At 61.2% G+C, this 57,671-nt stretch carries 50 protein-coding genes and 1 pseudogene (2 of these 51 only partly in view); 20 read left to right on the top strand and 31 right to left on the bottom strand.

Annotated features, from left to right (window positions below):
- The 7 genes from ACVWYU_RS09490 to ACVWYU_RS09460 all read right to left on the bottom strand — a co-directional run.
- Positions 1-724 carry the 5' portion of a peptidylprolyl isomerase gene (locus tag ACVWYU_RS09490; RefSeq protein WP_457372557.1) on the bottom strand. Its footprint begins 230 nt before the window's first position, so 724 of the gene's 954 nt are visible here — the first part of the coding sequence; its start codon is at positions 722-724; its stop codon lies off the left edge, out of view.
- Positions 725-737: 13 nt separating this feature from the next.
- Positions 738-2,288 carry a cytochrome c/ABC transporter substrate-binding protein gene (locus ACVWYU_RS09485; RefSeq protein ID WP_457372556.1) on the bottom strand — a complete coding sequence of 517 codons (1,551 nt, stop codon included), beginning with the start codon at positions 2,286-2,288 and terminating at the stop codon, positions 738-740.
- Positions 2,289-2,297: 9 nt separating this feature from the next.
- Complete coding sequence (locus ACVWYU_RS09480) at positions 2,298-2,921, bottom strand: SCO family protein (RefSeq protein WP_247254264.1); 624 nt, start codon at positions 2,919-2,921, stop codon at positions 2,298-2,300.
- Positions 2,918-3,574 carry an SCO family protein gene (locus ACVWYU_RS09475; protein ID WP_457372555.1) on the bottom strand — a complete coding sequence of 219 codons (657 nt, stop codon included), beginning with the start codon at positions 3,572-3,574 and terminating at the stop codon, positions 2,918-2,920. The genes ACVWYU_RS09480 and ACVWYU_RS09475 overlap by 4 nt, the downstream gene beginning before the upstream one ends.
- Positions 3,575-3,587: 13 nt before the next feature.
- Positions 3,588-5,540, bottom strand: coding sequence for a cytochrome D1 domain-containing protein (locus tag ACVWYU_RS09470; protein ID WP_457372554.1), 1,953 nt, complete (start codon positions 5,538-5,540; stop codon positions 3,588-3,590).
- A gap of 205 nt (positions 5,541-5,745) precedes the next feature.
- The gene (mnxG, locus tag ACVWYU_RS09465; RefSeq protein WP_457372553.1) at positions 5,746-11,559 is read right to left on the bottom strand and encodes a manganese-oxidizing multicopper oxidase MnxG; all 5,814 of its coding nucleotides are present in this window, start codon (positions 11,557-11,559) and stop codon (positions 5,746-5,748) included.
- 206 nt (positions 11,560-11,765) lie between these two features.
- Positions 11,766-12,374, bottom strand: a complete 609-nt coding sequence (locus ACVWYU_RS09460) for a lytic transglycosylase domain-containing protein (protein WP_390955385.1) — start codon at positions 12,372-12,374, stop codon at positions 11,766-11,768.
- Positions 12,375-12,580: 206 nt separating this feature from the next.
- On the opposite strand from ACVWYU_RS09460, the gene gspG reads away from it, so the two are divergent.
- The 3 genes from gspG to ACVWYU_RS09445 all read left to right on the top strand — a co-directional run bounded on the left by gspG (position 12,581) and on the right by ACVWYU_RS09445 (position 14,947).
- A complete protein-coding gene (gene gspG, locus ACVWYU_RS09455; RefSeq protein WP_457372552.1) occupies positions 12,581-13,015 on the top strand; it encodes a type II secretion system major pseudopilin GspG in 435 nt (144 codons plus the stop codon).
- A 14-nt stretch (positions 13,016-13,029) separates the two neighbouring features.
- Positions 13,030-14,217: a type II secretion system F family protein gene (locus ACVWYU_RS09450; protein ID WP_247254258.1), complete on the top strand. Its 1,188-nt coding sequence runs from the start codon at positions 13,030-13,032 to the stop codon at positions 14,215-14,217.
- 154 nt (positions 14,218-14,371) lie between these two features.
- Positions 14,372-14,947, top strand: coding sequence for a hypothetical protein (locus ACVWYU_RS09445; RefSeq protein ID WP_457372551.1), 576 nt, complete (start codon positions 14,372-14,374; stop codon positions 14,945-14,947).
- A 220-nt stretch (positions 14,948-15,167) separates the two neighbouring features.
- On the opposite strand, the gene ACVWYU_RS09440 is transcribed toward ACVWYU_RS09445, so the two are convergent.
- On the bottom strand, positions 15,168-16,085 hold the full coding sequence (locus ACVWYU_RS09440) for a LysR family transcriptional regulator (RefSeq protein WP_090319205.1): 918 nt from the start codon (positions 16,083-16,085) through the stop codon (positions 15,168-15,170).
- Between the two features lie 158 nt (positions 16,086-16,243).
- Between ACVWYU_RS09440 and ACVWYU_RS09435 the strand changes: the two genes are divergently transcribed.
- Positions 16,244-17,263 carry an alpha/beta hydrolase gene (locus tag ACVWYU_RS09435; protein ID WP_457372550.1) on the top strand — a complete coding sequence of 340 codons (1,020 nt, stop codon included), beginning with the start codon at positions 16,244-16,246 and terminating at the stop codon, positions 17,261-17,263.
- Positions 17,264-17,329: 66 nt separating this feature from the next.
- Positions 17,330-18,757 carry a mechanosensitive ion channel domain-containing protein gene (locus ACVWYU_RS09430; RefSeq protein WP_457372549.1) on the top strand — a complete coding sequence of 476 codons (1,428 nt, stop codon included), beginning with the start codon at positions 17,330-17,332 and terminating at the stop codon, positions 18,755-18,757.
- 185 nt (positions 18,758-18,942) lie between these two features.
- Here ACVWYU_RS09430 and ycaC read toward each other — a convergent pair whose 3' ends face one another.
- The 5 genes from ycaC to ACVWYU_RS09405 all read right to left on the bottom strand — a co-directional run bounded on the left by ycaC (position 18,943) and on the right by ACVWYU_RS09405 (position 24,351).
- Positions 18,943-19,569: an isochorismate family cysteine hydrolase YcaC gene (gene ycaC / locus ACVWYU_RS09425; RefSeq protein ID WP_047530725.1), complete on the bottom strand. Its 627-nt coding sequence runs from the start codon at positions 19,567-19,569 to the stop codon at positions 18,943-18,945.
- Between the two features lie 69 nt (positions 19,570-19,638).
- A complete protein-coding gene (locus tag ACVWYU_RS09420; RefSeq protein WP_247254253.1) occupies positions 19,639-21,477 on the bottom strand; it encodes an amidohydrolase in 1,839 nt (612 codons plus the stop codon).
- Positions 21,474-22,085 (bottom strand): antibiotic biosynthesis monooxygenase, encoded by a 612-nt coding sequence (locus ACVWYU_RS09415; protein WP_090319194.1) that lies wholly within the window; start codon positions 22,083-22,085, stop codon positions 21,474-21,476. Before ACVWYU_RS09415 ends, ACVWYU_RS09420 begins: the two co-directional genes overlap by 4 nt.
- A complete protein-coding gene (locus tag ACVWYU_RS09410; protein WP_090319191.1) occupies positions 22,078-22,494 on the bottom strand; it encodes a DoxX family protein in 417 nt (138 codons plus the stop codon). Before ACVWYU_RS09410 ends, ACVWYU_RS09415 begins: the two co-directional genes overlap by 8 nt.
- A 936-nt stretch (positions 22,495-23,430) precedes the next feature.
- A complete protein-coding gene (locus ACVWYU_RS09405; RefSeq protein WP_390955378.1) occupies positions 23,431-24,351 on the bottom strand; it encodes a LysR family transcriptional regulator in 921 nt (306 codons plus the stop codon).
- 231 nt (positions 24,352-24,582) lie between these two features.
- Between ACVWYU_RS09405 and ACVWYU_RS09400 the strand changes: the two genes are divergently transcribed.
- Positions 24,583-24,999 (top strand): helix-turn-helix domain-containing protein, encoded by a 417-nt coding sequence (locus ACVWYU_RS09400; protein ID WP_090319185.1) that lies wholly within the window; start codon positions 24,583-24,585, stop codon positions 24,997-24,999.
- Positions 25,000-25,106: 107 nt separating this feature from the next.
- Here the strand turns inward: ACVWYU_RS09400 and ACVWYU_RS09395 are convergent, their stop codons facing one another.
- The gene (locus tag ACVWYU_RS09395; RefSeq protein WP_090319182.1) at positions 25,107-25,931 is read right to left on the bottom strand and encodes an alpha/beta fold hydrolase; all 825 of its coding nucleotides are present in this window, start codon (positions 25,929-25,931) and stop codon (positions 25,107-25,109) included.
- A 34-nt stretch (positions 25,932-25,965) separates the two neighbouring features.
- Positions 25,966-26,541 (bottom strand): flavodoxin family protein, encoded by a 576-nt coding sequence (locus ACVWYU_RS09390; RefSeq protein ID WP_090319179.1) that lies wholly within the window; start codon positions 26,539-26,541, stop codon positions 25,966-25,968.
- Positions 26,542-26,898: 357 nt separating this feature from the next.
- Between ACVWYU_RS09390 and ACVWYU_RS09385 the strand changes: the two genes are divergently transcribed.
- Entirely contained in the window at positions 26,899-29,703 is a 2,805-nt protein-coding gene (locus tag ACVWYU_RS09385; RefSeq protein WP_457372548.1) for an ATP-binding protein, read from the top strand.
- On the opposite strand, the gene ACVWYU_RS09380 is transcribed toward ACVWYU_RS09385, so the two are convergent.
- A complete protein-coding gene (locus ACVWYU_RS09380; protein WP_457372547.1) occupies positions 29,668-31,152 on the bottom strand; it encodes an ATP-binding protein in 1,485 nt (494 codons plus the stop codon). The two genes, ACVWYU_RS09385 and ACVWYU_RS09380, sit on opposite strands and share 36 nt — an antisense overlap.
- Before the next feature lie 158 nt (positions 31,153-31,310).
- Entirely contained in the window at positions 31,311-32,261 is a 951-nt protein-coding gene (locus ACVWYU_RS09375; RefSeq protein WP_247254247.1) for a GlxA family transcriptional regulator, read from the bottom strand.
- A 346-nt stretch (positions 32,262-32,607) separates the two neighbouring features.
- Between ACVWYU_RS09375 and ACVWYU_RS09370 the strand changes: the two genes are divergently transcribed.
- Positions 32,608-33,330 carry a pirin family protein gene (locus ACVWYU_RS09370; protein ID WP_247254246.1) on the top strand — a complete coding sequence of 241 codons (723 nt, stop codon included), beginning with the start codon at positions 32,608-32,610 and terminating at the stop codon, positions 33,328-33,330.
- Positions 33,331-33,372: 42 nt separating this feature from the next.
- On the opposite strand, the gene ACVWYU_RS09365 is transcribed toward ACVWYU_RS09370, so the two are convergent.
- Positions 33,373-34,248, bottom strand: a complete 876-nt coding sequence (locus tag ACVWYU_RS09365) for a LysR family transcriptional regulator (RefSeq protein ID WP_457372546.1) — start codon at positions 34,246-34,248, stop codon at positions 33,373-33,375.
- A 111-nt stretch (positions 34,249-34,359) separates the two neighbouring features.
- On the opposite strand from ACVWYU_RS09365, the gene ACVWYU_RS09360 reads away from it, so the two are divergent.
- The 3 genes from ACVWYU_RS09360 to ACVWYU_RS09350 all read left to right on the top strand — a co-directional run bounded on the left by ACVWYU_RS09360 (position 34,360) and on the right by ACVWYU_RS09350 (position 37,768).
- Positions 34,360-35,589, top strand: coding sequence for a YbfB/YjiJ family MFS transporter (locus tag ACVWYU_RS09360; protein WP_457372545.1), 1,230 nt, complete (start codon positions 34,360-34,362; stop codon positions 35,587-35,589).
- A gap of 91 nt (positions 35,590-35,680) precedes the next feature.
- Positions 35,681-36,679: an NAD(P)H-quinone oxidoreductase gene (locus ACVWYU_RS09355; protein WP_457372544.1), complete on the top strand. Its 999-nt coding sequence runs from the start codon at positions 35,681-35,683 to the stop codon at positions 36,677-36,679.
- A gap of 180 nt (positions 36,680-36,859) precedes the next feature.
- A complete protein-coding gene (locus ACVWYU_RS09350) occupies positions 36,860-37,768 on the top strand; it encodes an alpha/beta hydrolase (RefSeq protein ID WP_457372606.1) in 909 nt (302 codons plus the stop codon).
- A gap of 60 nt (positions 37,769-37,828) precedes the next feature.
- On the opposite strand, the gene ACVWYU_RS09345 is transcribed toward ACVWYU_RS09350, so the two are convergent.
- Positions 37,829-38,557: a hypothetical protein gene (locus ACVWYU_RS09345; protein ID WP_090319151.1), complete on the bottom strand. Its 729-nt coding sequence runs from the start codon at positions 38,555-38,557 to the stop codon at positions 37,829-37,831.
- A gap of 268 nt (positions 38,558-38,825) precedes the next feature.
- On the opposite strand from ACVWYU_RS09345, the gene ACVWYU_RS09340 reads away from it, so the two are divergent.
- Complete coding sequence (locus ACVWYU_RS09340) at positions 38,826-39,704, top strand: hypothetical protein (RefSeq protein ID WP_457372543.1); 879 nt, start codon at positions 38,826-38,828, stop codon at positions 39,702-39,704.
- 59 nt (positions 39,705-39,763) lie between these two features.
- Here ACVWYU_RS09340 and ACVWYU_RS09335 read toward each other — a convergent pair whose 3' ends face one another.
- Complete coding sequence (locus ACVWYU_RS09335) at positions 39,764-41,578, bottom strand: ABC transporter ATP-binding protein (protein WP_457372542.1); 1,815 nt, start codon at positions 41,576-41,578, stop codon at positions 39,764-39,766.
- On the bottom strand, positions 41,575-42,615 hold the full coding sequence (locus ACVWYU_RS09330) for an AraC family transcriptional regulator (protein ID WP_457372541.1): 1,041 nt from the start codon (positions 42,613-42,615) through the stop codon (positions 41,575-41,577). The genes ACVWYU_RS09335 and ACVWYU_RS09330 overlap by 4 nt, the downstream gene beginning before the upstream one ends.
- Before the next feature lie 167 nt (positions 42,616-42,782).
- Between ACVWYU_RS09330 and ACVWYU_RS09325 the strand changes: the two genes are divergently transcribed.
- The 6 genes from ACVWYU_RS09325 to ACVWYU_RS09300 all read left to right on the top strand — a co-directional run bounded on the left by ACVWYU_RS09325 (position 42,783) and on the right by ACVWYU_RS09300 (position 46,344).
- The gene (locus tag ACVWYU_RS09325; protein WP_457372540.1) at positions 42,783-43,634 is read left to right on the top strand and encodes a 3-hydroxybutyryl-CoA dehydrogenase; all 852 of its coding nucleotides are present in this window, start codon (positions 42,783-42,785) and stop codon (positions 43,632-43,634) included.
- Positions 43,621-44,280: a TetR/AcrR family transcriptional regulator gene (locus ACVWYU_RS09320; RefSeq protein WP_390955368.1), complete on the top strand. Its 660-nt coding sequence runs from the start codon at positions 43,621-43,623 to the stop codon at positions 44,278-44,280. The genes ACVWYU_RS09325 and ACVWYU_RS09320 overlap by 14 nt, the downstream gene beginning before the upstream one ends.
- 91 nt (positions 44,281-44,371) lie before the next feature.
- A complete protein-coding gene (locus ACVWYU_RS09315) occupies positions 44,372-44,785 on the top strand; it encodes a VOC family protein (protein ID WP_248914089.1) in 414 nt (137 codons plus the stop codon).
- Positions 44,786-44,921: 136 nt separating this feature from the next.
- Positions 44,922-45,350: a YajG family lipoprotein gene (locus ACVWYU_RS09310; protein WP_247254237.1), complete on the top strand. Its 429-nt coding sequence runs from the start codon at positions 44,922-44,924 to the stop codon at positions 45,348-45,350.
- Between the two features lie 200 nt (positions 45,351-45,550).
- Positions 45,551-45,757, top strand: a complete 207-nt coding sequence (locus tag ACVWYU_RS09305; protein ID WP_090319127.1) for a hypothetical protein — start codon at positions 45,551-45,553, stop codon at positions 45,755-45,757.
- Positions 45,758-46,008: 251 nt separating this feature from the next.
- Positions 46,009-46,344 carry a c-type cytochrome gene (locus ACVWYU_RS09300; protein ID WP_457372539.1) on the top strand — a complete coding sequence of 112 codons (336 nt, stop codon included), beginning with the start codon at positions 46,009-46,011 and terminating at the stop codon, positions 46,342-46,344.
- Positions 46,345-46,765: 421 nt separating this feature from the next.
- On the opposite strand, the gene ACVWYU_RS09295 is transcribed toward ACVWYU_RS09300, so the two are convergent.
- Positions 46,766-47,158 (bottom strand): hypothetical protein, encoded by a 393-nt coding sequence (locus ACVWYU_RS09295; protein ID WP_248914086.1) that lies wholly within the window; start codon positions 47,156-47,158, stop codon positions 46,766-46,768.
- 170 nt (positions 47,159-47,328) lie between these two features.
- Positions 47,329-47,532 (bottom strand): hypothetical protein, encoded by a 204-nt coding sequence (locus tag ACVWYU_RS09290; protein ID WP_090319097.1) that lies wholly within the window; start codon positions 47,530-47,532, stop codon positions 47,329-47,331.
- Positions 47,533-47,829: 297 nt separating this feature from the next.
- On the opposite strand from ACVWYU_RS09290, the gene ACVWYU_RS09285 reads away from it, so the two are divergent.
- Entirely contained in the window at positions 47,830-48,159 is a 330-nt protein-coding gene (locus tag ACVWYU_RS09285; RefSeq protein ID WP_090319094.1) for a hypothetical protein, read from the top strand.
- A gap of 525 nt (positions 48,160-48,684) precedes the next feature.
- On the opposite strand, the pseudogene ACVWYU_RS09280 reads toward ACVWYU_RS09285, so the two are convergent.
- The 6 genes and pseudogenes from ACVWYU_RS09280 to gabT form a co-directional block, all read right to left on the bottom strand.
- Positions 48,685-50,028 (bottom strand): annotated as a pseudogene (locus ACVWYU_RS09280) (OprD family porin).
- Positions 50,029-50,093: 65 nt separating this feature from the next.
- Positions 50,094-51,299, bottom strand: a complete 1,206-nt coding sequence (locus tag ACVWYU_RS09275) for a DUF1624 domain-containing protein (RefSeq protein WP_457372538.1) — start codon at positions 51,297-51,299, stop codon at positions 50,094-50,096.
- Positions 51,300-51,326: 27 nt separating this feature from the next.
- Positions 51,327-51,995 (bottom strand): DUF4198 domain-containing protein, encoded by a 669-nt coding sequence (locus ACVWYU_RS09270; RefSeq protein WP_457372537.1) that lies wholly within the window; start codon positions 51,993-51,995, stop codon positions 51,327-51,329.
- Between the two features lie 484 nt (positions 51,996-52,479).
- Positions 52,480-52,968, bottom strand: coding sequence for an Lrp/AsnC family transcriptional regulator (locus ACVWYU_RS09265; protein WP_090182530.1), 489 nt, complete (start codon positions 52,966-52,968; stop codon positions 52,480-52,482).
- Positions 52,969-53,013: 45 nt separating this feature from the next.
- Entirely contained in the window at positions 53,014-53,670 is a 657-nt protein-coding gene (locus tag ACVWYU_RS09260; RefSeq protein WP_457372536.1) for a 2-haloalkanoic acid dehalogenase, read from the bottom strand.
- A 95-nt stretch (positions 53,671-53,765) separates the two neighbouring features.
- Positions 53,766-55,058 carry a 4-aminobutyrate--2-oxoglutarate transaminase gene (gene gabT / locus ACVWYU_RS09255; protein ID WP_457372535.1) on the bottom strand — a complete coding sequence of 431 codons (1,293 nt, stop codon included), beginning with the start codon at positions 55,056-55,058 and terminating at the stop codon, positions 53,766-53,768.
- A gap of 273 nt (positions 55,059-55,331) precedes the next feature.
- Between gabT and ACVWYU_RS09250 the strand changes: the two genes are divergently transcribed.
- Positions 55,332-56,258, top strand: coding sequence for a 2-hydroxyacid dehydrogenase (locus ACVWYU_RS09250; RefSeq protein ID WP_457372534.1), 927 nt, complete (start codon positions 55,332-55,334; stop codon positions 56,256-56,258).
- 124 nt (positions 56,259-56,382) lie between these two features.
- Here ACVWYU_RS09250 and ACVWYU_RS09245 read toward each other — a convergent pair whose 3' ends face one another.
- Complete coding sequence (locus tag ACVWYU_RS09245) at positions 56,383-57,462, bottom strand: tartrate dehydrogenase (RefSeq protein ID WP_090319073.1); 1,080 nt, start codon at positions 57,460-57,462, stop codon at positions 56,383-56,385.
- A gap of 26 nt (positions 57,463-57,488) precedes the next feature.
- On the bottom strand, positions 57,489-57,671 hold the 3' end of the coding sequence (locus ACVWYU_RS09240; RefSeq protein WP_457372533.1) for an NAD-dependent succinate-semialdehyde dehydrogenase. It continues 1,275 nt past the right edge of the window; 183 of the gene's 1,458 nt are visible here — the last part of the coding sequence; its start codon lies beyond the right edge, outside the window; its stop codon occupies positions 57,489-57,491.

The raw sequence follows: 57,671 nt of genomic DNA, 5'->3' as shown, positions 1-57,671 counted from the left end.
CTTCGAACTCCGGCAGCATCCGCCCCCGAGGAAAGTAGCCCAGTTCGCCGCCTTCGCTGGCCGAGGCGTCTTCAGACCCCTCCCTGGCAACACTGGCAAAATCGGCACCTTGGGTGATTCGGGTGTGCATTGCTTGCAAGCGTAGTCTTGCTGCTTCAACAGTGGAAGCATCCGCCCCCTGAGGCACTTTGATCAGGATATGCCTGACCTGTATTTCCTCGGGCCGGTTCATCTCGGCGCGGTGTTCCTCGAAAAACGCCTGCACCTGCTGTTCGTCCGGCTCGCTGACACGGGTGAGGTCGGCGAACACTTGCTGAGCCGCCAGTTCACGCCGGGTGTATTCGGCGTAGCTGGCTTCATCGAAACCGGCGTCTTCCAGGCGCCGGGCGAACACCTCGGCACCGCCGAAGGCCTGGCGTGTCTGCTCGACCTGGCTTTGCACCGTGGCATCGCTGATCACCACCCCGCGCTTGAGTGCCTCCTGCCAGAGCAATTCCTTGTCGATCAGCGCGTCCAGCGCCGCCTTGCGCAACTGCTTGTACGCCTTGGGATTGCGGATATTGCCCACCGAGCGCCCCTGATCCTCCAGGTATTCGGCGAAATAACGCTCCAGGCGCAGCTGGGAAATTTCCTCGCCATTGACCCGCGCCACGGCCGGACCGTTGCTGCAGTAAGCCGCCGGCACACACAGCGCCCACAGAACCAGCAAAGTGTTGAGTTTCATGTTCGGCCTCCGGTCAGGGCATGGCGGCTATCGGTTTGTAGGGGGCAACCAGGTAGAAACGCTGGTCGGGCAGGTCCACCGTGACAATGTGCGCGCCACTGAGGCCCAGGCGGCGACCCGGTCCGAAACTGATCAGCGGGGTCAGTCCGGTATCGAAGTCATGCAGGCCTTCCAGGGCGCTAATCAGTTTTTCGCGGCTGGCGTCTCGCCCGGCCTGCTTCATCCCTTCGCTCAACAGCATCATCGAGCTGAACGCCCCCACCTGCAGGACCGCGTGCTCGCCGCCCAGTTTCTGCCGCTGGCGCAATTGGGTCAGGGCCAGGCGTCCGGCCAGCGTCCAGTCGCTGGGCACGAATGGATAGGCCAGGAACACCCGCCGGGAAAACTCACTGGGCACTTGCAGCAGATCCCCCGCCACCTGATTCGACGCGGCGAACAGGTAAGGCACTTGACCCGCCGTCTGCAGGCGTGCGGCGAGGTGACTGAAGCCGCCGCTGCTGCCCATGTAAAACACCGAGCGCGACCCCAGCGGCAACTCGTCCTGCGCCGATTGATAGGCTTGCAGGCGCACGGCTTGCCAGTCGTTGGCTTGCAGGTACTGGGCAAGTTTCTCCGCCGCCTGGCGCTGACCCGGCTCGTCCGGATAGGCGATCAGCGTCGGCCCCTGAAGCACCCGCAGACTGGTGGCGGCGTAACTGGCCAGGGCGATCATTTGTTCGCTCAGCCCCGGCAGCGGCTCGAAAATCTGCCGGCTGACCTGGGCCCTGCCCTGCAATGACAGCGGCCCGATCAGCGGTACGCCGGCCTGCTCCAGGCGCTGCGCCAGGTCCGACTCCAGTGCCGGGGCCAGCGGTGCAATCAGGGCGAACACCTGCTCTTTCTCGATCAATTGGTCCAACGCACGCTCGGCGCTGGCGCGGTCCGGGCCGGGGTCGAGAATGGTCAGGCGCAACTGCCGGCCATGAATGCCGCCAGCCTCATTGATGCGCGCCACGCAACCGTTGAGCACCGCCGCCACCGTGGCGCCCTCCTCGCTCAGCGCCCCCGTGCTCGGCAACAAGGTGCCCAGGTGCAGGCTGTCAGCGCTCAGGCCAGGGTCTCGGTCATCGGCCACGCGTTTGAGATAGGCCGTGAGGTTGCGCTGATCCTTGATCGACATCACGAACCTGGGCATCGCCGGATCGAGCTGATTGTTGCCGGGGTCGCGGCCCTCCTGGATGGCCCTGGCCAGGGTGTTTTCGGTATATGCCGGATAAGCGCGTCCGTTGACCTGCTGCTGGCCGTAGGTGCTGGTGAGCCGCGACCAGCTCAGGTCCGGCGGACGCACGCCGCCTTCGGGACGGCCGAGGCCATCGCTGCCATGGCAGTTGGCACACGGCAGGCGGGTGGCCGGCAGCAGCAGGCCGGCGGCCCCGACCCTGGCCATGATCGGCTCGCCACTGGCCGACACCCCCTCGCGGTACAGCCGTTTGCCGGCGCTTTCGCTGGGGGTCAGCGTCAACGCCTGGGCGCTCAGGCTGATGCCGGACACCATGAGCAGGCCAAGGATCAGGGCTTTTTTCATGGCCCGGACTCAGCGCCCGACCACGGGCATTGTCAGCAACTGCAAGCGCTGGGCAATGGCGGCGGCGGGTGCATCGGGCCGGATTTTGCTCCAGCGTTTATTGGCCACGTCGCCGACGATCAACTGCGTGGAGTGCTGCTCGGGGGTCGGCACGATCTGGCCGATGCGCCCCAGGACAAGGTCCATTTGCGCCTTGTCGCCGGTAAGGAAAAGCCAGTGGGGGCCATCGACGCCCTGCTTCAAGGTGTAAGCCTTGAGTACCGCCGGGGTGTCCCGCAGCGGATCACTGGTAAGGGAAATGAAGGTGATGCCCTCCGCCTGGTCGCCCAACACTTCGCGTACTTGCTTGAGCTTCTGGGTGATCAGCGGGCAGGCGTCAGTGCAGCTGGTGAAAATCACGTTGAGCAGCACCACCCGGTTCTGTAGCGCATCGCTGAAGAAGCGCAGGGTGTTGCCGTTCTGGTCCTGCAACGGCGTGTCGGTGAACCAGGTTTTCGCGTCGCGGGTGCCGCCCGCCGGTTGCGCCGCCGCGACAGCCGCGGGTGCCGGTTCTTGATGGCCTGCGTGGGCGAAGGCCAGCGCACTGAACAGGCACAGGCAGGCACTCAGGGCCATGCGCTCGAGGGTTCTCATGGCTGATCCTCCATGGCGACGGCCGTGTGCTTGGCGTGGGCATTGCGCTGACCACTGAGTTTCTCGACTTCACGGCTCAGCACCGTCGGGTCGGTGAACCCGTAATAACGCGTCCAGTGGCGGCTGTTGCCATCGCCGACCAGAATCAGCGGCGCATGGTTCTTGAAGTCGCCGCTGAAGGCGCCCAGGCCCTTGAGGGTTTCGTTGACCGACTGCGCGGGGCCGGTCAGCCAGCTCCAGCCCGGCCCATTCTGGAAGGTACGGGCATAGTCGTTCAGGCGCTTGGCGTCATCGCGCTGCGGGTCGATGCTGATCGACACCAGTTGCACTTCGCTGCCCACCCGTGCGCCCAGCTGTTTCTGGACCTTGCCCATGATCGAAGACACCACCGGGCAGACCGTGGTGCAGCTGGTGTAGATGAAGCTCATGACCACGATCTTGTTGCTGACCAGGTCTTTTTCCAGGCGGACGGTTTTGCCGTTCTGATCCACCAGCGCCACGTCGGCGAATTTGACCTGGGTGCTCTCCTGACTGGCGCTCTTGGCCTGCATGTCGTGACCGGCATGTTCATCGGCCGAGTGGGCCAGTGCCTGGCCGATGCCCGCGGCCAGAAGGCAGAGGGTCAGCAGGCCACGGTGTGCAAATCGGTTCATGTCGATGTCCTCTTCAATGAGTCTGGCCGGGGGTCACCCGAACACTGGCAAAGGTCTGGTCGCCGAAATTCGCCCCCAGTGACGCCGCACGCACGTGCAGGTACCAGGCGCCTTGTTGATTGAGGTCGACCGGGGCTTCATACACACCGTTGCCGACGTCCAGGGCCGCGACTTCCCGAGGCCGCGAAGTCGGCGCCAGGAAGTAGCGCACCAAAACGTCCTTGACCCCACTGCGCTCGGTTTTCTGCTTGCCCTGAACGATGCGGAAACGCACGACATAAGGGTTGCCCAACGTGGCGGTAGAGGTGTCGAGCAGGAACTCCACACTGGGCACGCCGACGAGAGGCTCGAGGCTTTTGTTGGCCTCGACCACGGTGGTGAAGCAATGGATGATGTTCGGCTGATTGAGCAGGAACGCGACGTCGAAACGTCCGGCCGGCGGCAGCTTGATCCGCGCGCTGTACAGCCCCGGCTCGATTTCGCGCAGGCTGCGGTCGATCACCAGCGCCGCCCGCGCCACTTGCCCGCGATTGGGGTAACCGGACATCGGGGCGTTCATGCCTTCGGCGTAGAAGTAGGTGGTGTTGTCCACCGGGTTGACCACAAACACCGCGTTGTCGTCCCGCGACACCGCCAGGCTCGAGGCCAATGGCAGGTCCCCGGCCAGGCGCGGTGCCTGGGGCCCGGCTTCGAAGCCCTGGCTGATCGGCGTGCGGCCTTCGCCGAGTGATGCCAGGTTGATCATCGTCACCTTGGGCGAGGCCAGGCCGCGGATATAGGCGTAGGCCTTGGTGAACACCACCTGATAGGGCTCGGCGGACACGTCCAGCTCATGGATCAGCGAGTCGGTGGCGGCGTCGATCACCGAGGCCTGGTTCTCCAGGGTATTGAGAACGATGCCGAAACGCCCGTCGGCGCTGAACCCCATCGGGCCGAGGCCCTGCTTGACCTTGATCACCCGTCGCACCGACTGGCTCGCCGCGTCCACCACCGTGACCGTGCCGTCCTTGCCATCGGCCACATAGGCCGCGCCGGACAACGGCGAGTACACCACCGACAACGGGTGCGAGCCGGTCTTGAGTTGTTTGATCAGGGTCAGGCTGGCGATGTCGATGATGCTCAGGGTGCCGTCATCGCGATTGGTGACGAAGGCGAAACGGCTGTCCTTGCTGAAGGCGATTTCGTGATGGCCGCCCCCCGTCGCCAGGTGTTTGAGGGCTTTCAGGCTGTGGGTGTCGATCACTGTGACCCCGGACTGCTCCGCTGCCTGTGCGTTGTTGCCGACCCACAGCAAGCGTTCGTCCGGTTGCAGCGCCACACGAACCGGGTGGCTGCCGGCCGCCACCGAATCCAAAAGTTTGAATTGTTCGCTGTCGATCACCGCGACTTCACCCGCCGTCGGCATCGACACGAATACCCGCTTGTTATCCCTGGGGGTGACCCAGTCCATCGGCGGTTGCTTGATGTCGATCCGCGCCAGGGTGCTGGTAATACCGCCCACCGACACCGACGGGTCGACCACCGAGACACTGGCATCGCGGTTCATCACCATGAGGAAGTAGCTGTTGAGATCGAGCAAGGGACGCGCGCCGATGCTCGACTTGAGGAACACCCCGACCCGCGCCTTGCAGCTCTGTTCGCGGCCCTGGGCCTGGTCGGCGGCAACGGTTTCCGGGTCCAGCCAGGCGCCGGGGGCAACGCCTGCCAAGGGTTGGCCGGAGGCCTTGTCGGTGATGCGGAACTGCACGTCGGCGAACTCCCCTTCGCGCAGTACGCCGTCCGCGGCCAGCGGAATGACCTCGAGCGCCACCGATATGCCGTCACGCTCCAGCGTGTGGCCGCTCCAGGTATCGGGCAACGCAACGTCGCTGAGCAAGGTCGGGGGTGACGTGCGCCATACCCCGAGGCAGATCAGCCCCACGCCGACAATCAACACACCGATGGCGATTTTGATGGTCCTGTTCATGCCAACACTCCCCTTCAGATCTGTGTCTGCCTATCCAGCAGCGATGCCTGCTTCTGTGGCGAGGGAGCTTGCTCCCGCTTGAGTGCGCAGCACTCACAAAATCTGCATTGACAGTATGATTTTTGGGGCCGCTGCGCGGCCCAGCGGGAGCAAGCTCCCTCGCCACAGACAATCAATCGCGCTCTCTCCTGCCGATTCCTCTCGCCTACGGCGCCGGCGCCGGCTCCGGTTCGTTGGTCACCCGCAGCAATCCCCACAGCCCGGCGGTGTTGCCGTAGGCGCCGTAATCGCGGAACAGGTAATCACCCGGTATCGCGTTGCTGCCCCCGGCACTGGGGTGCATGAAGCTGAAGTGCGCCGCCGGCAGGATGCTTTCGTGGGCACCGATGTACATCGACATCGGGTTGTAGCCAAACCGTACCGACCCTACGCCAGGCGTCCACATCGGGTAGCCACCGGTGTCGCTCTTCTCGGACTGGAACGGGTTGACCGACCAGACATGACCGTCGAGCTGGAAGGTGGTGCCACGACTGCCACCGGTCGGCATCAGGATGTGCGTGCGGAACGGCTGCCCCGGTTTGACGTACAGCACAGGCGTCTGCGGATCGCCGCCCACCAGCGCATTGCTGAAGGCCATGTGCGCGTTCGGTACATCGCCATAGCCATGCCCGTCGGCGTGGCCGAACGGAGCATCCGGGGCAAGACCGAAGCGGTACCACATCGGCTCTGTCCTGAAGTTGATGGCCATGCTCGAGTTGTCCTGCGGATCGGTCGGGACACCCGCCTCCGAGGCAATGCCCTCCACCGGACGACCATTGGCCCAGCGCATGTTCAAGGCCTTCTGCCAGACCATGGCAAAGTCGCGATAGGGGGTTTGCCCGGGGGCGGTGACGGTCGCATTGACCTTGCGTGTGTCTTCTGTCCAGGTGGCGCCGACCGGCAGGATACTCATCGCGCCGCCCAGTCCTTTTTGCGGCTGTTTGATCACGTCTGCCGGTGTGATGTTCAGCCCGCCGAATTCCACCGCCGTGGCGTTGATGTTGTCGACACTGCGGCCCAGTTGGGTGATCGGCTTGCCTTCACGCTCCAGGTGCCCGGCGTAGTACTGATAGGTACGGGTCGGGTACGGTCCGGTGTTGCCCACCCGTGGCGGCACGGTCTGGATCGGGTTGGTGCCGACGTTGGCGCCGTCGGATTTGGTGATGTCGTAAGCCAGCAATTGCGCGTGCAGGCCCACGGTGCTCGATGGCCGCAGCAGGTTATTGCTGAAGGTGGTCGAGCCCTCGCCGTTGTTGCGGTCACGCTTGACCATGCCCATCACGGTGGCCGTCTGGGGCAGGTCCGGCATCACGCTGGGCAGACGGTTCTCCAGGGTGATGTTGATGCAGTCACCCGCCGCTGCACGCAGCACCAGCGGTTCCACCGGCACGCCGGGTTTGAGTTTGCCAGTGACCGGATCAAGGTCGGTCTTGCGCACATAGAGGATCGCGGTCGGGTCATGCAACGGCCCGCTTTGCCCACCGACGGTGAAGGTCACACCGTCTTGAGGGTCGGTCACGGTGACTTGCGGAATGCTCACCGCCCGCGAGTTGAAGACCAGTGTGCCGCCGGCCGGATTCAGCGGCCCGCCGACATGCTGCCCAAGCCCCGCCGAGTCACCGATGGCCAGCCCCAACGGGTTGCCGAGGATGTCATTGGCCAGGGCCGCGACCACTTCATAGTTGCGTTGCGGGGTCGGCCGGGTACCGATGCCGTTGGGGTTGGCGCCGTACCGTGGGCAGGTGCCATCGAAGGCCACGGTGTTGCGCATGCCGGCCGGTTTCGGGTTGTTCGGCAGCGCGAACAAGTCGTTGCGCTGGGCGGTGTAGTTGCGCATCACACCCCAGATGCCGCTCCAGTAACCTTCAAGCGAGGCGTCCATCGAGTACAGGTAGTCACCGGTGGTGGCCGCCGAACTGGAGAGCATCGACACCGGCGCGATGAAGCCCATCTGCTCGGAAATCCCGATCATCTGCGACGCGCGCCAGCCGGAGTTGGAGCTGTTGCCGAAACCGGAACCGCTTTGCAGCCACTTCACGCCGTGCAGGGTGACGTTGTGCTCCTCTTCGTGACCGCCGGCATGCACCCGCAGCCGCACGTTGTCGCCGGTGTAGGTGCGCAGCATCGGGGTGAACGGGTCACCCGGTTCGGCGCCGCCCTTGTTGATGTGCGGCGGGAACAGCGTGGTGCCGCCGGTTGGACCGGTGGCCGCAGTGATCAGGTTCGGCGCCAGGTTCATCGCCGGGATCGCACGGTCGGTACGGCTTTGCATGGCATACGCCAGGTCGCCGCCCAGGCCATCGGCCTGCATGCCACGCTTGCCATCCGGGCCGACTTTGTTCGGGTCGTACACCCGCAGGGCCAGCGGTTCGTTGCGGTAATTGACCACGAACATGCCGGGGTCATCGACCGAGATCGCTTGCGGGCAAGGCCGGCTTGGGCAGCCCTGCATCAAGCCACCACGGGCTTCGACCACCTGCTCAAGCAGGGTTTCGGCTTCCTTGCGCACCGGCGGATTGATCGCGTAGCGGAAGCTGTCGGCGGTGGCCGGGAAGCTTTGCGCATCAGGAATGCCATTGGGACCGGCACCCACGTAGACACCCGCTTCATAGGCGTGCTGGAAGTCGCTGTATTCGAGGAAGAACTCCCGGAAGCTGTCGTTCTTGCCGTCACCGTCCAGGTCGCCGGTAGAGATCACCGCTTGCCACGACGTCGGCCCGCCGTCCTGCCGCGCGCCGCTGTACAACGGCTCGCCCGTTTCGGCGTGGAACCAGGTGGAACCGGCCGGTTCGGCCAGCACGGTGGCGTACAGGCCAATCTGTTGGTGCGTCGATGGGCCGAGGTGGTCGTGGGTGAAGATGGTGCCCAGGCCACGGTCGACGCCCTTGGTGTTCACCACCGGATCGACGAACCAGCGTTGCATCGCGGTGCGCGCCCCGACCCAGTCGGCCCGGCCGTATTGGCCGAAGAACGGGTGCGCCTTGGCTTTCGGGCACGCGGCCGTGCCGTCGCGCGGGTCGGTGCCTTCGCACTGGTTGAACTGGCGAATGGCGTGGATGCGTTCTTGCACGGCACCCGGAGAAAGGATGCCGTCTTCGTAGTTCCAGCCATTGGCCGAACCGTCGGCCGCTGTCAGGTCCCATTTCGGCAGGTGGATGTGCTGGCCGATCACGTCGGTCGGTGTGCGCACCTGATAGTCGTCCATTTCATAAACGGCCGGCACCAGGTTGGTTTGCTGGTACTGCACGCAATCGAAGGTGTTCATGCGCATCACCAGCGGCTCTGGCGGACGCTGCTTGGTGATCACCGGCCAGGCGTCTTCCCACAGCGCGAGAATGCGCGCCTGCGGGAAGTGGTAGCCGACCTTGTTGTACACCGCGTCGAACTGAATGTTCGCCGCCTTGTAGATGCGCGGACGGTCGGCGGTGAAGGTCGAGGCACCGCTGAACGACATGCCGTCGATCCGCTCGCCGCTGTTGAACTCGCCGCTGCCGGCGCTGCTGGTCAGGCGCTTGGCGCGGTCATCCATGCACGGTTCGTAGTACGGTGCGCCCGCCATCGGCAGCGCGCCGTTGGTGCGGAAGTTGCGCGCCACCACCTGGTTGCCCGGCAGCACGGCGAAGCTGGGGTGTTCTTTCTTGGCGTGGAACGCCATGGCTGCCTGTTCGACTTCGGTGCCTTCTTCCGGCAGGTACAGTGGCTTGGCGCGGGTCACTTCCTTGGAGAAATCCAGGGAGGTGGTCACGGTGTGCGCCTCGCCGCCGGAGGAGAAACCGTCCAGCGAGTGACGCCCCAGGCCACCATCCCAGCCACCGGACTGAGCCGGGTCGAGGTTGGCCCACAAGGCATTGCCACTCGACTTCAAGGCCTGGGCCTTGGCGGCGTCGAGCATGTCCAGCGGTGGGGTTGGCGGGCGTTGGCCGACCGAACTTTCCATGCCGCCGATCCAGAAGGGATAGCCGGGGTTTTTCAGGCTGCCGTCGGCGTTGCGGTTGGCTTCGCTGCGATCCACCAGCGCCAGCGAGCCAATCGCCTGGGCACCGCCATTGCCACCATGATGCCCGCTGTCATCGTCGCCTGCTTCATCGTCGTCATTGGCGGCCACAAGGGTCTCGCTGATTTTCGGCACGACCGCGACTTTGCCGGGCATCGGCGCCATGGCTTTGCCAGGCAACGGCACCACCGCCGGAATCGGCGTGCCGGCCACAATCTCACCGTCGGGCAAGGCCCGTGCGCCCGCCGCCGGTTTACCGCTGCGCAGGGCATAGGGTTCGCTGTGGAAACCGTCGGCGCCCTGTTGCGAGACTTCGAGTCGGGTGCCCTCTTCAAAGACGTCATGGACCCGCCACATGCTCCACATGCCTTGGGCAAAGTGCGGGTAGAAGTGGCAGTGATAGATCGCATCGCCCGCTACCCGGTTACGGTTGCCCGAACCGCCGTTGGCGATTTCATAGGTGTAGCCGGCGCCCGGCCCGATACCCTGGGCGTCCACATAGTCGGAGTTGTCGTCGTTGGGGTTGAACAGCCACTGATGCCCGTGCAGGTGGAAAATGTGCTGCTCATGGCCGTTGTGGGTATTGCGGAATTTGACGAAGTCGCCGATGTAGCTGTGGTTGACGTTGGACGGCTCGGACGGATACAGCGCCATGGTCGCCTTGACCCCGACCTGATCGGCCCTGGGCACTTCACCGGGACGGATGTTTTCCAGCCCGGCGTTGGCCGGGACGTCCACCAGCATCGCCACGTCGCCGACGGTGTGAGAGCTGAGGAAGAATTCTTCGTAGGCGCAGGACAGGCAATCGTGCATCGGCCCCACGCCCAGGCGGTTGGCCACGACCTCGGCGCCCATGCCGCCGGAACCGTAGTTGATCATGAAGCCATCGCGGGTCGGCTCCAGCACGTGGGCCATGACCGGGTCCGCCCAGTAACCCGGAAACGCCTGGGTCGCGGCGGTTTCATCCTGGAACTGCGAAGCGAAGTCGCGGAAAGGCTCCAGACGATTGGGCAGCGCCGGGTTGCGTTTGCCCACCGATTCCAGCGGATAGGTCGAGGGCGGGAAGCTGCCGTCGGCGTTACTGCCCATCACGATGGCGTCGCTCTCGCTGGAGATGATTTCGTTGCCGTCGACCATGTTGATGATCGGTGTGCCTGCCTTGCCTTCCCGTATCCAGGGCTCGCGCTGCGGGTAGCGCGCCTGGTAATCGACAATCGGCTGGCCGGCCGGGGTGCGCCCGGTGGTGGCCAGGCGCATCTCTTCTTCGGTCACGGTGTTGCGGTAGGTGCGACCGCCCTTGGGCACCACCACCACTTCGCCGAACAGCCCGTTGGCGACGTTGCCGGCCGCCCCTTCGCCACCGAAGGTCGCGCCCCGGCTGCTGGCGGCGAATGCGCCTTCACGCTCGGCGTACAAGGTGTAGCTGCGGGTGGCACCGGGCGGGATCAAGGTGTTGGCATTGCGTCCGGTGAACGACGCGATGTCGTCGATGGTGTTGACCGCTTGCATGCCGTTGACCTGGAAACCGACATGGCGGTCAGTGACCTGTTCATCGACCTTGAAGGCATTTTCGTTGCCGACTTCGACTTCGCCCTCCACGCCGCCATTTTCGTGGGAACCGGGGTTGGCCTGATAGGCCAGGAGGTTCTGCAGATTGATGGTCAGGCAATCACCGGCGGCGACCCGCAGTACCAGCGGACGCGGACGCTTGTCGGGACGCAGCGACACCTTGCCCGGCACTGCGGCGCCGCCCTGAGCCAGGGAAATCTCATGGTCATCGACCACGTCGCGACGCAACGCGAACATCATGCCGTTGACGTTTTGCGCACCGAGGCGGTTGAACATCAGTGGCTGGTCCAGCGCCACGACGTTGGCCACCAGGTTGCGCTCACAGCGCACTGCCGCTTCGGCCAGTTCGACGCCGAACATCGAGGCCGCCAGCAGCAACAAATGGAATACGGATGGTGCGTGGAAAATGCCGGTCATGATCACGGGCCTCGCTGTGGATGCTCACAGGGAATAATTCTCGACAACTGCGTTGAGCAATCCGCATGCCATAAAAATTCTGTTTATTTTTCAGCCAGTTACGATTTTCAGTTGATAGCTCGGGGGATAATTCCCCACTTATTCCCCACTTTTTCGCCGGGGCCACCCTGCCCCAATGTTGGGGAAAACCACCCCACGGCTTTCGCTCACAGTGGGGCATCCGCCGACAAGCCCTGCAGACGCCGGTACTGGCGCAGCACGCTGGGCACATAACGCTGGGTTTCGGCAAACGGCGGGATCACGCCGCCTCGGCTGAGCACGGCTTGCGGCCCGGCGTTGTAAGCGGCCACGGCGAGGGCGATGTCGTTGTCGAACAGGGTCATCAACCGCTTGAGATAACGGGCACCGCCCTGGATGTTGGCCTTGGGGTCGTAGACGTCGGTCACGCCCATCTCGCGGGCCGTGTCTGGCATCAACTGCATCAGGCCACCGGCCCCCTTGGCTGACACCGCACTGGGGTTGTAGGCCGACTCGGTCTTGATCACCGCGTGCAACAGCGCCGCCGGCAATTGGTTGGCCGTGGCCGCCGCCGACACCAGCTCGGCGTAGGGTTGCGCGGCGATCATCTGCGGCTGTTGATCGAGGCTGACCACCGCCGCGGCAGGCTCATGGATGACCCGTTCATAGTGCCGACCGGGACGGTGGACGTTGGACAGGACGAAGTTGCCCTTGGCATCCGTGGACACGAACACATCAGCTTGAGCGACGCCCGCCAGCAGCAGGCAGCCGAGCATTCCCGTGGTGAGAGTTTTCATGGTTCCACCTCCCCTGCCCGGCCCCGAAAATTGGGGGTTATGCCCCAATGGCCAGTCGTGAATCAGGCATACGCAAGCACTGTGCCGAAAGCGCAGAAGCCCGTGGCACGCGGGGTACAGGAGGATGCCAAGGCCTTCGCCGGCCCTTTGCATGGCAATTGCATAAGGCGTTGTTGCGACCCTTCTGCCGACTGTGTGAGGTCATCATGAATCAGCGTCTGTGTTTCGCCCCGCGTACCCAACGCGGCTTCACCCTGCTCGAATTGTTGGTGGTGCTGGTGGTGCTCGGGTTGTTGGCCGGCATCGTCGCGCCGAAATACTTTGCGCAACTGGGCCGTTCCGAAGTGAAAGTGGCCAAGGCGCAAATAGAAGGACTGGGCAAGGCCCTGGACCTGTATCGCCTCGAAGTCGGCCATTACCCATCGACCGAACAGGGCTTGCAGGCGTTGGTCACCGCGCCCAGTGATGAACCCCACTGGACCGGTCCTTACTTGCAGAAAAAGCTGCCGCAGGACCCGTGGGGCCGTAACTACACCTACCGCTACCCTGGCGAAAACGGCGAGTACGACCTGCTGTCCCTGGGCAAGGACGGGCAACCCGGCGGCGAAGGCGAGAACGCTGAAATCACCAGTTGGCAGTGACGGAAATGGCCACCATGCGATTTCATCTCAAAGCCGTCGGCAAGGCCGGCGTGGTTTCCATGACCGTCGAGGCGCCGGGTCACAGCGAGGCGCGGCGCATCGCCGAAGACCAGGGCCTGCGGGTGGTCAGCCTGCACGCCGAACGTCATTGGCGGGCGCTGCGTTTGAAGCAGCGCGAGACGTTCAACCTGGTGTTGTTCAGCCAGGAGCTGACCACCTTGCTCAATGCCGGCCTGCCATTGATCGATGCCCTGGAAAGCCTGGCGGAAAAAGAAACCGCGCCCCAGGCCCGCAAGACCCTGAGCGAGCTGGTGCGCCTGCTCTATGAAGGCAAATCGTTTTCCCAGGCCTTGGCCCAGTTGTCGGCGGTGTTCCCGCCGCTGTACGTGGCCCTGGTGCAGTCCAGCGAGAAGACCGGTGCCGTGGGCGAAGCCCTGGGCCGCTATGTCAGCTATCGCCAACGCATGGACGAGGTTCGCCAGAAGATCATCAGTGCGTCGATCTACCCCATGCTGTTGCTGGTGGTGGGCGGTGGCGTGGTGCTGTTTCTGATGGGCTATGTGGTGCCGCGCTTCAGCCTCGTGTTCGAGGGGCTGGGGTCGAACCTGCCGTGGCTGTCACAGATCCTGATGAGCAGCGGCCTGTTCCTGCACGCCCACCAGGGCGAGTTCTTCGCTGCCTTGCTGGCCATCATCGTCACCCTGGTGCTGCTCAAGCGCCAACCGGCCTTTCGTCGGGGCGTGGACCGCTTGATCGAAAAACTCCCGGCAGTACACCAGCGCATTTTCATGTACGAACTGGCGCGCTTCTACCGCTCCCTGGGGATCCTCTTGCAAGGCGGCATTCCCCTGGTCACCGCCATGGGCATGGTCCGGGGCCTGCTCACCGTGGCCTCGCGCACACGGCTGGACCAGGCCTGCGAACGGGTACGCGAGGGGCAATCGCTGTCGACGGCACTGGAGCTCAATCAACTGGTGACCCCGGTGTCCCTGCGCCTGCTGCGTGCCGGTGAACAGTCCGGCAACCTCGGGCAGATGATGGAGCGCAGCGCCGACTTCTACGACGAAGAAATCAGCCGCTGGATCGAATGGTTCGTGCGCTTGTTCGAACCCTTGCTGATGACCTTCATCGGCCTGTTGATCGGGGTGATCGTGATCCTGATGTACATCCCCATTTTCGAGCTGGCCTCCAGCATTCATTGAGCCCTGGCAGCGGGACTGGCAGCGCGATGAGCCCTGTATCGACGCTGCAAATGAATAAAGCCGGACGTTGAGGTGTTTATCGACGGTTCCTGCTGAATAAAGCAATGCGTTGCATTGTTTATCAACGTTCCACCTGAAGAAGACGGAGATCGATATGCACATGAACAAGCTCATGCTGGCGGTTGCTATTGGCGCAGTTCTGTCGGCGTCTACCGTACTGATTCCGGACAACCTGTCCGGGGTTTCGAGTGCTCACGCAAAAGAAGGGGGCAGTGGTGGAGGGGGTGGCGGCCATGGTGGTGGTGGCGGCGGTAGTGGCGGCGGCGGCGGCGGTGGCGGTGGCGGTGGCGGTGGCGGTGGCGGTGGCGGCCATGGTGGTGGCGGCGGTAGTGGCGGTGGTGGAAATGGCGGAGGTGGCGGAGGTGGCCACGGTGGAAGTGGCAGCAACAGCGGCAGCGACCATGGCTCGGGCCACAGCGGCAGCACAGCGTCCTCCAACTCGGGACGCGACAGCACTCATGCAGAACCGGGTGATGACCACGGGGTTCATCGTAGCGGCGAGTTAGGCGACGACCACGGGGTTCATCGTAGCGGCGAGATAGGCGACGACCACGGGGTCCATCGCGCTGGCGAAATCGGGGATGATCACGGCGTTCACGCCAATGGTGAAGTGGGTGACGATCGCGGCGTGCATGTGGGTGGCGAAGCAGGCGATGACAAACGGACCTGACATTTACTCATCAACACAGGATCTGTATGAGCGGGCTTGTCGGGGCGCCGCATCGCAGCGAAAGCGGTGGGTCAGGCACCATCGATGCTGGATGTGCCGGCCCCATCGCGGGCAAGCCACGCTCCCACAGTTTTAGGGGCGGTCACACATTTGGTGTATGCCCCAAATCCCCTGCGGGAGCTGGCTTGCCGGGGCGCCGCATCGCAGCGAACGCGGGGTGTCAGGCGCCCTCCCTGTTGAAGGGGCTGTCCCCATTACTCTGATCCAGCCGCTCGCGCAAAAACTCGATCAACGCCTGCACCGGTCGCGATGACTGGCGGTGTTGCGGGTAGACCGCCGACAGCGTCAGCGGCTCGGGTCGAAACTCATCCAGCACCGGCACCAGCCGCCCGTCCTTCAATGCCGAACCGACAATGAACGTCGGCAGGTACGTAATGCCCATTCCCGCAATCGCTGCGTCCTTGAGCAACTCGCCGTTGTTGACCCGCATGCGCCCGGTGACGTTGACGGCCAGCGGCTTGCCCTGCCCTGCGAAACGCCATTGCACCTGGCGGCCGTGGCCGTAAGGCAGGCAGTCATGGTTGTGCAGGTCTTCGGGTTTGAGTGGCGTGCCGCGCTCGCTCAGGTAGGCCGGGCTGGCGCAATACACGCGCTGGATGGAAGCGATGCGCCGCGCGATCAGCGTCGAGTCTTCAAGAATGCCGATGCGCAGCGCCAGGTCGTAGCCTTCGCCCAGCAAGTCCACCGGCCGGTCGCTCAAATCCACTTCCACCGTGACCTCGCGATAGCGCTGCAAAAAAACCGGCAACAAGCACCCCAGATGGGCCAGGGCAAAGGACAGCGGCGCGCTGACGCGAAGGGTGCCGCGCGGTTCGGTGGTCTGGCCGGCGATGCCCTGCTCCACTTGCTCGACCTCGCCCAGCAAGCGCAGGGCCGACTCGTAATAACTCTGCCCCAGGGGCGTGACGTCCAGTCGCCGGGTCGAACGATTGAGCAATCGCACGCCGAGGCGCTCTTCAAGTTGCATCAAGCGCCGACTGACAAATTGCTTGGAGAGTCCCAGTTGATCGGCAGCGGCCGTAAAGCTGCCGGAGTCCATCACCTGGCAAAAAATACGCATATCTTCGAAGGGGTTCATTGTCACGTCCCGGTTGACAGTTAAACACTTTATAGCGGCTTTTTCCCGTTTCGGCACCCTATTAATCTGTGCTCACGGTGTTGCCGAGGCCTGAATCACCCGGCCATCCGCAACCTGAAACCAGGTACATAACGTCCAAGCACTTAAAAGGATTTGCCATGAACATCGTCAAGAAAACCCTGACCGCCTCCCTCCTCGCCCTGTCCATCGGCAATGCATTCGCCGCGGGCAGCCCCGGTGTCGAACACAACACCCAGGCCTTCCTCGAAGCCCTTGCTGCCGGTGGTGGCAAACCGCTGGAGCAACTGAGCCCGAAAGACGCCCGTGCGGTGCTGACCGGCGCCCAGGCCTCGGTGAAAGTGGACCTGTCCGGTGTCGAGGTGAGCGACCGGGCGATCAAGGTCGATGGCCAGACCCTCAACCTCAAAGTCGTGCGTCCGGCCAATATAAAAGGTGAGTTGCCCGTGTTCATGTTCTTCCACGGTGGCGGTTGGGTATTGGGCGACTTCCCGACACACCAGCGGCTGATTCGCGATCTGGTGGTGGGTTCCGGTGCCGTTGCGGTGTATGTCGACTACACACCCTCGCCTGAAGCGCATTACCCGACCGCGATCAACCAGGCCTACGCCGCGACCCGTTGGGTGGCCGAGCACGGCAAGGAGATCGGCGTCGATGGCCAGCGCCTGGGCGTGGCCGGCAACAGCGTCGGCGGCAACATGGCCGCGGTCGTTGCCTTGATGGCCAAGGAACAGAAAACCCCGGCACTGCGCTTCCAGTTGTTGATGTGGCCGGTGACCAACGCGCAGTTCGACACGGGCTCCTACCAGCAATTTGCCGAGGGCCACTTCCTGACCAAGGGCATGATGCAGTGGTTCTGGGACAACTACACCTCCGACAAGGCCGAGCGTGCGCAGACCCACGCCTCGCCGCTCAAGGCCACCGCCGAACAGCTTAAAGGCCTGCCCGCTGCCCTGGTGCAGACGGCCGAGTTCGACGTCTTGCGCGATGAAGGCGAAGCCTATGCCCGTCACCTCGACGCGGCGGGCGTGCCGGTCACGGCGGTGCGCTACAACGGCATGATCCATGACTTCGGCCTGTTGAATCCGCTGAGCCGGATTCCGGAAGTCCAGGCAGCGGTGCGCCAGGCAGCACTGGAGCTCAAGACACACCTGAACTGAGTCCTGTAGAAAGCCTGCCTTCGGGCAGGCTTTTTTCGGTCCGCCCTTTTTAAATGGAGTTTGCCCATGTCCTTTCTCCTGGCTCACCTGCTGTCCTGGAGCGCCCTGTTGCTGGTGATCGACGCGCTGCTCTGGCAGCTCGCACCGTTCAAGCACCGCGTCACCCGGATCGGCTGGCGCACCGGCCTGTTCCTGGCCTTCAGCACGCTCATCATCAATGCGGGGATCAGCCCGTTGCAGGCACCGGTGTTCGCCGATGATCGCGTGGCGCAACTGGGGGCCACGGCCCTGGGGATTCTCTGGTGGCTGTACGCGGCGCGGGTGCTCACCGAAGTCATTGGCCTGGTGCTGATGCGGCGCATCGGCCACAGCGGCCGGCTGTTGCAGGATGTGATCGGCGCACTGGTGTTTCTGGCCGCGATCGTTGCGGCGGCAGGCTACGTGCTGGAGCTGCCGGTCAAGGGGCTGCTGGCGACTTCCGGGGTCGTCGCTATCGTAGTCGGCCTGGCGTTGCAGAGCACCTTGAGCGATGTGTTTTCCGGCATCGTGCTCAACACTACCAAGCCGTATCAGGTGGACGACTGGATCTCGATCGACGGCGTCGAGGGCAAGGTGCTGGACATCGACTGGCGCGCCACCCACCTGCTCACGAGCGCCGGCAGTACCGCCGTGGTGCCGAACTCGGTGGCGGCCAAGGCGAAGATCGTCAACCTCAGTCGCCCGAGCAACATGCACGGGGTGTCGATCAGCATTCAGGTACCCAACCACATTCGTCCGCGCCGAGTCCTCGATGCCCTGGACCGCACGCTTCAGGGCAGCAGCAGCCTGCTCTTGAACCCGGCGCCCAAAGCGGTGTTGAAAGAAGCTGGCGAAACCCTGTCCGAGTACGTGGCCAGCGGTTTCATCGCCGATCTGGGCAAAAAAAGCGAAGTGCGTAATCAATTGTTCGACCTGGCCCATCGTCACCTGGAAGCGGCCGGCATTTCCCGGCAACTCGATGGGGTGATCGAGCCTTCGACGCGGGCGCGAGCCTTGCTCGACGAGGTGAAGATTTTCCGCTCGCTGAGTGAAGACGAACGCGATCAATTGGCGCAGTCCATGACCGCGCAACAGTACTCTGCGGGCCAGGTGGTATTGGGGCTGGGCGAAGTGCCCGACAGCCTGTTCGTGATTGCCACCGGCGTCGTCAGTGCTTCGGTGCCCGACGGCGCCGGTCAAACCGAAGCCGGCCGGATGGGGCCGAGTGAAGTCATGGGCGAACAAAGCATCCTCGCCGACACCCCCTCGCAAGCGACGTTCACCACCCTGACCTCGTGCATCATTTATCGCCTCGACAAATCCCTCACCCGCCACTGCATGGAGCAGCGCAGCGAAGTCGGCCAGGCCCTGAACAAGCTGCAAGCCGTTCGGGAGCAGAACAGCCGGCTGGCGTTGATGAGCAAACCGGTACCGATCAAGAAAGGTGGCTTTCTCGGCTGGTTGCAAAAACGCTAAGGCAAAAATGCCCGCCGTTGCGGGTAATGTTTTCCTGTAGGAGCGAGCCTGCTCGCGATGGACTTGAGAGCGCCGCGTTTAGTCAGTAAACACGCGTTATCGTTGACGACCATCGCAAGCAGGCTTGCTCCTACAGAACAACATCACGCCAACAGGCGAGCATTTCGCGGTGTCAGTGAGCCAGCTTATTTGGCAGTGAACTTGGTATAACTGTTGATCAGGTTGCGGTAGTTCGGCAGGCGGTTCGACAGCAGATTCGCCAGGCCTTCCATGTCGTTGCGCCAGTCGCCCTGCAGTTCACAGGCCACGGCGAACCAGTTCAGCAGGTGCGCACCGGCAGCCGACATGCGCGCCCACGCTGCTTGTTGCACGGTGGTGTTGAAGGTACCGGACGAGTCGGTGACGACGAACACTTCATAGCCTTCGGCGATGGCCGACAGGGTCGGGAACGCCACGCAAACATCCGTCACTACACCGGCAATGATCAATTGCTTGCGACCAGTGGCCTTCACGGCTTTGACAAAATCCTCGTTGTCCCAGGCGTTGATCTGGCCAGGACGGGCAATGAAGGGCGCATCCGGGAATTGCTCTTTCAGTTCAGGCACGATCGGGCCATTGGGGCCGCTGTCGAAACTGGTGGTGAGGATGGTCGGCAGGTTGAAGAACTTGGCGATGTCACCCAGGGCCAGCACGTTGTTCTTGAACTCGTTGGGCGAGAAATCCTGCACCAGCGAGATCAGGCCGGTCTGGTGGTCGACCAGCAGTACGACAGCGTCATCTTTGTTCAGACGTTTGTAAGGAACATTGCTCATAAGAAACTCCTTGGTGGATGGATATTGCAGATCGCGCCGGGTCGTCGGGCCGGCGCTTTTTTATATTCGTCAGAAGGCAAAGCACGAGCAGCCGAAGGCGCCCCAGAAACCGGCGAAGTCACTGACCGGCGCGTTCGACAGTCGCGCACGCTCGTGGCTGTGGGAATGCACCGCGCACGGTCCGCTGCACTGGTGAACCTGCGCCTGCAGTGGCGAGTTAGGCCGCCAGTGCCCGGGCACTTTCACCACCGGCGACCAGTCCGGCAGCACCGGCACACTGGCCGGCCCGAGTTTTTCGAAATCGCCGGCGGCGTACACCACCTTGCCGCCGACCACGGTCAGCACCGACTCGATCCACTTGATCGCTTCTTCATCGACACTGAAAAAGTCCGCGCTCAATGCCGCCACGTCGGCCAATTGCCCGACCTTGATCTGGCCCTTCTTGCCCTGTTCGGACGAGAACCAGGCGCTGCCATGGGTGAACAGTTCCAGGGCGGTCTGGCGCGACAGGCCTTCGGCATGCAGTTCCATGCCGCCGACGGTGCGGCCGCTGACCATCCAGTACAGCGAAGTCCAGGGGTTGTAGCTCGATACCCGCGTCGCATCGGTGCCGGCGCCCACCGGCACACCTTCGGCCAGCATGCGTTTGATCGGCGGCGTGGCTTCGGCGGCTTTGGCGCCGTAACGCTCGACAAAATATTCGCCCTGGAACGCCATGCGATCCTGAATCGCGATGCCGCCACCCAGCGCCCTCACCCGCTCGATGTTCTGCGGGGTGATGGTTTCGGCGTGATCGAAAAACCAGGGCAAACCATTGAACGGGATGTCGCGGTTGACCTTCTCGAACACGTCGAGCATGCGGCTGATGGATTCGTTGTAGGTGGCGTGCAGGCGGAACGGCCAGCGCTGCTCGACCAGATGGCGCACCACCGGCTCCAGTTCGTCTTCCATGGTTTGCGGCAGGTCCGGGCGCGGCTCAAGGAAGTCCTCGAAATCCGCCGCCGAGAACACCAGCATTTCCCCGGCGCCGTTGTGCCGCAGGTAATCGTCGCCCTGGTGCAGGGTCACGCTGCTGGTCCAGTTCTTGAAGTCGGTCAATTCTTCCTTGGGCTTCTGGGTGAACAGGTTGTAGGCGATGCGCACGGTCAGTTGCTCATCCTTGGCCAACTGCTCGATGACCTGGTAATCGTCCGGATAGTTCTGGAAACCACCCCCGGCATCGATGGCACTGGTCAGGCCCAGGCGATTGAGTTCACGCATGAACTGGCGGGTGGAGTTGACCTGATACTCCAGCGGCAGCTTCGGCCCCTTGGCCAGCGTCGAGTACAGAATCATCGCGTTGGGTCGCGCCACCAGCATGCCGGTCGGCTCGCCATTGGCATCCCGGACAATCTCGCCGCCTGGCGGGTTCGGGGTGTTGCGGGTATAACCGGCCACCCGCAGCGCCGCGCGGTTGAGCAAGGCGCGGTCATACAAATGCAGGACAAATACCGGGGTGTCGGGCGCGGCCTGGTTCAGTTCTTCGAGGGTCGGCATGCGCTTTTCAGCGAACTGGAATTCGTTCCAGCCCCCCACCACCCGCACCCACTGCGGCGTCGGCGTACGATCGGCCTGGTCCTTGAGCATGCGCAAGGCATCGGCCAGGGACGGCACGCCCTCCCAGCGCAGTTCGAGGTTGTAGTTCAGGCCGCCACGGATCAGGTGCAAGTGCGAGTCGTTGAGGCCCGGAATCACGCAGCGCCCCTTGAGGTCGATCACTTGCGTGGCCGAACCGCGCAGGGCCATGGCCTGGGCATCGCTGCCAACGGCGACGAAGCGGCCATCGCTGATGGCCACCGCGCTGGCAAGCGGCTTCTCACGGTCAACGGTATGAAATTGGCCATTGAACAGAATCAGATCGGCGTTCATCGCGTTTCCTTGGTCTGGGTGGATGAGGATAGCCAAGGCGCGAACAAACGCGTTGCCATTGGCATGAACAGGTACACCACCGACAGCACGATGGTCAGGGTGATCAGAAAGGTCGCGACCACGTAGTTGGAGAGCCAGGCATTGAGCTTCAACAGCGGCCCCCAGAGCAGCGGCACCAGCAAGGTGTGCGGCAGAATCACCAACAGCGTGACCACCGCCTGCTTCCAGCGCGGCGGTGGCGAGCCCGCCTCGGCCGGTGGGGCGAACCAGAATTCGTTCACCGGGTTGACTTCGGTCTGGTCGCCGTCGGCCAGCATCGGCGTGGCTTCGGCGATCAGTTCCTGACGCTGCGGCGAATCCAGCCAGCGCTGCATCGCCTCGGTGGAGCAAAACCGCAAGACGCAGGTGTAGGTGTCGAGGCCGGCGTTCTTGCCACGCACCACGTCCACCCCCAAGTGCCCGTCCCACTGCCCGGCCACTCGGACAATGTTGCGCAGCCAGGCTTCGTAAGGCACTTCAAACCCGGCCTTGACCCGGTGCTTGATGATCAGCGTCACGACCTCCTCGAAGCCGCGCACAGGTGTATCGAGCAAAGTGGATTCAGGCATAACGAAAGGCTCCGGAAAATCGATGGTTGAACGCCAGCGGCCCCGGCCCGGCGATGAGGATGCTGGTGAACAGAATCAACAACAGCCAGCCGAACTGGCCTTCGGCCAAGCTCCATTGCGGATGCACGATCAGCAACGCCACCAGCAGCACAAATAGAATAGGCAGGCAGGCCAGACGCACCAGCACCCCGGCGATGATCAGCAACGGACACAGCACTTCGGCAAAAATCGCCAGCATCAGCGTGAGATTCGCCCCCAGGTGAAACGGGTCTTCGATCCGCTGCAACTCGACAGCGTAGTCGAGCAACTTCGGCAATCCATGCACCCACAACAGGAACAACCCGGCGCTGACCCGCAAGAAAAGCAGCCCGACGTCCCGAGCCCGTTCATCCCAACGCGAAACAATCATGGCCGCCCCGCACAATTGAAAAACGACCGGCGTCGAAGCGCCGGAACTTGATGCGATAGTGACGGGGCCTGGGTGGGAAAAATTGGATGTACGTGCTCTTTTGTGGCCAGAGGCGACATAGGCGCGTGTTGGAGTGGGGTTGATCGCGACAGGCCTTCGAGACTTGCGACGATTTCGAGTCCGCCTTCGACGGCGAGCCAGCGCCATCAGGGGTTGGGGCAACCGTGGAAATTTTGGTCGGCTATGAGGCCGCCATCGTCAACGATGACGCGGGTTGTCTGAATGCCCGCGTTGCCCGGACGTTCATCGCGAGCAGGCTCGCTCCTACGGTGGATTGAGTACAGCGCAAATGAATGGTCGGCTGTCAGGCCGCCTTCGCGCTATATCGAAGTGCGGCAGGCTTGGGTCTAGGGTATCCACATCGGCAATGACGATACCGGCAGCCAGAGCCCCTGTAGGAGCGAGCCTGCTCGCTCCTACAGAAAAGCACAGCAGCGCCCCCCACCCGCTCTTCACCACTCATCAGGCCGAGCGTTAGCTCGCCTGCAGCTTTTGATCTACCCGCCCCTTCGGGAGGCTGAGTGGAGGTGTGCATCCGGGGAGTGGCGCGCAGCGCCGTTCGACGCAGTCGAACACGCTGCATGTAGGTCGTCGCGAAGCAGACCGGAGGGCAGTGTCCCCGGATGGATACCGCAGCGAAGGGACGCCGAGCCTAAGCGAGGGGCCGGACGCCGGGGCGAGCCTTTTTGGGTACTTTTTGCTGGGCCGGCACTCCGGCGTTTGAAAAAAGTGCCTCGCCGTAAGGGCGAAACCCTAAGCCGCCGTTACCGCAGCAACGGATAAATACACAGTCAACAACACACAGGTCGGCTGTCAGGCCGCCATCGCTGCGATGCCGACAAGCCAGCGCCTACAGTGGATCAGACGCAACCACGATCAAGCCGGAACCGGCAACGGCACCGACATGAACTGACTGATCCGCGAACGCAACCAGCGCTCCGCCGGATCATTGTCATGCACCCCGCTCCAGGCCATCGACAGTTGCGCCGCATCGATAGGAAACGGTGGGTCTTCGGCCCGCAAGCCACAGCCTTCCACCAATGCACAAGCCGCATAGTCCGGCACGGTGGCGATCATCTCGGTACCGGCGAGCAACGCGCGCAAACCACTGAACTGCGGCACTCCCAACACTACCCGGCGGGTACGTCCGAGCTTGGCCAGGTCCAGATCGATATTGCCGCTCAGGTCCCCGGAAAACGACACCATGGCATGGGGCCGCTCACAATATTCATCCAGGGTCAGGGTCCCCGGCCGCTTGTCGCCACGCAGCACTTTGCAGGGAATGTCGCGCAGTTTCTTGCGCTTGGCATTGGCCGGCAGGTCCGTGGTGTAGCTCACGCCCACGGAGATTTCCCCCGACGCCAGCAACGCCGGCATCAACAGGTAATTGGCCCGGCGCACGACCACGACAATGCCAGGCGCCTCTTCCTGCAACTGGCGCAACAGCGGCGGGAACAAGCCGAACTCGGCATCGTCCGACAGGCCGATACGAAACACATCGCAACTGGTCGTGGGGTCAAATTCCTTGGCCCGGCTGACCGCCCCGGAGATGGTGTCCATCGCCGGTTGCAGCTCCTTGAGAATTGCCAGCGCCCGCGCGGTCGGCTCCATGCCACGGCCATTGCGCAACAACAGCGGGTCATCGAACAGGTCGCGCAACCGTCCCAGGGCAGCACTCACCGCCGGCTGGCCCATGAACAGTTTTTCCGCTACGCGGGTGAGGTTTTTTTCGAACATCAAGGCTTCGAAAATCACCAGCAGATTCATGTCTACACGGCGCAGATCGTTGCGGTTCATGGGCACGGTTCCCTTGTGTATGTGTTGAGCCAGGCGCGAAGGCAATGATTGTCTCTGACTTTACTCAAAACCGCCCGCTTCGCGCAGGAGGAATTAACAACGTTTAACTCGTCAGCCACAGGGCCGCGCCCAAGAATGAAAACCTCTGCGCAGAGCTGTTTTTCTTCCAGAGGGAAGGCACTGGCAAACAAACCGTTTGCCAGTGCCTTCCCACCGACACGGACATTGGACATGGCTCACTCACAGCAAACCCTCGCCCGCGCCCCGCTCAGCGAACCGTGCAACACCAGCAGTGGCGGCCTCAGCCCACAACGCGAACGGCTGGTGAAACAATTGATCCTCGATCGCCTCGGCGACAGCCTGGAAGTCAGCGAACTGGCCCGGGCCTGCGCCCTCTCGCGCAGTCATTTCTCCCGTGCGTTCAAATGCAGCACCGGCCATTCGCCCCAGGAATGGATTCGCCAACAGCGCATCGCCCGGGCCAAGCTGTTGATTCAGCATACGGACCTGAGCCTCACGCAAATCAGCCTCGAATGCGGCTTTTGCGATCAGGCGCACTTCTGCCACATGTTCACCCGCAGCGAAGGCATCAATCCGTTTGCCTGGCGTTGTCGGGTGGTACGCGCCGTTCACCACCTGTCCCTGTAGGAACCCGACTTGCCAGCGATGGCGATTTCATGATCGCCATCGCCGGCAAGCGGGGTTGCTGCAGGGTTGCTGTATTGCGTTGCAACCCTGCAGTGGTTGACCGGGACTCAACCCTTCAGAAAGGCCAGCAAATCGGCGTTCAGTTGATCCTTGTGGGTGTCCGTCAAGCCATGGGGTGCGCCGGGGTAGATCTTCAGCGTGGAACCTTTCACCAGACCGGCCGATGCGATGCCCGCCGCTTCGATCGGCACCACCTGATCGGCGTCGCCATGCACCACCAGGGTCGGCACGTCGAACTTCTTCAAATCCTCGGTGAAGTCGGTTTCCGAAAACGCCTTGATGCAGTCGTAGGCGTTCTTGTGGCCGGCGGTCATGCCCTGCATCCAGAACCAGTCGATCATGCCTTGGGATGGCTTGGCATCAGGTTTGTTGAAGCCGAAGAACGGACCGCTGGCGAGGTCCTTGTAGAGTTGCGAGCGGTCTGCCAGTGAGGCCTGACGAATACCGTCGAACACTTCAATCGGCAGCCCACCGGGGTTGGCCGCCGTCTTGAGCATCAGCGGCGGCACCGAGGAGATCAGCCCGGCCTTGGCCACCCGGTCGGTGCCATGACGACCGATATAGCGCGCCACTTCGCCACCACCGGTGGAGAAGCCGAACAGCACGGCATCGCTTAAATCCAGGTGTTCGATCAGTTGCGCCAGGTCATCAGCGTAGGTGTCCATGTCGTTGCCGAACCATGGCTGGCTGGAACGGCCATGCCCTCGGCGATCGTGGGCGATGACGCGGTAGCCCTTGGACGCCAGGAAGATCATTTGCGATTCCCAGCTGTCGGCATTCAGCGGCCAACCGTGGCTGAAGACTATCGGCTGACCGGTGCCCCAGTCCTTGTAGTAAATCTCGGTGCCGTCGCGGGTGGTGAACGTGCTCATAAGGCGTGCTCCTTTACGTGGGGTTTGGGGTGAATCAATGGGATGGACGTGCCATGCGCTCGGCCAGCCGCGCCACTCGCTCACCCAGGTGGGCGGCGGTGCAGCGGTCTTCAGGGGGCGGCGCCAGGTCGGGGGACTGTTCGACATTCGACTGGGCCATGGCGCCCAGCGAGCTGCCCAGCCGGTTCAGTTGCCCGTCGAACACGCCCGTGCCGGAGCGAGCGGGCAACAGGTCGAGGCCGACCCAGATCATCGAATGCTGGGCGGCGAACACGGCCATCTGAAGCAAGGTGTTGAGTTTGTCGCCGCACAGGCAGCCGGAATTGGTGAAGCCGGCGGCCAGCTTGTCGCGCCACGGCTGCGCCAGGTAAAACGCGGCCGTGGCTTCCATGAAGCCCTTGAAGGCCGCAGAGGCGCTGCCCATGTAGGTCGGGGCGCCGAAAATGATCGCGTCAGCCTGGTGCAAGTGCTCCCAGTACTCGTCGACTTCTTCGACCGCAATCAGCCGGCAGGTGCTGCCCAGGTGCCGCTCCACCCCTTGAGCCACGGCTTCGGCCATGACCCGGGTGTGCCCGTAGCCGCTGTGATAGACCACGACCACCTTGCTCATTGCGGTGTCCTCCAGACAGGCAAAATCCATGTAGGCCTTACCGCAGGCTGCGCTAGATTTTTGCAGCTAAAATCTACGGTTCGCAGTCGACGACAACGCTCACAGGGTGAGAGTTTTGGGTGTAGAGCGGACCCAGGACGAGTTAAACGTTGTTAATTTTTCCTGGCGCGCCAAAAGCCTCGACCGCACCGTTGTCTGCCTCGCGCCCAATCAGCACGGGACCGGACGATGGGCTGGTGAAAACAGCGGTCGATACTGGCACCGTGCAGTCACCCAAATCGTGCATTGCGTTCGGGAAATAACCTGATAAACATGTTCGAAAGCCGCGTACTAGACGGATGCAATCAGGAGTGAACGTTGACCCTTTCCCCCGAACAGGCGGTCCAATTCGGCCCCTACAGGATCTACCCCGGACAACGCCTGGTGATGGAGGCCGACCGCCCCCTGCGCCTGGGCCGGCGGGCCATGGACATCCTGTTGATCCTGCTGGAGCACGCCGGGAATGTGGTCAGCAAGCAACACCTGATGACCGAGATCTGGCCCGACAGCGTGGTGGAAGAAATCAACCTGCGGGTGCACATGGCCGCCCTGCGCAAGGCGCTGGGCGACGGTCAGGCCGGTCAGCGCTATATCGTCACCGTGGCCCAGCGCGGCTACAGCTTTGTCGCGCCGTTTTCGCTGGAGCATATCGAGCCCGACCGGCCAGGCGAGCCGGTGGAATCGGGCAGCCATAACCTGCCGCTTCGCCGCACCCGCATGATCGGCCGGCAAGCCCTGGTCGACAGTCTGATGACACACCTGCCGCGCCAGCGTTTCATCACCCTGGTCGGCCCCGGCGGGATCGGCAAGACCACCGTGGCCCTGCGGGTCGCCGAACAGTTGATCGGTCGCTACCGGGACGGGATTCGCCTGCTGGACCTGGCGCCGATCAACGATCCGTCAATGATCACCGGTCACCTGGCGACGCTGCTTGAGCTGTCCCTGCATGATGCAGAACCCTTGAACAACCTCGCCACCTTCCTGCGCGAACGCCAGATGCTGCTGGTCATCGACAATTGCGAACACCTGATCGACAGCGTGGCACTGCTGTGTGAAAGCCTGCTGCGTGGCGCGCCGCAACTGCACATCCTGGCCACCAGCCGCGAGTGCCTGCGGGCCGAAGGCGAATTCGTTCAGCGCCTGGACTCCCTGGACTGCCCTCCTCCCATCGCCGTGCTGGACCGCACCCAGGCCCTGACCTTCTCGGCGCTGCAACTGTTCGTCGAACGGGCCATGGCCAGCCATGACAGCTTCGAACTGACCGATGCCGAACTGCCCGTGGTCATCGATATCTGCCGTCGCCTCGATGGCATCCCGCTGGCGCTGGAACTGGCGGCCGCGCAAGTCGCCAGCCTCGGTCTCGACGGTTTGCTCAGGCAACTGCAAGGCAGCTTTCGCTTGCTCACCTCGCACAACCAGAGTCCCCTGGGCCGGCATCAGACCCTGCGTGCCACCCTGGACTGGAGCTTCGACCTGCTCAGTGCCTGCGAACAGACCTGCCTGCGCCGTCTCGGGGTGTTCCGTGGCGGCTTTACCCTGGCGTCGGCCGCGGCGGTGATCGCCGGCGAACAGGTGGAGCCGCGCGAGGTGTTTGGCTCGATCACGCAACTGGTGGCCAAATCCCTGCTGAACGTGGACGTCGGTGACGAAGAGGTGTTCTACCGCCTGCTCGACACCACGCGCCGCTATGCCCTGGAGAAACTCGAACAGGCCGGCGAATTGCCCGCCACCCGCGAACGCCATGCCGAACGCTGCCTGGCCTTGATGCATCAGGCGCAAAACGACTGGGAGCTGATCCCCACCGGCCTGTGGATCGAGCGCTATGCCCGAGGCCTGGAAGACATTCGCTCGGCGCTCGATTGGGGATTGTCGGCCCAGGGACCGCACGCCCTGGCAATCCGCCTGACCGCGACCTCGACGCCTCTGTGGCAGGAGCTGTCGCTGCTCAAGGAGCACGGCGGGTACGTGCGCCGGGCGCTGGCCTTGCTCGATGCCGCGCCCGAGCCCTGCCCGCGCTTGAAGATGTCCCTGAAACTGGCCTTGGGCAGCGCCTGTTATCACGCTCAGGGCGGCACGCCGGAAACCATCGAGGCCTTCGTCAGCGCCCGGGCCCTGGCCAGGCAGTGCAACGATGTGGCCGGGCAACTGCGTGCGGTATCCGGGTACCTGGCAGTCAATCTCAGTTGCGGCAACTATCAAATGGCCCTGGAGCAGAGCCAGCAATTCGACCGCCTGGGGCTGAATGGCGATGCGCTGCTGGACCTCAGCACCCATCGCCTGCGAGTGCTGGCCCTGCACTTTGCCGGGGATCAGCAACGGGCACGGGTGAATGCCGAAGAGGTGATCCAGCGCATGGCCCACAGCGGCCATCTCAACCGCTTCACCCATGGTTTTGGCGTGCAATACGACCAGAGCGTTGCCGCCCTGACCATCCTCGCGCGCATCCTCTGGATCCAGGGCCAACCGGAACAGGCCTGGCGCACCGCCCGACAGGCGCTGGACATTGCGCTGCAAATCAATCACGGCACGTCCATCTGCTACACCCTGGCGCTGTCGGGTTGCCTGATCGCCCACTACAACGGCGACAGCCGCACGGCCTGCGAGCTCCTGCACCTGTTGCTGGACCAGGCGCAAAAACACTCGGTGCATCTGTTCCATTCCTGGGCTCAGCACTATGCACGGGTCATCCATCGTGCCGATGCGCCGGCGTTGTCAGGCCCGGGCGCGGGGTTGATCAAGGAAATCATGGTCACGCTGGACAGCACGTTCATCGACGACGATTTGCTGCAACGCGCCGACACCGGCGCGGCGGGCTGGAGCACGGCGGAGATTCTGCGGGCCCGGGCCGACTCGCTGCTGGCAGCCGATGGTCCGGAGAGTAACGACGCGGCCGAGAGCGTGCTGATCAGGGCGCTCAATGTCGCGAAGCATCAGGGGGCCCTGGCCTGGGAATTGCGCAGCGCCACTTCGCTGGCGCGGCTTTGGCAGCGTCAGGGACGCTACCGGCAAGCCCATGAGCTGCTGGCGCCGATCTACCAGCGCTTTACCGAAGGCCATGCCACGCCGGACCTGATCGCTGTTGAGCGTCTACTCGGCGAGTTGCAGGAACACTTGTCGGCCTGATGGCGGGCGTACCTGGGCGATGTAAGTGGCGTAACGCCTTTCGAAGGTGCACAAGGCGCCACTGAGTTCGAGTTTCTCCAGTGCGTAGCGGCGGGTGGTGTTGAGAAAGCGGTAGCGCGTCAGGCCATTGACCTGTTCGCGCGACAGCAGCGATTTGAGCGCCAGGCCTTCCATCACGTGGCGCAGGTGGGCGGGCAACAAGGTTGCGCAACTGACCACGCCCATCGCCGCTTCCAGGGTGAACGCCGACTTGAACACCGCCAGACGCTGCAGCACGATTTGCTCCACGGGGCTGAGCCGCTCATAACTCCAGTCGAGGGCAGCCTTGAGGGTCTGATGACGCGGCACCGCAGTGCGTCGCCCCTGGGTCAGCAGTTGAAAACAGTTATCCAGCTGGGCTTGCAGCCCCACCAACGCCAGCGCATCAATCTGCGCCGCCGCCAGCTCTATCGCCAGGGGCAAGCCGTCGAGGCGCCGACAGATGTCGCGTACCGCCTTGAGGTCCTGTTCGCGCAGGGCAAAGCCTTGTTGGCGGGCTCGGGCACAGCTGACGAACAGTTGGACCGCCGAATAGCCCATGACCTCGGCGACACTGCCTAGCGCCGATGCTTTCGGGACCAAGAGCGGTGGCAACAGCAGGATCGATTCGCCCGTGGCCAGCAGCGGCTCGCGGCTGGTGGCAAGAATCGACAATCGGGGTGCCGCGATGAGCAGCGCTTCGACCAGTGTCCGGCAACGCTCAAGCAGGTGCTCGCAGTTGTCGAGGACCAGCAGTGCATGCCATTGCCCCAGTGCATCGAGGTCGGTACCGGTCTCCAGCTCCAGGGTGCGCGTCAGATGATCGACCACTTGCGCCGGGTCATCGATCAACGCCAGATCCACCCGCCACACCCCGTCACGGTAATGCTCCAGGAGCAATTCGGCGACCCGCACGGCGACGGTGGTCTTGCCGATGCCGCAGGGCCCAACCAGGGTCATAAAGCGTCGTACCGGCAACTGCCGTACCAGACTGCCGACCACTGCATCGCGACCGGTGACCGGTGTCAGGCGCGCGGGCAGGTTGTGCTGGGGTTTATGCAGGTTTTCGAAGGCGACGGACGCGGTCGCCGCGACCTGTTGCACCGGGGCGACAAAGCTGTAACCGCGCTGGGGAATGTTGACGATGTAGGAGCGACCGTTCTGCCCGTCACAAAAAGCCCGGCGCAGCGCGGCGATGTGCACGCGCAGGTTGATTTCCTCGACCACCGACCTTGGCCAGACCTGAGCGATCAGCTCGTCTTTGCTGACCACCGAGCCGGCGTGTTCGACCAGCACCTGCAATATATCCAGGGCCCGTCCGCCCAGGCGCAACGGCCGATCGCCTTCCACGACCAGGCGCTGATTCAGATGGAACGCGAAGGGGCCGAAGTGCAGCACCGAGTCGCCATTGATATCTCTGAGGCTATTCATACATCTTCACCTGCTGGAAACCTGCTCGGCACGCGAGTCCATCCAGGCTCCGTACCTTCCTTGCAATGAGTTCAGAGGTATCTTGGCAGGCCTCGATGACGGTACAACTGCCACGGGGGGAGCGTCACGGCCATTACGGTGCGCGCGACGGACATGGGCTAGCTGAACTGCTCACGGTATTGGGTCGGGGTCAGGCCAAGCTTCTCGCTGAACAGAAAACGCATGTGCCGCACGCTGCCAAAGCCACTCTTGAACGCCACGGTCTTGAGCGGCAACTCGCTGGTTTCCAGGAGGTTGCGGGCACAGTCGATGCGGGCGCTTTGCAGAAACTCCATGGGCGTCATGTTGACTTCCCGGGCAAACACCCTGGCGAAATGCCGTGGACTCATGGTGGCCAGGCTGGCCATGCGCTCGATGCTGAAGGCTTCGTCGAGGTGTTCGAGGACATGGTTCTGCACCCGGGTGATGGCTGTTTCATGGGGGGCTACCGCCGCCATCAGCGGGCTGAACTGCGCCTGACCACCCTGGCGTTTCATCACCACCAGCAGCACTTTGGCCACGTCCTGGGCGACTTTCTTGCCATGGTCCTGGGCGACCACGGCCAGCGCCAGGTCGATGCCGGCGGTCACCCCGCCGGAGGTGATGAGGTTACGGTCCTGAACGTAGATCTGGTCAGTCTCGACAGTGGCCCTGGGGAAGCCCTTGATCAGGCGCTCGGTGTAGTGCCAGTGGGTGGTCACGCGATAGCCGTCGAGCAAACCGGCATGGCCCAGCACGAACGCCCCGGTGCAGATCGAGCCATAGGTTCGGGATCGACTGACGTTGCACTTGAGCCACTCGAGCAAGGGTGGATGTTTTTCGTTGTAGGCACCGGGGCCACCTGGCACCAGCAGCAAATCAAAGCCGTCGCAGGCCTGGTCGACAGGCATGTCGGCCTGCACCTTCACGCCGTTGGACGCCCGTAGCGCGCCGGGCTCGGTGCCAAGGGTCGTCAGCACGTAGTGGTCGGCGGGTTTGAGATAGCGATTGGCAATGGAAAACACCTCCATCGGCCCGGCCATGTCGAGCAGGAGAAAGTTGGGGAACAGCACCATTGCCACTGTTTTCATGGGTTCAATATCACTGAGATCAAAACGAAGATGGACCTGCACAACCCTTTGTGGGAGTGAGCTTGCTCGCGAAACGATTTCACATTCAATCGTGAAGGTGACGGTTATACCGCCATCGTCGCAACGCCGCCCGGAGCAAGCCGGCTCCCACCGGGTTCGCGCCCGACATTAAAAAGGTGTGCTGAACATTATGGCCAAATTCACGGCTGACGTCGGTGATAAACTTCGCAAAACTGTCAACCTGAGAGAGACAGTATTTCAATTTCCATCTACTTATTGCATCGATCAATAAACATTAACCTTCTCCTCACTCGGACGAATCAACGTCCCCACAGGAGATTTCATCATGCTGACCCTTCGCAAAGCCTCGGAACGCGGCGCCGCCAATCACGGTTGGTTGAAGTCGTTCCATACCTTCTCCTTCGCCAACTACCGCAACCCGCGGGAACAAGGTTTCTCCGATCTGCTGGTGATCAACGATGACCGCGTGGCGGCCGGCAAAGGCTTCGGCCAGCACCCGCACCGCGACATGGAGATTTTCTCCTATGTGCTCGAAGGCGCGCTGGAACACAAGGACACCCTGGGCACCGGCTCGGTGATCCGCCCCGGCGACGTGCAGTTGATGAGCGCCGGCAGCGGCGTGGCGCACAGTGAATACAATCACTCGGACAGCCGGCCCGTGCACTTTCTGCAAATCTGGATCGTGCCGGAGGTCAGCGGCGCCAAGCCACGCTACCAACAGGAGCACTTCAGCACGCAGAAAAAGCGTGGTCGCTTGCAGCTGATCATCTCCCCCGACGGCGCCAAGGGTTCGTTGAAAGTGCGTCAGGATGCGCGGGTGTACGCAGGACTGATCGATGGCAAGGAAAGTGCGACCCTGGAACTGGCCGCCAACCGCTATGCCTACGTGCACGTGGCTCGGGGCAGTGTCGAACTCAACGGCTTGTCGTTGCAGGAAGGCGATGGCGTGCGGGTCCGCGAGGAACAGCTGTTGACCCTGAGCAACGGCGTGGATGCCGAAGTCCTGGTGTTCGATCTGCGTCCGCAGGAATTGCCGGAAATGCCTTGAACATCACCGGTGAGGCCAGGGAGCTTGCTCCCTGGCCACCGTTTATTCCCCCGTCCCTGCAAACCCCGCGACAATCTCATCAATCACCGCCCGTACCCGGGCGGTATGCCGCAAGTCCGCGTGGGTTACCAGCCAGACGTCATAGGGCAGCGGCCGCGTCCGCTCCGGCCAAAGCCGGACCAGCCCGTCCCGCTCCCCCACGTACACCGGAATTTCCCCCAACCCGATTCCCGCAGCGATGGAGCGGCGGACCAACAGACTGGAGCTCAGGCTGGCGACAATCCGCCCACGCCCCAGGGGTTCGCTGACCAGGCTCATGTCTTTGCCGCCCTGCAAGTACGGCTGATACACCACCAGATCATGCCCCTCGAAGGCCGTTCCCGGTTCCGGCACGCCGTGGGCGTCCACATATTCCCGTGAGGCGAACAGGCCCACTGGCCAGCGGGCGATTCGCCGGGCAATCAGGTCGGGGTTATCCGGCCGGATGTTGCGCACGGCGATGTCGGCTTCGCGTTTGGCCAGGCTGAGGAATTGAGTCGAAGCGTCCAGTTGCACCCGTACGTCGGGATGCTGTTGATGCAGACGGGCCACGGCCGGAATCAGAAAGTCGATGGCCAGGGAGTCGGTGGTGGTGACGCGTACCGTACCGGTGAGCCGATCATCGAGGCCCTGGATCCGGCGCTCCAGTTCCAGTGCCGAAAGCTCCATTTTCTCCACCGCACGCATGGCCGCCTCACCCACCGCTGTCAGGGCATAGCCTTCTGAGGTGCGCAGGAACAGCGTCGCGCTCAAGGACTTCTCCAGCGCCGTGATCCGCCGCCCTACGGTGGCTTGATCCACCCCCAGCACCCGCGCGGCACCGCGCAGCGTCGATTCGCGGCAGACCGCAAGAAACACCCGTGCGTCATCCCAATTCATGAGGCCTCCAGAACGATGCATTTATGCATCACAGAAACGTGAAATCGCAGCATTATTGCATCAAAGAATCCCGTTATGCTGGCTCCAGAGTAAACCTGAAGGACACCCCCCATGACCCGCCTTTCATCTTCCGCCGATGCACCTCGCAGCGCGATCTGGCTGCCGATCTTCGCCGGACTCTGCGCCAGCCTGGTCAGCATCGGCCTGGCGCGTTTTGCCTACACGCCGTTGATCCCCTCGCTGATCCAGGCCCATTGGTTTAGCGCCACCGACGTGGTGTTCCTCGGCGCCGCCAACCTGGTGGGCTACCTGATCGGCGCGCTGATCGGCCACCCACTGGCTCGGCGTACCTCCAACAACACCGCGCTGCGGTTGATGATGCTGGCGGTGACCCTGGCGTTTTTCGCCTGTGCCTTTCCATTGTCGGTGAGCTGGTTTTTCGCCTGGCGCTTGCTGTCCGGCATTGCCGGCGGCGCGATCATGGTGCTGGTGGCGTCCACGGTGTTGCCACATGTGCCGGCCTCGCGCAAAGGCCTGGCCAGCGGCGCGATCTTTCTCGGTATCGGCCTGGGTATCGCCGGCTCGGGGACGATCGTTCCGCCACTGCTGAGCCTTGGACTGCAACAAACCTGGCTCGGTCTCGGCTTGCTGGCGCTGATTCTGACCGCTGCCAGCTGGTTTGCCTGGCCGGCCGCCACCCCCCATGACGCAGCAACCGCGCCGCTCAAGACTGCGGCAACGGCGACAAACCCGAGCGTCTACCTGCTATTCGCCCAGTACGCCTTCATGGCCGCCGGGTTGGTGCCGGCCATGGTGTTCCTGGTCGATTACGTGGCCCGCGGGCTCGGTGCCGGGCAACACGTGGGCGCACTGATTTGGGTGATGTACGGCCTGGGGGCGATTGTCGGGCCGGTGAGCTACGGCTTTCTGGCCGACCAACTGGGGGCGAAGTCGGGCATTCGACTGGTGCTGGCGGTGCAAGCGATTGCCGTCGGCCTGCTGTCGATCTCCAGCGCCTTTTGGGCACTGGCCTTGCTGGCGGTGATACTCGGTTCGTTCCCGCCCGGCATCGTGCCGCTGGCCCTGGCGCGGGTTCACGAACTGATTCCCGGGCATCACCAGCAGCAGGTTGCCTGGAGTCGCGCCACCGTGTCCTTCGCCACCTTCCAGGCCATCGCCGGTTTTGCCTACTCGGCACTGTTCAACGCCAGTGGCGGTCATCATGCACTGATGTTCGTGATCGCGGCCGGGGCTATTGTTGTTGCATTGCTGTTGGAGTTGGTGGTGCGTTTACTGAGTCAACCGAATGATGGCGGCTGCATCAAACCGAGCGCTGCATGAACAACGCAAAACCCATGTGGGAGCTAGCAAGCTTCACACTGACTCAACACGTCGAACCGAAATTTTTTTGTCATCACAACAGGTATTTATCATGACCCTCCCCCAAACCATGACCCAGATTGAAATCACCCAGCCTGGTGCTCCCGAAGTCCTGCAACCGCGACAGGTGCCCTTGCCTGCCGTGGGCGCTGGTGAAGTGCTGATCCGCGTGCACGCGGCCGGGGTCAATCGCCCCGATGTGATTCAGCGCGCCGGCAAGTACCCGATGAAACCCGGCATGAGCCCGATTCCGGGGTTGGAGGTGGCCGGTGAAGTGGTCGCCATCGGTTCAGGGGTCAATGACTTCATCGTCGGCGACAAAGTCTGCGCGCTGACCAACGGTGGCGGGTATGCCCAATATTGCGCGGTCCCGGCCAGCCAGACGCTACCGATTCCCGAGGGCATGGACTGGGTGCAAGCGGCAGCGGTCCCGGAAACCTTCTTCACGGTGTGGGCCAATCTGTTCGACATGGGTGGCGCCAGCAAAGGCCAGCGAGCCCTGATTCACGGTGGCACCAGCGGCATCGGCACCACCGCGCTGATGCTGTGCCGCGAGTTCGGGGTCAAGGCATTCGCCACCGCGGGCAGTGAGGACAAGTGTGCGGCGATCCGTCAATTGGGGGCCGAAGCGATCAACTATCGTGATCAGGACTTCGTCCAGGTCATTCAGGAAAAAACCGCCGGCAAGGGGGTTAATGTCATTCTCGACATCATGGGCGGTTCGTACCTGAACCAGAACATCGCGGCATTGGGCATGGAGGGCCGACTGGTGATGCTCGGCTTTCTCGGTGGTGCTCACGCCAAGGACGTCGACCTGCTGGCGATCATGGGCAAGCGCGCGGTGATCACCGGCTCGCTGTTGCGCGCTCGCACCCGGGAAGAAAAAGCCTCGATCGCCGAACAGCTGCGCGAGTACGTCTGGCCCGTGCTGGAAGCTGGCCGTTGCCTGCCGATGATCGACAAGGTTTATGCCCTCACCGAGGCGGCACAGGCCCACACCCGGATGGAAGCTGGCGATCACATCGGCAAGATTGTGTTGCGCGTGGATTGAAAGCAACGCAAATCCCTGTGGGCGCGTGCCTGCTCGCGAAAACGGCCTGGCCGTTGACATGAATGTTGAATGTCACGGCCTCATCGCGAGCAAGCTCGCTCCCACAAGTCGAATTTATCCCTGCTGCCGGCACACATCTGTTAAAACGCGGGCTCCATGTCTGTGCCGGTAGATCACCCGATGTCCTCTGCTTTTCTCTCCCGCTTGCGCCCACGGTGGCTGTCGCTGCTGTGCATGGCCGCGTTGATCGTCGGCCTGCCGGTCAGTTGCGGGGCGCTCAGGTACAAAGAGCGCGAGCTGTTGTTTCGCATCGAACCGGGCACTGCCGGCTGGTATCGCGGCCTGCCGCAGGACGTCGAGGAATTTGATATCAAGTCCGCCAGCTTCAAGGCCGGGCAGAACCTGCATGCCTGGTGGTGGCCGGCGGCGCGCCGCGATGCGCCGGCGATCCTCTACCTGCACGGCGTGCGCTGGAACCTCACCGGCCAGGCGTTTCGCATCGAGCAATTGCGCGCCATGGGTTACTCGGTGCTGGCTATCGATTACCGGGGGTTCGGCCAGAGCCACGGTGACCTGCCGTCGGAGGCCAGCGTTTACGAAGACGCCCGAGCCGCCTGGGAGCGTTTCACCGCAATGCAACCGGACCCCAGCAAGCGTTTGATCTACGGTCATTCCCTGGGCGGCGCGGTGGCCATCGACCTCGCGGCAGATTTGGCTGCGCAAGCGAAACAGCAGCACATTCCGGTACCGGTGCGCGGCCTGGTGATCGAGTCGACCTTCACCTCGCTGGGCGATGCCGTGGCAGAAGTCGCCGACAATAATTTGCCAGTCCACTGGCTGCCCGTGCGCTGGCTGCTGTCGCAAAAGTTCGACTCCATCGACAAGATCGTCGACATCGACATGCCGTTGCTGGTGGTCCACGGCCTGGCCGACCCGTTCATGCCGTCGCGATTCAGTCAGCAGCTGTTCAATGCCGCCAATCAACCCAAGCGTTTGTTGCTGATTCCTGGCGGTACGCACAACAACAGCATGAGCCTGGGGGGTAGCCAGTATCGCCAGGCACTCGACGGCTTGATGAAGGCCAGCTAGGCCGATCACGCAGCCGGCAAAGCGTTATTCAAACTCGCTTTGCCGGGCTTGATCAACGAATCAGACCTGAATGTGCAGCCCCTGCTTCTTCTCGATCGGTTCCTCTTTGGCTTTTTTATATAGCTGATCCAGCCAGGAGTCCGTTGATCTCAGGTCCAGCGCGCCTTTGTTCAATAACAATCCATAGTCAATCAACCTGTGGAAGTTGGTCAGGTCCAGCGTCACCTTGCCCTCGAACTGTTTTTTATCCAGCTGGACCAGCTCGATCACCGCTTTGGCGTGATTGAAACTTAAGGACTGGAGGTCCTTTCTCTCGTTTAACAGGGTATTCAACGTGTCCTGTTCCCAGGCCGTCAGCATGTTTGGCGGCGCAGTGACTTGCAACTGCCCGTCTTCGGCCACCGTGTAGCCGAATGCTTTGTCCGCCAACTTGGGCCATAGGCTGTGCAGATTTGCTTTGAAGTCGGTGTATATACCGTCAATTGTTTTGAGCGCATCCGCTGCGCGGCATTCTTTTGCCCAAAGGATTGTAAATCTAAAGCTATCAATCCGAGTGTATAGGCCAACGTACCCGGCACCTAAAGGGGACTTTTCAATAAAGTCCTCTACCGCTTCCAAGTCATCCATGGTGAGGCCTGTAACAGCAGGAGCCTGGAGTTTCTCGATGGCCAACCTCACCCTCTCTTCAATCACCGGCTTTTCTACTGAGTCTGGTTGATTTTGCTCAGTGCTTGCCTTCACCCTTTTCGGGCAGGGCATTTGAAAAGATGCAGCGGTATTTATATTCATATCAACTACTCCTCATGGGGATTCCATGTTGCATAACGGCCAGAACGGGAAATGGGTGACCTGATAAACGCGTAGGAAAAATCCGAAAAAGGAGTAGGTATTTTCTATCAGCTCGTTGCTGATCAAGATAAAAGCCTGCTGTAACGCCAGCGATAAATATGTACCGCCTTTTACAAAGAGGAGAACGTTCAAATACAGATGCCTGCTTGGGCACAACTGCTTCAGAACTTTTACTTCTGGCATCTGATTAAATTACGAGAACGCCTTCATGTGGATTACTTGCTTTAAAAATATCGGGGTACGCTCGGTATTGTTATTTTTGGGGATATTCCTGGCGGCCGGCATGGCACCGGCGATGTCTTTTTTGAGCGCCTCGGCTATTCCGGACATCGCCTCTAAAATTCCGACGGCGACAACGGCACTGCCCGACAAATTGAACACCTTGGAAGACAGTCTGGCTGACGAAACAGATGTGAAGCATTACAGCTTCACGGCGGTTCGGGGGCAAAACGTGTGGATTCATGCAAAAGAGCGCAAAGGTTCACTACTCACTCTGGAATACAATCTCAATGGCACTTGGCTCACTTTTCCTTGGGGAGAACACTTGACGGTATCCGACTTACAACCGAATCAGGAGATTCAGGTTCGCATTTCGAAGACACCCTCCGCCCCTTTCGTGCTGGGCAGCACCTACAAAATTGAATTTGGTTCAGCACCCTATTACGCCGACAGTCGCGTCCGCGGCGACGCCGGTGAGCTGCCGCTCTACTGGGCAACCACCCAGGCCTATAAAATCTTGAACTGGTCGGTCCGATTGGCGGATTCGACAGGGCATTCGCTCGAAGGCGCTACGGCGACTTTGAAATTGAACAAGGGAGCGGGCGAGATCGACTTCTCTCTTATGACGGACAGCACAGGCAGTGCGACGCAAGACATTGAGTTGGGTAGCTGTCATGGCCGTCTTAAATCTGCCCCGTTCTGGACCCGCAGTGGCAAGTATTACTATCAGTGGGACGCTGAATACAACCTGGGGTATTGGCTGATCCAGATTCAAGGAAAAGAAGCTTCAGGGGTGGGAGGCCCTAACGTGCCGAACGTTTCATTCGCGCAGATCTGTTATCAAAGGATGTTGCGTAACCAGGCATGAGAACTCCGAACAATGAAGCAGGTATTTTTAGTTAGCTGTTACTGCAAAACAATGATGACTCAGCGATAACCCCGCGCCTGCAGGTCAAACAACTGCGCATAGCGCCCGCCACCGGCCAGCAGTTGCTCATGATCGCCACGTTCAAGGATCTTCCCCTGATCGAGGACGATGATGTGATCGGCGTTACGCACACTGGAAAAACGGTGGGAAATCAACAAGGTCATGCGGCCCTGGGTGTGCTGGCTGAAATGCTCGAACACCGCGGCTTCCGCCGCTGGATCGAGCGCCGAGGTCGGCTCGTCCAGAATCAGGATGTCGGCATCGCGGCGCATGTACGCGCGGGACAAGGCGATTTTCTGCCACTGCCCGCCGGACAACTCCTGGCCACCGGCAAACCAGCGCCCCAGTTGCGTGGCATAGCCGCGATCCAGGCGCTCGATAAAGGGCGCGGCCATGCCTTCGGCAGCGGCCTCCTGCCAGCGCTGTTGATCGTTGAACGCCAGGGTGTCGCCCACGCCGATGTTCTCGCCGACGGAGAACTGGTAGCGAATGTAATCCTGGAAAATCACGCCAATGCGCCGACGCAATGCGTCTTCCTCCCAGGTCTGCAAATCGCTGCCGTCGAGCAGAATGCGCCCCTGGTCGGGCCGGTATAAGCGGGTCAGCAGTTTGATCAGCGTGGTCTTGCCCGAGCCATTCTCCCCCACCAGCGCCAGGCTGTGGCCGGGGACAAGGTGCAGGTCAATGCCTTCCAGCGCAGCGCGACTGGCGCCCGGGTAACGAAACCCGACATTCTCGAAACGCAAGCCATCGCCGGGCACCGCGCCAACGGTGAGATGCCCTGTATCCGCCACCACCGGTTCGGCCAGGTACTCGTAGAGGCTGGAGAGATAGAGGCCATCTTCGTACAGCCCGCTGATGGCGCTCAGGCTGCTGCTCACCGCCGTCTGCCCCTGCTTGAACAACACCAGGTACATGGTCATCTGCCCGAGGCTGATACTGCCGTGCACCGTGTCGACCACCACCCAGGCATACGCCAGATAAAACGCCCCGGTGCCCAGTAAACCAAGGACGAATCCCCAACCGTCACGGCGCAGGGTCAGGCGCCGGTCTTCGGCGTAGAGACGGGCGAAGGTATCGCGGTAGCGCTGCAACAACAGCGGCGCGAAACCGAACAGTTTGACTTCCTTGATGTAGCCCTCGTGGGAGAGCAGCGTCTCGATGTAGTTCTGTTGCCGGCTCTCTGGCGCACGGCGGGTAAACAGGCGGAAGGCGTCTCCGGAAAAATGCGCCTCGGCAAAAAACACCGGCAATGCCCCCACCACCAACAGCACCAGCGCCCACGGCGAAAAATGCACCAGCAGCACGCCGAAGCTGATCAGCAGGATCAGGTTCTGGATCAACCCCAACGACTTCATCACCAGCGCCAGCGGCCGGGTCGAGGCTTCGCGGCGCACCCGCACCAACTTGTCGTAGAACTCGGAATTCTCGAACTGCACCAGCGACAATGTCTGGGCCTTTTCCAGAATCATCGTGTTGACCTTCTGCCCCAACTGCACACGCAACAGCGACTGCTGGACGGACAGCGCGCGCTGGGTCGCGGACAGCAACGCCAACACACCCGCCTCCATCAACACATAACGCACCACCGGCCACAGCGGCGCACTGCCCTGTTGCGCATGCAACTGCATGGCGAACACCACGGCGTCGACGATGCGCTGCCCCAGCCAGGCCGCCAGTGCCGGAAGAACGCCGGCAATCAGCGTCGCCAGCACCAGGCCGAGAAACAACCCGCGTGAGGTGCCCCAGACCAGCAGCAGGGCACGTTGGGCCTGGTCGAGCAGCGAGGTGAAGCGTTCAAGAACAGGACTCACGCCCCCAGCTCCGCCACCACGTCAGCTCGTTCTCCCTGATACCGCGCCCGATAGCGTCCCGGACTATCTCCCGTCCATTTCTTGAACGCGCGGTGGAACGCACTGGGTTCCTGAAAGCCCAACTGCTCGGCGATGTCACTGATGCTCGCCCGGCTTTCACGCAATTGCTCGAATGCCACGGCACGCCGTACTTCGTCCTTGATCTCTTGATAGGAACAGCCTTCACGCTCGAGTTTCCGGCGGAAGGTGCTGGGGCTCAAATGCTGCTCGAGGGCGAAGGCCTGCAGGGTCGGCCAATCACTGTAATGACTGGAGCGCAAGCGCTGATGCACCTGGGACGCCAGGCCATGCTGGTTGCGGAAGCGGATCACCAGCCACTGCGGCGCGGTACGCAGGAACACTTTGAGCGACGCCAGGTCCTGAACCACCGGCAGACGCAGGTAGTGACTGGCGAACTCGATCTCGGTGCGCTCGGCGCCAAAGGTCAGATTGGGTCCCCAGAGCAGGCGGTCGTCGCTCAGTGACAGGCGCGCGTGGCGAAAGTCGGCGCGGTCGATCGGAATGCGCCGGCCACCGAGCCAGCACAGCAGGCTGATCATCAGCACCAGAAAGGTTTCTTCGCCGAAGCGGCTGGCCTCTTCGTTGGCCGAGTGGCTGTCGAGGCTGATGACGGCACGCTTGCCGCGCACCGTCAGGGTGCCGCGAAAGTCGCAGAGGAACAGCGCGAAATTGGCCAGGCACTGGCGCATGGCCTTGTGCAGATCGGGCTCCTGAATCAACGCCCGGCAAATCAGAGCGAATGCCCCTGGTGGCATGCCGTGGGCGTCGAGCCCGAAGAACTCATCGTTCAGTTCGCGGATCTGGATCAGCCACAACGCCGCAAATGCATTGGCCGGCACCCGCGCCGTGGGTTGCCCGATCACCGCCGGATCGATGCCCGCCTGTTCGAGCACGGCCTGCACTCGCTGCGCATCGTCGCCCATCCCGTGGAGCATTGCCTGCACGAAGTAGGCGGCCACCGAGTCCTTTTCCCGCATGTGAACGCTTCTCTCCCCATCACCCGAAATGGCAAAAAACACCAGCGCCGTTGAACAGTTTCGGCATAGGACAACCGCCCTGCCAGCTCTAGACTCGCTGCCAATAGTACGCCTTCGGCCGTGACCGCGGCCAAGGTATTGCAAGGTTTGACCGGAAGGACGGCAAGATGAATCTGCAAAACATTGGCGTGATCGGCGCAGGCACCATGGGCAACGGCATTGCGCAAGTCTGCGCCCTGGCCGGTTTCAGCGTGACCTTGATCGATATCTCCGAGAACGCGCTGCAAAAAGCCCTGACGACCGTTGGCAAAAATCTCGACCGGCAGATCGCCAAAGAGACCCTGACGCCCGAGCAAAAACTCGCCGCCCTCGACAAGATCCGCACCAGCACCGATTACGCCAGCCTGCAAGGCGCGCAACTGGTGATCGAAGCGGCTACCGAGAACCTCGACCTGAAACTGCGCGTGCTGCAACAAATCGCGGCCCAGGTCAGCACCGATTGTGTGATCGCTTCCAACACGTCGTCGCTGTCGATCACCCAGCTCGCCGCCAGCGTCAGCCAGCCTGAGCGTTTCATCGGCCTGCACTTCTTCAATCCGGTGCCGGTAATGGGGCTGATCGAAGTGATTCGCGGCCTGCAGACCAGCGACACCACCCACGCCCTGGCACTGGAGATGGCGACCAGGCTTGGCAAAACCGCGATCACCGCCGGCAACCGTCCGGGGTTTGTGGTTAACCGGATTTTGGTGCCGATGATCAACGAAGCCATCCTGGTGCTTCAGGAAGGCCTGGCCAGCGCCGAAGACATCGACGCCGGCATGCGCCTGGGTTGCAACCAGCCCATTGGCCCGTTGGCCCTGGCGGACCTGATCGGCCTGGACACCCTGCTGGCGATCATGGAGGCCTTCTACGAGGGCTTCAACGACAGCAAATACCGCCCGGCGCCACTGCTCAAGGAAATGGTCGCCGCCGGTTACCTGGGACGCAAGACGGGGCGTGGCTTCCATGCCTATGCCTGAGCGTTGCTCGCGTTTCGCCGAATACCGGGACAAGGTGCTGGAGCTGTTTGCCAGCAAAGGTTTCGGTCAGGTCGGCATGCGTGAGCTCGCCACGTGCCTGGGGTTGTCCCCGGGCTCGTTGTATCACCATTACCCGAGCAAACAGCACTTGCTACTCGATCTGATCGAGGAGTTCTACGAAGAGCTGTTGGCCACCCTCGGGCGCATCGAGAAAAAGGCCCCGAACAAACGCGATCGACTGAACAACCTGATCCGCGCGCACCTGAATCTGCACCGCGACATGCCATGGCATTTCCGTCTGGTCGAGCGCGACAGCGGTTGCCTGAACGAGGAGCAACAGGTTCGGGTTCAGCAACTGCGCGAGCAGTACGAGCGCAGGTTACTGCTGATGCTCGGTGCCCGCTCGCGGTTCAGTGAGTCGGGCCAGTTGGCGGCCGGTCACGCCATTGCTGCGCTGCTCAACAGTGCTCCGACCTGGTTGACCGCTCACACCCTCGATGAGCATGAGCACCACGAGTTGCTCGAAAGCATGGTCAGCGGTGCCATTGAACGTCTGCTGGCGCCACGCCGCGCAAACGAGGCAATAAGCCTGGCCTCCTCTATCGAGAAAACATCTAAAAAAACCCAGGCTCCCACACCGATTTAGCGCTTTGCTTGCCGGGTCAATGCCATCGGAATTTTGCCGTCGAACCCTTCGTCCAATCCGATGCACACCTTCAATGACCGGGAGCCGAACCATGAAAATCAATCCCTACCTCATCTTCAATGGCGACTGCAAAGCCGCATTCACCTTCTACGCCCAAAGCCTGCAGGGCCGAATCGAAGCCATGACGACTTTCGGTGAAACCCCTGTCGGCGAGCAGATGCCCAAAGACCTGCACAACCTGATCATTCACACCCGCCTGCTGGTGGGCGATCAAGTACTGATGGGCTCGGACACCACGCCCGACCGCCCGGTGGACGACATGAGCGGTTGCTCGATTTCCCTCAACGTCGACAGCATCGCCGAGGCCGAGCGGGTCTTCACTGCACTGTCGGAGGGCGGCAGCGTGCAAATGCCCTTGGACGCCACGTTTTGGGCGGCACGTTTTGGCATGCTGGTAGACCGTTTTGGTGTGTCGTGGATGGTCAACTGCGAAAAGGATCAATGAGAAAGTCCTGCTGATCGGCGATGTTCAAGGCATCAAAAAGCCCAACCTTGAGAGGTTGGGCTTGCTGGCAACTCTCGGGCCGTCTGCTACCGTCAAATAGTCACCCGCATAGCAGCGACCTTTCGGAGGATCCCCTATGCCAGCCCATGACCTGTCATGGTCCACCCGATTGAAACTGTCGCTTCTGGCTGGCGGGCTGACCGCCACCCTGCTGGTTCTCAGCGGGTGCGCAACCGTCGACGCCCAGACGACTGCTTATGTCGGAGTCGAGCATCCTGCGCCAACGCTGCCCAGTGAAGTGGTCGTACTGCGTACCGAGCCGCTGCGTCCGCATGTTCGATTGGGTGAAATATTGATCGACGCCAGCGTCGATCCCGCACCGCCCATCACCCAGGTAGAAGAAAAACTGCGGGATGAGGCGGCCAAGCTCGGTGGCGATGCGGTGGTGGTGGTCTATGACCATATTCAAGCGGTGGGGGCTTACGTCAACGGGCCACTATGGGCCCGGGATGTAAAGACCATTGAGGGGCGCAAGCTTAAAGGGATCGTCATCAAGTACCGATAGCGTGGTCCTGCGTCGAATGCCCGGGACACAACCTTTCGTCGTAAATGAAAACGCAGCGACCCCCCAAGCCCCATGTCTGGCTTAGGGTTTGCACAGGCCCGACGTAGCGCCCCAGAACGACATAATTCTGACGCGGCTGCGCCTCAATTCAACGCTTAAGGACTCCAGCGATACGCTTGGTCAGTCACCGGAGATGTAACGTGTCTACTCTCAATGAAATCGCAGCGAACCACGCGAGAATGGCCAAGGCAAAGGAGGAAGAGACGACCGCGCTGAGTGAGCGAACGCTTCATGTGGTGGGCAGTATCGAAATCCCGTGCAAAGATGCGCAACAGCATGTCTCACTGCACCTTATCGCAGGCGTACAGGAGAGCAACCTCGGTCAGGTGGTGGGTTACTCACTCTAATCGCACTTGACAGTGCGCCCCCTGTGGACCTGTCGCCTGCCTGCCCGTGAACGCACTTCAACCTGCGACGTACTCAGGCGCTGGCCAAAGGCAGAACAGAGCTGATCGCCTCACCAACTCCCAAAAGCCCGGTCGACGCCGGGCTTTTCTTTTCCTTCACTTTCTCTGCCTGCGCCACCCTCGCCTGCTGCTACGCTCACATAGCGCCCCTGAAGCAGCTAACGTCACTGCCGGGCCGCCAGGAGCCCAAAATGAAAGGCGCATTTGTAACACTCATAGCCCTGCTCACTTGCTCATCGGCAATAGCCTCGACACCCGATGGAGAAATGCTTTTCCAGGAAAATTGCAGTGTCTGTCACGGCGCTCGAGGGATGGGAGGCTCAGCCCCCAGGCTGGCCGGAGATGCCAGTGAATGGAAATCAAAGGTCTTCGAGCGAGCGGTACTGAGCGGGATCGACGACCATGGAAAACCCTTGAAAGCGCCAATGCCGCATTGGGCTGGAACGAGTTTCAAATCTGACAACGGGGCAATGCCCAGCAAGCTTGAAGTTGATGCAATACAAAAGTACCTGCATAAGCAAAAGTAGTGCATCGGGTCAGGCGGGGTGGCATGGGTGCCAGTGCCCTCTCATGAGCAGAAAGTTGAGGAGAAGCCCGGCGCAGCGCCTGGCTTTTCGTTCCCTTGCGTCACACCGCACCAGAAGGATGCATCCAGCCCAATATCGGGCTTTTCCGTATCTGCGACATCCTTTTCACCAATCACTCACACTTCAAGGCGCAGATTATCCCTGCTCCTAAGAAGATTCCCATTTGGTCCGCCCGCATGCGGGCCATTTTTTTGTTCGTTATTTGGCCGTCTGGCGGCTCGATCGAGCGTTCTGGCTGAACATGAGAAGACAGCATCACAAGGCACTACTCCAGTGCCTGCCATCCCTCTGCGTCAGCAAAAGGCAGATACGCAAAGCCCGGCGCTGGGGCCGGGCCTTGGATGAACGGAGATTTTGGCTATCACAGCGGATGAGATTTGTGCCGCTTGAAATATTCTTGCTTGCCCACGGTAGACTCAATGTTCCGATAGGTGCATCCATCAGTCACACAAAGCATTGACCTGCCATCTCTGAGTGCCACAGAAAATGTTACCTCGTCCTCTTCGCCCGCCAACATAAAGCCTGCAACCGCACCCATCGGACCGAGCACCATCGCACCGGCCAAGCCCAGGCTGACGGAGCTTGATACATCTGAATAGGAGCTTTCGCTGACTAATGTAACGTCACGGATCTCCTGAGTGGATATCTTTAGTCCAGGCCACGGGTACACAACTGTCTCTATTGTGATAAACCCGGGTTCATACACTGCATGCCCATCAAGAAAATCTCCTGCCAGGATTTTTATTTTTGCCATACCAAACCCTCCCTGCATTTTCCTGCAAGAAAATTCAACGCTCAGAGGTTTGTGTCGTCAACGAGGTATGGACGAGGGGCGTCAATTTCCGACTGTTGGAAGCACAAGAATGAGCAGATTGTTTGCGCGAAATTTGCTCATCCTCGCGCTGCACAATCCCCCTGCGCTCTTCAATGAAGAGTCTTGCGACTTTCACCAATCCTGATTCGGTCCAGCGCCCGGTTTAACGAATCCAAGGCATTGAGGAGGGCTTTCGCCTCGGCCTCTCGACCATCTCCCCACAGCCGTTCAGCCATTTTATTCAGGGCCTGGATAGAGCGCTCGATATCAGCAGCCGTCACTGAGGCGGTGTCTTGAGGATGTTTCTTTGGCATTTGTTAGAGTTCCCACAAAACGTTGTGTTGGTGAGCACATGCCAAACAGAACATAAGGAGTGCAGGGGTCGCCGTAACCATTTGGTAACGAAGCGAAATTTATCACTATTGAAACGCCACTACGAGAAGCAACCAATGGCTAGAGCACTCTCGCCGGTGCATCAAGCTGGCGGACGCTTGAAAAATGAACTGTCGGGACTGAATCGTGTCTACGACTCCAGGGATGACGCAGTATCCACATGGCTGGTGCTGGGCAGGACAACCGGCCAGCCTTAAAGCCCTCTCCTGGAATCAGATATGTCTAAAAAGCTTGCTGCTATTTTGTTGTCCGCATTGGTTGGCGCAGCTGCCAGCAATGTAATGGCTGCTCAAGGCCAATGGCAAAAGGATCACCCCCGTAGAGCCGAAGTCAATGGTCGACTGGCCAACCAGAACAAGCGAATCAGCAACGAAGTTAAAGAGGGTGAAATAACCAAGGGGCAGGCAGCCAATCTGCATAAGGAAGACCATCAGATTCGTCAGGAAGAACGGAGCATGGCTAGCCAAAATGGCGGACATATCACCAAGCAGGAGCAAAGGACCCTTAACCAACAAGAGAATGCTGTAAGCCACCAGATTGGCGGCTAAGCCTTACCTGTGATTTTCGGTTCGTGCTCACCTTGGTGAGCTTTTGTTGTAAGTGTTTTGCCCATTAGCCCGCGAGGTCCCTCAAGGGCTAATGGTATTGATGGACCGGTAACCGTGACGACTGTAAGCCTCGCTAACCACCTGACCCGCCCTCACCTGCCTCGCTGAAGGCTCTGCAGTCGGACAGGCGCCTTTCAGCAGGTAGCCTGTTTAATGAGTTGCCTCAAGCATTTGAAGCCTTCCTTGATTGCCGCAAGTGATTGATATCACTTTGCTACCTCATTTCGGTCTCCCATCAGGCTGAATTCGACATAGATGCGTAGACCAGTAGCTCACCTCACGCCAGCCAGTGAGCGTCCCGACGGCCCCCGCGAAAAGGCGATCGGCAACAGCAAGGCCGTTTGCCCCGTGTGAAGTGGGAGCGGCGTGGATGCATCTGTACAAGAAAGCCGGAAGGGGCAGGCAGGCCATGCGATCAAGGGCATGACACAAACCTACCGAACGACCTGCAAGACTACTAGCGAATCAGAATTTGCGTCCCAGCGGGTATTCGACCGCCAGACGGATCTGATCGACATCCAGTTCGGCTTGAGCCGCGTTCCCACGATGTACGGCATGGCGCAAGCTAAACGCGAGGTTTTTGGCTTCGCCCGACTGCACCACATATTTGGCCTGTATATCGCGTTCCCAGTGTTTGCCACCTTGTCCGTACCCAAGCCATGTGTAACCGCCATGGGGTCCATGTGACTGCCGTTGATGCCGCTTCCGCGCACATACAGTGCACCGAAGGTCAGGCCGGGAACACCATAGCCAGTCATGTTCAGGTCGTAACGGGCTTGCCAGGAGGCTTCCTCGGGCGCGTTGACGTCGGACAATGCCACCGCATTGCTCAGGTAGATCGCGCCACGGGTGACGTAGTCATAGGGCGTGTCTCCGTCAATTTTCTGATAGCCCAGGCCGAGGCTGTGGGAGCCGGCCTTATAAGTGGTCAGAAAACTCCAGGAAGTATTGTCGATTCGACCGGACAAGGCTTTACCGGTGTCCTGCGTGCGGTACAGATTGAGGTCGAATGTCAGGTCCTGGCCGTCGGCCAAAGGCTGAGTGTAGACCGCGCCCAAGTAATGCTGACGCAAGGTGTCGGCGTAGACAGCACTGAACAGACTGGCATTTAGCCCTTTGATCGCCGAGTTACGCACGCCGACCAAGTCGAAACTGTCGCCCTGTTTGCCGTTGGAGTAATTGACCACAAACCCCTGGTCATGGCTGGTGGCATTGCGGTCAGTGCTTTTCGTTGAAATGTCCACCGTACAGGGAAGTAGCGGGAAGTTCCCGGCTGGTCAGCAACCAGCCTGTGGCGGTTTCGGGCAGCAGGCGGCTGTCGGATGAGCCGAACACCGGGGTTTTCACCCGTTGCTCGCCGTAGCGTAATTCGGTTGAGGAGAACCGCACTTTGGCCAGGGCGCCACCGCGACTGTACTGCCCCTTGGGATAACCATCACTGTCAATGCCGAGCAGCCGCGCCTTGCCGGCCCGCCCGCCGCCACTGTCCAGCTCCCAACCGGAATAGGCGTGGGCATCGAAGCCAAGGTCTACGGTACCGCGGGTGTAGCCCGAGGTGAGTTCGGCCATCAGGCCGTATGCCCATTCCTCGGCGAGATCGCTACGCTGGGCGCGGGGTTTGTAGGCATTGCGTGCACCGTTGCTCAGCGAGCCGTGTTCGTAGTCGCGTCGGTCGTAGACGGTACGGTTGAGCAAACTCCATTGGCTGTCCTCGACAATGCCTTTAGCGTTGTCTTGCTCTGAAGCCAGGGCGAGCAGGGATTGCCCGCCCAATGCCAATAGCAGGGTGTGCGTCGAAAAGATCTTCACAGCGCAACTCCAAAAAATGCGGGATAGCCGAGGTGTCCCGCAAACCGGGGACACCGTTGGGCATGTCAGAGGTATTTGAGGATTGCGATATCGCGACGGCGCTGTTTCAGGCTGGCGAACCAGCGCGTCGGGAAGAACAGCAACACTCCCAGAATCACGCTCCACAGCCAGACCGTGGGGAGGTTTTCGAATCCGTAATACGCGCCCTGATTGGTGCCCCACATTGCGACGGCCACCAGGTACATGGCCTTGAGCACGTACAGATGCAGCAAATAGAAGAACATTGGTGCACCTCCATAGACCGCCAACGTCGCAGTGGACCAGCGGTCCTGCAGCTTCTCGAACAACGCCAACAGGAGCAGCCCCAACCCGAGGGTCGGCATCAGGAACATCAGTGACGGCGGGTACTTCTTCGCGCTCATGAAGCTCATGAAGGTCCGTAACGAATCATCGGTCTGTACCCAGGGCTTCTCGCCGTAGAAATTCAGGTAGCGAATGAACACGAAGGCCACCAGCAGGCCTGCGCCGAGTTTAACAAGGCGGGAAATTCGCTCGGCCGGTGCCATGTCCTTGCCAAACCACGGACCGATGGCCCAACCCAGCAGAATCACCCCGATCCACGGCAATACCGGGTACGTGGTGCGAGCCCGGGTGAACTCGGTGATGTCGATGAATACCTTTTGATGGAGGATCGACCACGGCACATAGAAGGGCGACTCCGGCCCGACGATGATGTTATCGAACAGGTTATGCCCAGCCACGATGGCCATCCCGATCACAATCAGCCATCCACGCTTGAAGTGCAGCATCCCGGCGAGCACGATCATGCAGATGCCAATACACCAGATCACCTGCAACCATAGGGTCTTGGGCGGAAACTCGGCGTTCCAGGCAAAGCAAACGAAGGTGATCTCCAGAAATACCAGGAAGAACCCGCGTTTGAGCAGGAACAACGAGGTTTCATTGGCCGTGTGCTTCTGGCTGTACAACCAGGCCGACAACCCAGTGAGGAAGATGAATACCGGCGCGCAGATCTCACTGAGCATCCGGGTGAAGTACAGGTCCGGCGTCACGCTTAACGCGTCAATCGGATCGGTGACCTGACGGTGCAGCAGGAAGGTTTCGCGCACATGGTCAATCAGCATCAACAGCATGACGAAACCGCGAAGGGCATCGATCGCCAGCATTCGCGTGCTGGCTTTTACCTGAGTGGAGGCCAGCGCAGCGGAAACACTTCCCACCTGCCCGGCCAATCCTGAAGATCGGGACATTTTGGTAACTCCTGTAGGGGAAATGGATCAGGCCTGTTTTTTCAACCGGGCGACTTCTGAGGCTGGCAACCGCGATGGAGCCCGTGGCAACGATGGCTTACCCTGCGTCCGGTAGAACGACAGCGTGGAGCTGAAGCTTTTCAGGTCATACGGCTCGGTCTTGCCATCGGGGCTGACCCGTTCACCGGGCGTGCGGTCTTTGTATTCGACGGCCACCACGTACGTGCCCTGCCAGGGTAAATCGAAGCTGACTTTTCCGGTCGCATCGGTGCGCTGGGTGAAGACTTCGCCGGAACCGGTTTCCAGCATAACGTCCTGATCCACCAGCGGTTTTTTCGAATAGTACACTTGGAACCAGGCCTTGTTCCCGTCAACGATGCCGGTGGGCACGATGTCCAGGGTTAACTCCGGAGTTCGCGCACGCAAATCGCCAACCCAACGGGTCGCTGGTGTCCAGTGGGTTTTCAAGGTCTTGCCGGCTTCGTGCAGGTCGAAGATCGGATAATGCGGATCTTGGGTCAGAAGTGAGTCATCGCCCTTAGCCTGATGGTTCACCGCAAAAGCCTGGCGTTGCAAAATCAGATTCAATGATTTCGAATTGTTGCTGATCGACCACCCCTTGAGTTGCTGGAACCGGTCCATCCCGCCCGGTGTAACTTCCAGCATGTTCTTGTCATATTCGCCGTAGTACAACACCAGCGGTTACCCGGACGGCTGTTCGTACCAGATCTGGTGTGCCTCGCTGCTGCTTGCCAGCATGAAGACGCTGTAACCCGATAGTGCTTTTGCGTTGCTCATTCGCATTTTTTGGCTCCGATTGGTGTTATCCAGCGATTCGTTGCAGTCGCTTCATCCTCCCGAAATCAGCAACTTCACAAACCGCGCCCCTCTAGCTGTACGCATTACAGCGCAGAGACTTTTGCGGTTTGTTCCGAAATCGGCGCATACGGGGCCATCGGTGACTGTTTTTGCGGCTTGAAACAGCCGTTTATGCGGCTTGCGCCAGGATGAGGCGCATTGAGTGGGCCTGTAGGCTCGGTGTCCAAACCCAGTGCGTTACTGCAAGTCAAAACGAATGTGGGAGCGAACTCGCTCGCGATGGCGGCGCAACAGTCAACGGGGATGTTGAATGTGATGCCCTCATCGCGAACAAGCTCGCTCCCGCAGGTTATTGAGTCTGTCAGTGACGCAGCAATTTGCGCAGTGGCACGCCGTCCTTGAGCACGGGTGATTTGATGACGATGTAACTGAAATACTTGGAGATGCCGATGTTCTTGTCCAGCAGGCTTTCGATGACTTCCTGATAGTGCTGGATGCTGCGGGTCATGAAGCGCACCAGGTAATCGTAGCCACCGCTGATCAAATGGCATTCAAGCACTTCATCCACCTGACGGATGTTGGACTCGAACTTGGCGAAATCTTCGCGCTTGTGGTCGCTCAAGGTGATCTCGGTGAAGACCGTGACCGAGTCAGTGATCTTCGCCAGGTTCAGGTGCGCCTTGTAGCTGGAAATATACCCCGCCGACTCCAGTCGCTTGACCCGTTGCAGGCAGGGACTGGCCGACAATCCCACAGCATCGGCCAGGCTGACGTTGGTCATGCGGCCGTCTTTTTGCAGTTCAACCAAAATGCTGATGTCGATCCGGTCCAGTTTCACTAAACCTTCCATTGCGTACCTCGTGACTGCCGTTTGTAGGACAATCTTCTAGCAAAATCAGCGCCGTAAAGACAGCTGATGCTGAGCCACCAGATCCGCCATGCTGTTGATGCAGTAATCCGTCGCGCATGGGGATGGCTTTTTTTCACGGGCACGACAGATCAGGCATACATTGGCGGCCAACCGCCGACCGGCAGAAGGCCGCGTCACTTGCAGGATATCTCCGACCTCAAGCCCGTTGGCCTTTAACCAATCCTGATCCTGCAATGGATCACTGGCCAGTGAAATGAAATCGTCGGGCATGATCCCCAGCCGCTCACAGAGCAGCGATCGATCTTCAACATCCCGATCGCCCTGCACCAGCAGGCGATAGAACTTGCGCAGGTACAGCATCGCCCCCGGCGCATCCTCGAACAGTGACCAATTGGCAACCGAACGGGCAAAGCTCATGCCCTCCTCCCAGCTGGCTTTGAGCCCCCAGCATTCAGCCAACTGGCGATGGGCGAAACACAGCAGACCACTAAAGCCCAGCTCACCGAAGCGCGGATACAGTGCGCGCACCACCTCGCTGTATTCGGCCAGCACCTGTTCCTTGTCCGGGTGTCCACCCCGGCTGTCGAGCAAGGGTTGCAACGCCGCCCAGACACCCGAGTCGCGATCGACCAGGACTTCATCGCAATCGATGAGCAGTGCTCGATATTCAGTCAGCCCCATCGTGTGCAAAGCCTCCAATGATGCATTCCATCAATCCATGCTCCATAAATGCTCACGGGCGATGCCTTGCGGCGGCGCCCGGAGCCGGCAGAAGCTTAGTTCAAGACCCGTGCCAAGGCGGCTTCCAGAATCTGCAGTGCTTCATCGACCTGTGCCTGGGTAGCCACCAACGGCGCGAGGAAGCGCAATACGTTGCGGTAAACGCCGCACTTGATCACCAGCAAGCCACCCTTGCGGGCTTCATCGATCAGCCGTTGATTGAGGTCGGCGTCCGGAGTACGGGCCGTGTCGTTCTTGATCAGTTCGATCGCCAGCATGAAACCGGTACCGCGCACATCGCCAACTTGCGGGTGACGGCTCTGCAAGCGCAGCAGTCCCTGGCGCAGACGCTCACCCAGCGCTTCGCCGCGCACCAGCAGCTGTTCTTCCTCAAAGGCATTGATGACCGCCAGTGCCGCCGCGCAGGACAATGCGTTGCCGCCGTAGGTGCCGCCCAAGCCACCCGGCAATGGTGCGTCCATGATCGCGGCCTTCCCAACCACGCCGGACAGCGGCAAGCCACCGGCCAGACTCTTGGCGACGGTCACCAGGTCTGGCTGGATGCCGGCATGCTGGAAGCCGAACCATTTGCCGGTACGGCCGAAACCGGTCTGGATTTCGTCGAGGATCAGCACGATGCCGTGTTTCTCCGTCAGCGTGCGCAGGCCCTGGAGGAACTCGACAGGAGCCGAAAGGAAACCGCCGTCGCCCTGTACCGGTTCGATGATGATCGCAGCGACCCGCTCCGGCGCCACTTGCGTTGCAAGCAATTCATCCAGTGCCTTGAGCGCCATCTCGCTGGTGACACCACGATAGGCATTCGGATACGGCGTATGGAACACCTCTGGTGCGAACGGGCCGAAGTTCTGTTTATAAGGCTGGCTCATGCCGGTCAGCGTGGTGCCGAGCAAGGTCCGGCCGTGGAAGCCACCGCGGAAGGCAATCACCGCCGACCGATTGGTGTGGGCCCGGGCGATCTTCACCGCGTTTTCCACGGCCTCGGCACCGGAAGTAAAGAATGCCGCTTTATAGGCTTCTTTACCGCCGATCATTTCGCACAGGCGCTGTGCCAGATCCAGATAAGGCTGATAGGCAACCACCTGGAAGCACGCGTGAGAGACCTTTTGCAGTTGCGCCTGCACCGCCGCAACCACTTTCGGGTGGTTGTGGCCAATGTTCAGCACACCGATGCCGCCGACAAAATCCAGGTAGCGCTTGCCGTCCACATCCCACAACTCGGCACCTTGGGCGCGATCAATCACCAGCGGGTGTGCGGTTACCAGGCCACGCGGCACGAATTGATCGCGCTGACGGAGCAAATGAGGGGTTTCGTCGACTTTGCTATTCATGGCATTTTCCCATCGTGAGTCCGGCAACCGGGAGGTGGTTGCGATGGTGTTCAGGTTAAGGCTTGCGCGAAACGAACTACGCCGAACTTGGCCCCTGAGAAATTCGGATCGACTGTTTTCACCCTGCCAAACGGCAGAATCCTTCAGCCCGCCGAATCTGCCGCAGCCTTGCCGATACAACGTGAAGCAACCCGTTTAACCCGGCCCTTTCGACAGATACTGCGCTGGCATTGCGCGATGATGGCTACACCTTGACCCTTTCAGGAATTGCCCATGGCCCTGCTATATAAAGCTGATCCTGTACGCGGCGGACAGTGGAAAGCGCTATTCGCCGAACACGCCCCGGATATCGAATGGCGCGCCTGGCCGGACATTGGCGATCCGTCCGGGATTGAATACCTGGCCGCATGGCAGGCACCAGATGATCTAGAGGTGTTACTGCCCAATCTGAAGGTGCTGTTTGCGTTGTCCGCCGGGGTCGATCAGCTCGACCTGAAGCGTTTACCGCACAGCCTGCCAGTGGTGAGACTGCTGGATCCAGGGATCACCCGTGGCATGTGCGAGTACGCCAGTTTTGCCGTGCTTAGCCTGCATCGGGACATGCTGCGTTATCGCCAGCAACAGATGGCCCGCTGTTGGCAAGCGCACTTGCTGCAACCGGCCAGCAAGCGTCGGGTAGGCGTGATGGGGTTGGGCACGCAGGCACAACAGATCCTGGCGACCTTGCAACCACTGGGGTTTGCGCTGAAGGGCTGGGCGCGCAGTGCGCATCATGTAGTTGGCGTGGATTGTTATGCCGGTCACGAGCAACTGCCGGCGTTCCTTGGTCAATGCGACATTCTGCTTTGTGTGCTGCCGCTGACTGAACAGACCCAGGGCATTCTCAATCGTGAACTGTTTCGACAGCTCCCCCACGGCGCAGCCCTGATCAATATGGGCCGTGGCGGACACCTGGTGGAAAGCGATCTGCTGGAGGCACTGGACAGTGGTCAACTCAGTGGCGCGGTACTGGATGTACTGCAGCAAGAACCGGCTCCAGCGGACCATCCATTTTGGCGGCATCCGCAGATTCTGCTGACACCGCATATTGCGGCGATGACCCAGCCGGAAAGCGCGTTCGGGGTGTTGCTGGAAAATATTCGGCGGTTTGAGCGGGGCGAATCCATGGTGGGCCAGATTGATCGCACCCAAGGTTACTGATCACCCCTCAATCAACTGCAGGAGTGGAGCTTGCTCGCGATAGCGGTAGAACATTCAGGCTAAATGCTGACTGTCCACCCGCAATCGCGAGCAAGCTCACTCCCACCATGGTTCGTTGGTGGTTTTAGAGTGTGTCCGCGATAGCTTTACCGACGTCTTGCGTAGTGCCCTTCCCGCCCAAATCCGGTGTGATCGGCCCGTCGGCAATCACCTGTTCAATCGCCTGCAAGATACCGTCATGCGCCGCGCGATAGCGCTCATCGCCGTTTCCCAGGAAATCCAGCATCAACGCTCCGGACCAGATCATCGCAATCGGATTGGCAATGTTCTGCCCATAGATATCCGGCGCCGAACCATGCACTGGCTCAAACAACGACGGAAACCGTCGCTCCGGATCAAGGTTGGCCGAAGGCGCAATGCCAATGGTCCCGGCGCACGCCGGGCCCAGGTCGGACAGGATATCGCCGAACAGGTTAGACGCCACCACCACATCAAAGCGCTCCGGCTGCAACACGAAACGCGCGCACAGAATGTCGATGTGCTGTTTGTCCCAGGTGATGTCCGGGTACTGTTCGGCCATCAATGCCGTGCGTTCGTCCCAGTACGGCATGCTGATGGAAATGCCGTTGGATTTGGTCGCCGCCGTCAGACGTTTGCGTGGCCGGGTTTGCGCCAGTTCGAAGGCATACTTGAGAATGCGATCCACACCACGACGGGTGAACACCGATTCCTGCAGCACGAACTCATGCTCGGTACCTTCGAACATTTTGCCGCCGACTGAAGAATATTCGCCCTCGGTGTTTTCGCGGATCACCACGAAATCGATATCACCCGGCTTGCGCCCGGCCAATGGGCACGGCACCCCGGGAAACAGCCGCACCGGGCGGATGTTCACGTACTGATCAAAGTCGCGACGAAACTTCAGCAACGAGCCCCACAGGGAAATGTGATCCGGCACCTTTTCCGGCCAGCCCACGGCACCGAAGTAGATCGCATCGAAACCCTTGAGCTGTTCGAACCAGTCTCCAGGCATCATTTGCCCGTGTTCCAGGTAGTAATCGCAGTGCGCCCAGTCAAGCACTTCGATGCTCAAATCCAACTGCCATTTCTTCGCGGCCTGCTCAAGCACTCGCAGGCCTTCGGGCAGCACTTCCTTGCCAATGCCATCGCCGGCAATCGCGGCGATTTTGAATGTCTTGCTCATCAATTTGCCCCCCCCGTGACTGTGCATTACAGCCCGCCGATGTGGAAGGCTTTGACTTCAAGGTATTCATCCAGACCGTACTTGCTGCCTTCACGGCCCAGGCCCGATTGCTTGATGCCACCGAACGGCGCGACTTCCATGGAAATGATCCCGGTGTTGAGCCCGACCATACCGAACTCCAGCGCCTCGCCGAATCGCCACGAACGACG

Source organism: Pseudomonas sp. TE12234 (assembly GCF_054061835.1).
Note: the sequence above shows the minus strand (reverse complement) of the source record. Positions and strands in the feature narration are given on the sequence as shown.

Coding starts and splice junctions, on each gene's coding strand:
- ACVWYU_RS09395 (WP_090319182.1), bottom strand. CDS start 25,931: ATGAGCACGTTCACCACCCGCGACGGCACCGAGATTTACTACAAGGAC.
- ACVWYU_RS09445 (WP_457372551.1), top strand. CDS start 14,372: ATGCACATGAACAAGCTCATGCTGGCGGTTGCTATTGGCGCAGTTCTG.
- ACVWYU_RS09245 (WP_090319073.1), bottom strand. CDS start 57,462: ATGAGCAAGACATTCAAAATCGCCGCGATTGCCGGCGATGGCATTGGC.
- ACVWYU_RS09325 (WP_457372540.1), top strand. CDS start 42,783: ATGAATCTGCAAAACATTGGCGTGATCGGCGCAGGCACCATGGGCAAC.
- ACVWYU_RS09450 (WP_247254258.1), top strand. CDS start 13,030: ATGCGATTTCATCTCAAAGCCGTCGGCAAGGCCGGCGTGGTTTCCATG.
- ycaC (WP_047530725.1), bottom strand. CDS start 19,569: ATGAGCAATGTTCCTTACAAACGTCTGAACAAAGATGACGCTGTCGTA.
- ACVWYU_RS09475 (WP_457372555.1), bottom strand. CDS start 3,574: ATGAACCGATTTGCACACCGTGGCCTGCTGACCCTCTGCCTTCTGGCC.
- ACVWYU_RS09350 (WP_457372606.1), top strand. CDS start 36,860: ATGTCCTCTGCTTTTCTCTCCCGCTTGCGCCCACGGTGGCTGTCGCTG.
- ACVWYU_RS09390 (WP_090319179.1), bottom strand. CDS start 26,541: ATGAGCAAGGTGGTCGTGGTCTATCACAGCGGCTACGGGCACACCCGG.
- ACVWYU_RS09360 (WP_457372545.1), top strand. CDS start 34,360: ATGACCCGCCTTTCATCTTCCGCCGATGCACCTCGCAGCGCGATCTGG.
- ACVWYU_RS09250 (WP_457372534.1), top strand. CDS start 55,332: ATGGCCCTGCTATATAAAGCTGATCCTGTACGCGGCGGACAGTGGAAA.
- ACVWYU_RS09340 (WP_457372543.1), top strand. CDS start 38,826: ATGTGGATTACTTGCTTTAAAAATATCGGGGTACGCTCGGTATTGTTA.
- ACVWYU_RS09410 (WP_090319191.1), bottom strand. CDS start 22,494: ATGATTGTTTCGCGTTGGGATGAACGGGCTCGGGACGTCGGGCTGCTT.
- ACVWYU_RS09485 (WP_457372556.1), bottom strand. CDS start 2,288: ATGAAAAAAGCCCTGATCCTTGGCCTGCTCATGGTGTCCGGCATCAGC.
- ACVWYU_RS09260 (WP_457372536.1), bottom strand. CDS start 53,670: ATGGGGCTGACTGAATATCGAGCACTGCTCATCGATTGCGATGAAGTC.
- mnxG (WP_457372553.1), bottom strand. CDS start 11,559: ATGACCGGCATTTTCCACGCACCATCCGTATTCCATTTGTTGCTGCTG.
- ACVWYU_RS09480 (WP_247254264.1), bottom strand. CDS start 2,921: ATGAGAACCCTCGAGCGCATGGCCCTGAGTGCCTGCCTGTGCCTGTTC.
- gabT (WP_457372535.1), bottom strand. CDS start 55,058: ATGAATAGCAAAGTCGACGAAACCCCTCATTTGCTCCGTCAGCGCGAT.
- ACVWYU_RS09470 (WP_457372554.1), bottom strand. CDS start 5,540: ATGAACAGGACCATCAAAATCGCCATCGGTGTGTTGATTGTCGGCGTG.
- ACVWYU_RS09285 (WP_090319094.1), top strand. CDS start 47,830: ATGTCTAAAAAGCTTGCTGCTATTTTGTTGTCCGCATTGGTTGGCGCA.
- ACVWYU_RS09405 (WP_390955378.1), bottom strand. CDS start 24,351: ATGAACCGCAACGATCTGCGCCGTGTAGACATGAATCTGCTGGTGATT.
- ACVWYU_RS09345 (WP_090319151.1), bottom strand. CDS start 38,557: ATGAATATAAATACCGCTGCATCTTTTCAAATGCCCTGCCCGAAAAGG.
- gspG (WP_457372552.1), top strand. CDS start 12,581: ATGAATCAGCGTCTGTGTTTCGCCCCGCGTACCCAACGCGGCTTCACC.
- ACVWYU_RS09435 (WP_457372550.1), top strand. CDS start 16,244: ATGAACATCGTCAAGAAAACCCTGACCGCCTCCCTCCTCGCCCTGTCC.
- ACVWYU_RS09295 (WP_248914086.1), bottom strand. CDS start 47,158: ATGGCAAAAATAAAAATCCTGGCAGGAGATTTTCTTGATGGGCATGCA.
- ACVWYU_RS09290 (WP_090319097.1), bottom strand. CDS start 47,532: ATGCCAAAGAAACATCCTCAAGACACCGCCTCAGTGACGGCTGCTGAT.
- ACVWYU_RS09355 (WP_457372544.1), top strand. CDS start 35,681: ATGACCCTCCCCCAAACCATGACCCAGATTGAAATCACCCAGCCTGGT.
- ACVWYU_RS09370 (WP_247254246.1), top strand. CDS start 32,608: ATGCTGACCCTTCGCAAAGCCTCGGAACGCGGCGCCGCCAATCACGGT.
- ACVWYU_RS09310 (WP_247254237.1), top strand. CDS start 44,922: ATGCCAGCCCATGACCTGTCATGGTCCACCCGATTGAAACTGTCGCTT.
- ACVWYU_RS09265 (WP_090182530.1), bottom strand. CDS start 52,968: ATGGAAGGTTTAGTGAAACTGGACCGGATCGACATCAGCATTTTGGTT.
- ACVWYU_RS09375 (WP_247254247.1), bottom strand. CDS start 32,261: ATGAAAACAGTGGCAATGGTGCTGTTCCCCAACTTTCTCCTGCTCGAC.
- ACVWYU_RS09460 (WP_390955385.1), bottom strand. CDS start 12,374: ATGAAAACTCTCACCACGGGAATGCTCGGCTGCCTGCTGCTGGCGGGC.
- ACVWYU_RS09330 (WP_457372541.1), bottom strand. CDS start 42,615: ATGCGGGAAAAGGACTCGGTGGCCGCCTACTTCGTGCAGGCAATGCTC.
- ACVWYU_RS09275 (WP_457372538.1), bottom strand. CDS start 51,299: ATGTCCCGATCTTCAGGATTGGCCGGGCAGGTGGGAAGTGTTTCCGCT.
- ACVWYU_RS09400 (WP_090319185.1), top strand. CDS start 24,583: ATGGCTCACTCACAGCAAACCCTCGCCCGCGCCCCGCTCAGCGAACCG.
- ACVWYU_RS09300 (WP_457372539.1), top strand. CDS start 46,009: ATGAAAGGCGCATTTGTAACACTCATAGCCCTGCTCACTTGCTCATCG.
- ACVWYU_RS09315 (WP_248914089.1), top strand. CDS start 44,372: ATGAAAATCAATCCCTACCTCATCTTCAATGGCGACTGCAAAGCCGCA.
- ACVWYU_RS09415 (WP_090319194.1), bottom strand. CDS start 22,085: ATGCCTGAATCCACTTTGCTCGATACACCTGTGCGCGGCTTCGAGGAG.
- ACVWYU_RS09430 (WP_457372549.1), top strand. CDS start 17,330: ATGTCCTTTCTCCTGGCTCACCTGCTGTCCTGGAGCGCCCTGTTGCTG.
- ACVWYU_RS09420 (WP_247254253.1), bottom strand. CDS start 21,477: ATGAACGCCGATCTGATTCTGTTCAATGGCCAATTTCATACCGTTGAC.
- ACVWYU_RS09320 (WP_390955368.1), top strand. CDS start 43,621: ATGCCTATGCCTGAGCGTTGCTCGCGTTTCGCCGAATACCGGGACAAG.
- ACVWYU_RS09365 (WP_457372546.1), bottom strand. CDS start 34,248: ATGAATTGGGATGACGCACGGGTGTTTCTTGCGGTCTGCCGCGAATCG.
- ACVWYU_RS09440 (WP_090319205.1), bottom strand. CDS start 16,085: ATGAACCCCTTCGAAGATATGCGTATTTTTTGCCAGGTGATGGACTCC.
- ACVWYU_RS09380 (WP_457372547.1), bottom strand. CDS start 31,152: ATGAATAGCCTCAGAGATATCAATGGCGACTCGGTGCTGCACTTCGGC.